Genomic DNA, 57,671 nt, shown 5'->3' with positions numbered 1-57,671 from the left:
ACCACTTCACCATCGATATAGAGTTTACCTTCTGTGATTTCTTCGAGACCAGCAACCATACGGAGAGTTGTTGATTTACCACATCCTGAAGGACCTACGAAAACGATGAATTCCTTGTCTTTGATATCGATACTGAAATCTTCGACAGAGTAGTGAGTTGCATTTGGGTATTTTTTGTAAATTTTATCCAGTTTAAGAGTTGTCATATCATTTATCCTTTATTATTTAACTGATCCGCCGGTTACACCTTCAACATAGTATTTCTGCATGAAGATAAAGAGAAGGGTGATTGGGATGGCGATGATAATAGCACCTGCGGTAAATGGAAGGAACCATTCATTGATAGCGTCTTGGTTAAGCATTTGATAGAGTCCAAGGGCAACCGTATATTTATCTTTAACGTCACCGAGGATAACAGATGCAAAGATGAAGTCTACCCAAGGTCCCATGAAGGCCATGAGGGCAGTGTAGACGATGATTGGTTTAGAAAGTGGCAAGGTAATCTTAGTGAAGATTTGAAGACGAGTTGCGCCATCAATCATTGCTGATTCATCCAATGAGTAAGGAATGGTATCAAAGAAACCTTTCGCAATGTAGAAACCTAGTGCAGCCCCAGCAGAATAAACCAAAACCAAAGATGTCAAGGTTTGTGTCAAATTGAGGGCCTTCAAAATGTAGTAGACCGCGATCATTGACATGAATCCAGGGAACATGTTAAGCACAAGTGCCAACTTCAAGAAGCCATTTCTGTGTTTGAATTTAATACGACTAAGTGAGTAGGCCATCCCAACGGTAATCAAAGTTGAGAGGATACATGTACATGTGGCAACGATGAAGGTATTGATGAACCATTTTCCAAATGGATAAGCATCGCTGGTAAACAGTTTAATGTAGTTATTAAAAGTGTAAGTCTTAGGGAAGAAGTAAGGAACCGCATTAGCTCCTTCACCACGGAAACTTGTAAGGAAGATCCAAATAATAGGAATCAACCAGATAACAGCTAGAACTGTCAATAGAATATAAGTACCAGTTAGGTAAAGATTTTTCTTACGTTTCATTATTTAGCAGCCCCTTCCTTGAATGAAGATGATCTTGTGTAGGCCAAGAGACTGAATGTTGCAGAGATGGCGAAAATCAAGATACCGATAACAGATGCCAAGTTGTAGTCTTTAGCGCTAACAGTCAGTTTGTAGAGCCAAGTTACCAAGAGGTCAGTTGAACCCGCTTGATAGTATTCAGAGTTAGTAGGTCCACCACCAGTAAGGAAGTAGATAACGTTGAAGTTATTGATATTACCGATGAATTGTTGAATCAATGATGGTGCCATGATCAAGAGAATTTGTGGGAAAGTGATGCTCTTGAAGATTTGGAATTTGCTTGCTCCATCAATTTCAGCAGCTTCAATCTGCTCAGTTGGCAAGTTCATGATGATACCAGTTGCGACCAACATTGTGAACGGAATACCAATCCACATATTAACAAAGATAATAGAGAACTTAGCCCAGAGAGGATCAGTCAAGAATGGAATAGGCCCATTAGTGAGATGCAAGGTTTGAAGCAAACCATTTAAAGGACCATGGTCATTAAGGAAGTTACGCATCAAAAGAAGGGATACGAACTGAGGAACGGCGATAGTGATAACAAAGAGTGTACGCCATACTTTCTTGAATTTAAGCCCCTTAGTGTTGAGCAAGAGAGCAAGGACAATACCGAAGAAGAAAGTTGTTGCTGTTGCAGCAACTGCCCAAATCAAGGTCCATGTCAAAAGTGGGAAGAAAGTACCAGCCATACGACCTTGCAAAACTTCACCAAAACTTGAGAAACCAACCCAGTCAAAGAGTGATTTAGGTGCTGGGTGATTGTGGTCAAAGTTAGTAAAGGCCAAACAGATCATGTAGATCAAAGGCAAGATTGTGAAGAGCAAAACTCCAATCAATGGTATAGTCATAAGTCCCATGTGGAAACGACCATCGGCCAAGGTCTTGAAGTCTTCGACAAAGTTAGGAACTTTACGTCCAGACTGTTTGAGAGCCATGAGATGACGAGCACTCTTAAGGTTACACCAGTAAATATAAGCGAAGACTGCACAGAAGATCAGTGAAGCAAGTCCAAAAATCAACAAGAGCATAGAGTTATCTCCAGCGACCTGAACAGTAAGCTTAACCCCATTAACTTCTTTAACGGCCTCACCTTGTTCTTGAGTCCCTAAGGTAATCATACCTTTAAGTGCAGGGATGATTTGGATAACGAAGGCTACTAAGAAGGCAATCTCAGAAAGGAGGAAGAGCAAGCCCTTGGTGAACTGTTTGTTGACCAAGTTTGCCAATCCCATTACCAGAAAGGACAATTTGACATCCCATGTACCTTCTTTGAAGACCTGGCGCATAGGAGTTGTGTCGTAGATTGTTTGTGACATAGATATCTCCTCAGATAAATGATTAATTAGTGATAGATAAAGAGGCTAGGAACCTGACCTGCCTCTTTACCTTCTCATAGTTAGGATTCTTATTTAGCTGCTGCCAAATCTTTATCAAATTGTTGTAATTTAGTAAGGAATTGGTCTTCCTTGATTTTACCGTTATATGCATCACTCATAAGAGCAGCACTTTCAGTCCAGAAGACTGACATTTGACTAAGTTTAGGCATAACAGTTGTGTACTGATCAGATGAACCCATAGTGATTACAGCTTGTGCAAGAGCATCCTTTTGAACAGCTTCAGAAGCTTGAACTTCTTTGTTAGCTGGGATGATGTGACGGTCTTCATTAGTGAATTGGTTATTTTGACTGTCTTTGCTTGTCAAAGCTTGTGCCAATTGGTAAGAAGCAGCGATACGTTCTGCGTTACCTTTAGATGGTGTTTGGTTAACTGCGTAAAGTTTAACACCCATGAAGGCTTTTTGTTGAACGTCTTGACCACCGATATTAACTGTTGGGTAAACAGCAACACCAAGATTGTCTTTACCAACAGCTTTAGCAGCTGCAGCGTAGTCCCATGGTCCTGATTGGAAAGCATCAACAGAACCATCTTCGAATTTAGCCATCATGTTAGCTGAATCGACATTGACAAATCCTTTATTGTCTTTTTGAGCTGCGATGAATTTAAGAACATTCACACCAGCCTCGTTACCCCAGTTAGTACCTTTCACATCTTCACCGTTAGGACCAAAGAGTGTGTCACCAACTGAAAGGAAGAGAGGAGCAGTTACATAAGCATTAACTTCTTTCAAGTTGCTACCAAATTTAGCTTTAGAAGTGATTGTTTCATATGATTTCACATCTTCTTCATTAAGTTTAGATTTGTTGTAGTATGTAACTTGAGTTTCGATACCGTATGGGAAGGCGTAAGTTTTACCTTTGTATTGAGCACCTACAGCAGCTTGTTCAGTATCTTGCTCAGCAATTTCTTTTGAGTATTGCTCTGGGATTTCTTGGATAGCTCCAGCGTCTACCAATTTACCGAGTTGGTCATGTGGAAGTGAGAAGACATCTGCAGCAGTAGAAGCATCCTTAGTCAAGTTTTCTTGAGCATTTGGATCTTCCATTTCAACCATATCAACTTTGTAACCAGATTTCTTTTCAAACTGTGCTACTGTATCTGAGTAAGATTTCTTAGCACCAGTTGGTACCCAAAGTTTCAAAGTCTTGCTATCTGAGCTTGAGCTCTTGCTTGAGTTTGACCCACAAGCCACCAAGAGCGACCCAGCCACGAGAAGTCCAGCACTACCAAGTAATACCTTTTGCCATTTTTTCATTTCTATTTCCTCCAGAAATTTAGTTTACGATAACCATTATGCAATCGCTTTCATCGTTTGTCAAGTATTTTATAAAAAAAATTATTTTTTTTGCAAACGATTGCATAAAACACCTATCTAGTTTATAATTGTTCTTATATTTTACGACTATATAGAAAATTTTATGAGAATGAGAGGGACATAATGGCTACAATTAAAGATGTTGCTAAGAAGGCTGGAGTCAGCCCATCAACGGTAAGTAGGACATTAAAAGATAACTCGGCTATATCAGAAGAAACAAAAATTAAAGTAAGAGCAGCTATGGAAGAATTAGGTTATGTACCAAACTCAGCAGCACAAATGTTGGCAACAGGCTTAACTCATAGTTTAGGTGTTGTTCTTCCTCCCTTAACAGACCGTGAAAATATCAGCCAGCCCTTCTATATGGAGATTTTAACAGCAATCAATGAAGAGGCTAGTTGTCATTCTCAGGTCGTTAGTATTGCTACGGGTGCTACTCTAGAGGAATTAGTCAAGCAAGTTGAGCTCATGCATCGCCAAAAACGGGCAGATGGCTTTATAATTCTCTATTCAGAAAAGAAAGATCCGGTTAAAGATTACTTATTAAAACAAAAAGTACCTTTTGTAGTGGTTGGAGCAGCAGTGGATAATGAAAATAAAGTAACCTATATTGATAATGATAATAAGGAATTAGGTCATGAAGCTGTGAACTACTTACAGGCAAAAGGTCACCGAAAGATTGGTTTTGTCACAGACGATTTATTTGGGCAAGTAGGACAGGAACGTTATCAAGGGTATCAGGAAGTGGCAGACAATCTAAATTTGGATGTCTTACCTGAACTTGTATTTTCAGCTCGAACAATCGAGACTTTTAAAAAGGAATTGGAAAGATTTTCTCCGACAGCTTTGATTGTTAAGGATGACCTTATTGCCCTTCGTCTCATTCAATGGTTAAACAACCAAGGATTTAGAGTTCCTGAAGATTATGCCATTATTTCTTTCAATAATTCGACTTTTGCTGAAATCATGCATCCTTTCTTGACCACATTTGACATTAATATTCAGGCACTAGCTAAAGAAAGTGTTCAAAACCTTCTTGGGATTCTTAAAGCGACTAAGATTAAGTCGCAAAAAGTCATTATTCCATTTAAACTTATAGAAAGAGAAAGCGTCTGAACTTATCCCTAATAGGTTAAGGAGCATCCAAGTAGTTGGTTAGAAAAACAGCCGGCTACTTTTTTCGTTTAAAAAGAAACCTATTTTTCGAATTCAATAGAAATAAAGATTTAAGAAAATACTCCCGTAATGTAAGCGCTTGTTTTACGAACTTTATTTTAAAGAGCTATAAATTTTTTATTTTTTTGTTAAAAATTCTTGACTAATGCAAACGTTTGCATTATAATAATAAGTGTAAAAAATAATTTGAGGTAAACGTTATGAACAAACGAGCAAGCGGTGTTTTGATGCACATCACATCACTTCCAGGTGACTACGGGATCGGATCTTTCGGTCAAGCAGCCTATGACTTTGTTGATTTCTTAAAAGAAACAAAACAAACTTACTGGCAGATTTTGCCACTTACTACAACAAGTTATGGGGATTCACCTTACCAATCATTCTCAGCGGTAGCAGGAAATACACACTTTATCGATTTGGATTTCCTTATTCGTGACAAATTTTTAACTAAAGCTGATGTTAAAAACGCTGACTTTGGGTCAGATCCTGAGTTTATTGACTATGCTAAAGTTTACGAAGCACGTCGTCCAATTCTTGAAAAAGCAGTTAAAGCAATTTTAGCAGATAAGAAAGAAACTAAAAGATTCGAATCTTTTAAAACTAAAAATGCTAACTGGTTAGCTGATTATGCTGATTTCATGGCTATCAAAGAACACTTCGATAACAAAGCACTTCAAGATTGGGATGATAAAAAAGCAGTTAAACGCGATGAAGCAACTCTTGAGAAACTTCGCAAAGAACTTGCTGATGTTATCACATATCACCAAGTAGTACAATACCTCTTCTTTAGCCAATGGGCAGAACTAAAAGCTTATGCTAACAAAAATGGTATTCAAATCATCGGTGACATGCCAATCTACATTTCAGCTGATAGTGTTGAAGTTTGGACTCAACCACATCTCTTCAAACTAGACGCTGAATGTAAACCGCGTTACATTGCAGGAGTTCCACCTGATAACTTCTCAGCAACTGGTCAACTTTGGGGTAACCCAATCTATGCTTGGGATAAACACAAAGCAGAAAATTATGCTTGGTGGGTATTCCGTATTCAAGAATCATTTAAACTTTATGATTACTTGCGTATTGACCACTTCAAAGGGTTCTCTGACTTCTGGGAAATTCCTGGAGGAGATGAAACTGCTGAAAATGGTGAATGGGTTCCTGGACCTGGTTATGACCTTTTCAAAGTGGTTAAAGAAGAATTGGGTGATCTTAAAATCATTGCCGAAGACCTTGGTAACATTGATGATAAGACACGTAAACTTCTTGCAGACTGTGGTTACCCTGGAATGAAGATTGTTCAATTTGGATTCTACGATACTACTGGAAATAGCATTGACATTCCACACGTATACACACAACATTCAGTTGCCTACACAGGTACACATGATAACGAAGTAATCAACGGTTGGTACGACAACTTGACGCAAGAGCAACGTGATTATACTGATGCATACATCAACCGTCGTCAAGGTGAACCAATCACACGTGCTCTTCTTCGCACCCTCTTTGCTACTGTAAGCAACACAGCTATTGCGACTATGCAGGATATCCTTGATAAACCTGAAAATAGCCGTACAAACTTCCCTAACACAGTTGGTCAAAACTGGAAATGGCGTATGCTTCCAGGTGAAATTACTGTCGACAAGAAAGAATTTTTGACAGACATTACAGAAAGATATAATCGAGGTAATAACTAAAATGGCTACATTTACACAATATGTTGAAGCAAAAAACAAAAATCTTAAGGACCTTTCAAACGAAGGAATCTACTATCTTTTGTTGGAATTCGTAAAAGAAGCAGCTGCTCCAAAACCTAAAAACGATAGCAAACGTAAAGTTTACTATATCTCAGCTGAATTCTTGATCGGTAAACTTTTGTCTAACAACTTGATCAACTTGGGTATCTACAAAGATGTTAAGGCTGAATTGGATGCTGCTGGTAAATCAATCAGCGAAATTGAAGACGTTGAACCAGAACCATCTCTTGGTAACGGTGGTTTGGGACGTTTGGCTTCATGTTTCATCGATTCTATGTCAACACTTGGCATCAACGGTGAAGGTGTTGGTCTTAACTACCACTGTGGTCTCTTCAAACAAGTCTTCAAAGATAACAAACAAGATGCAGAACCAAACTACTGGATTGAAGATCAATCATGGTTGGTACCAACTGATATCTCTTACGATGTTCCATTCAAAAACTTTACTTTGAAATCTCGTTTGGACCGTTTGGATATCTTGGGTTATAAGAAAGAAACTAAGAACTACCTTAACCTCTTTGATATCAATGGTGTGGACTACGGTTTGATTGATAAAGGAATCACTTTTGATCAAGACGAAATCCAAAAGAACTTGACACTTTTCCTTTACCCAGATGACTCAACTCGTAAAGGTGAGCTCTTGCGTATCTACCAACAATACTTCATGGTATCAAATGCTGCTCAACTTTTGATTGACGAAGCTATCGAACGTGGATCTAACCTTCATGATCTTCCAGATTACGCTTACGTACAAATCAATGATACTCACCCATCAATGGTAATTCCAGAATTGATCCGTCTTTTGACAGAAAAACATGGATTTGAATTTGATGAAGCAGTAGCAATCGTAAGCAAAATGGTTGGTTACACAAACCACACTATCTTGGCTGAAGCCCTTGAAAAATGGCCTCTTGACTACCTTGAAGAAGTTGTTCCACACCTTGTTGTTATCATCAAGAAATTGGATGCTATCATTCGTGAAAAATTCGAAGATCCACGTGTTCAAATCATTGACAAAGACAAACGTGTTCACATGGCACACATGGATATCCACTTCTCTACAAGCGTTAACGGTGTAGCAGCACTTCACACAGAAATCCTTAAATCTTCTGAGTTGAAACCATTCTACGACCTTTACCCAGAACGCTTCAACAACAAAACAAACGGTATTACATTCCGTCGTTGGTTGGAATTCTCAAACCAAGAACTTGCTGATTACATCAAAGAATTGATTGGCGATGGTTACCTTACTGACGCAACTCAATTGGAAAAATTGGCTGCCTTTGCAGATGATCCAGCAGTTCACAAACGTTTGGCTGAAATCAAATATGATAACAAGTTGTCACTTAAACGTTATCTTAAAGCCAACAAAGGTATCGATCTTGATGAAAACTCAATCATTGATACTCAAATCAAACGTTTCCACGAATACAAACGTCAACAAATGAACGCTTTGTATGTCATCCACAAATACTTGGAAATCAAAAAAGGAAACCTTCCAAAACGTAAAATCACTATCATCTTTGGTGGTAAAGCAGCTCCTGCCTACGTTATTGCTCAAGACATCATCCACTTGATCTTGTCACTTTCTGAACTCATCAACAATGATCCAGAAGTAAGCAAATACCTCAACGTTCACTTGGTTGAAAACTACAACGTAACAGTTGCTGAACACCTTATTCCAGCAACAGATATCTCAGAACAAATCTCATTGGCTTCTAAAGAAGCTTCAGGTACAGGTAACATGAAATTCATGCTTAACGGTGCCCTCACTCTTGGTACAATGGACGGTGCCAACGTTGAGATTGCTGAATTGGTAGGACCAGAAAACATCTTCACGTTCGGTAAAGACTCTGATACAATCATCGACCTTTACGAAAAAGAAGGTTATGTATCACGTGATTACTACGAAAAAGATGCTAACATCAAAGCAGCTGTTGACTTTATCGTAAGTGAAGACCTCGTTAAAGTTGGAGATAAAGAACGCTTGGAACGTCTCCAAAAAGAACTTATCTCTAAAGACTGGTTCATGACTTTGATTGACTTGGCTGAATACATCGACAAGAAAGAAGAAGTATACGCAGCTTACGAAGATCAAGATGCATGGAACAAAAAAGTTGTTTACAACATCGCTGAAGCAGGATTCTTCTCATCTGACCGTACAATCGAACAGTATGACAAAGACATCTGGCACACAAAATAAAAATCTAGTTGCATAGAAGGAAACAAGATCAGAAATGGTCTTGTTTTTTTGCATGAAAAAAACACAGCTAATTTAGATAGTTAGCTGTGTTTACATAAATTTAATTCTGTCAGTTATATTAATGATTCAATATATCATTAATATATGCTTCTTTATTTGATGCATCATAAGTTTTAGATGTTGAGTATTTTAGATAATGGATTTGATCTTTTGCAGTTCTGGATTCTTCTTGTAGGTATGAATCTGTTATGGTAATTTTAAAATTCTCGCTCTTACCTGTTAAATCAAGGCTTAGTGGAAAATTTTTAAATTCATCTGAGTAAAAAGCCATTTTATAAAAGTTGTATCTGTCACCTCTAAATGAATTTAAGTGAGGGAATTGTATATGGTAGATGCCATTCCAATAATTTCCATACTCTCTAATTTCGTAGTCATCGAAAAATTCCTGGATTCTTTCTTTGTTAGCAAAATCTTTATCAAAAGTAACAAAGGGAGTTTGCCAATCCCATAATGGAATTTTGCCTTCATTTCCATAGATAAAATAACTTTGCATTATTCCTGATTTAGGATTTTTCAACTTAAAGTGGTATTTACTGACGCCTTCTTTGACAGCTCCAGTTTGATATAGGGTATCGCCAGGAACTATCAAAAAGAGAAAATCCCTTAGATATAATTCGAAGTCGGTATCCATTGTTTTATCATGTAATCCTGGGAAACGCTGAATCATTTGTCTGTAATTCTCCGCATTAGAAAACCATTCTTTATCAAAGCCTGGACCGACTTCAAAAACTTTATGATCGAAATAGTTTTGATATTCTTCATAATGGTTTTCAGTAGAGGTCACCTGTCCAAAAGGTAAAGTCATATTGGTATTATCTGTAAAAGTAATATGTAAGAAAAGTCTTCGGGGATCAATTCCTTTATCAATATAATGGCCGACCTTATAGGTAGACAAATCATCTGGAAAATCGTCTTTTCCGAAGTGTAGAACCTCAATCTCAATATCTTTGACAACTTTTCTTTGAGGTATTATCTTCTTGACACTGTAATGATAAGCCTTGTAATAGTAATTCTCCTTATCATAGAGGTAAGGCTTATAAGCTCTTTGGTAGGCATTATAGAGAAAAATTCCAAGGGTTACAAAAAGAAGCAGAGCTAAGGCTATTTTGAACTTTTTATTTATTTTATTAGTTAGCCTTGAGAAAAAGAGACTCAATTTACTAGGATTTTGTATCATGTCAAAACTCCCCATATATTTTATACTATTATATCATGAAAATCCTTATACTTAAGGCGTCTTCGTGTACTTTGTCTCCGATTTCCTTTATAATATAAGTATCACATTACAAGAGGAGACCTCATGAAATATATCGTAAATACATCAAATGATCCTGCCTATAATATTGCTTTGGAAGCCTATGCTTTTCGTGAATTGGTGAATGAAGATGAATTGTTCATTCTTTGGATTAACCGTCCAGCTATCATTGTTGGTAAACACCAAAATACCATTCAAGAGATTAACAAAGAATATACAGATGCTCATGGTATCAAGGTTGTTCGCCGTTTGTCTGGTGGTGGCGCTGTTTATCACGATTTGAATAACCTGAACTATACCATCATCTCTAATAAGGCAGATGAAGGTGCTTTTGACTTTAAGACTTTCTCTCAACCTGTAATCGCCACACTTGCTGATTTGGGAGTTAAGGCTGAATTTACTGGTCGTAATGACCTTGAAATCGATGGTAAAAAGTTCTGTGGAAATGCTCAAGCTTACTATAAAGGTCGTATGATGCACCATGGGTGCTTGCTTTTTGACGTTGATATGTCGGTTCTTGGTCAAGCCCTTAAAGTCAGCAAAGACAAAATCGAATCAAAAGGCGTTAAATCTGTACGTGCTCGTGTGACCAACATCGTCGACGAATTGCCAGAAAAAATCACTGTAAATGAATTCTCAGATAAAATCTTGGAAAAAATGAAAGAATTCTACCCAGAAATGACAGAATATGTACTTTCTGAAAGCGAATTGGCTAAGATTCAGGATTCTTATGAGAAACAATTCAATACATGGGATTGGACTTACGGACAGTCACCAGAATACACAGTAGAACGTAATGTTCGTTACCCAGCTGGTAAGATCTCAACCTATGCCAACGTTGAAAATTCAATCATTAAATCTGTTAAGATTTACGGAGATTTCTTTGGTATCGGAGATGTATCAGATATTGAAGAATTGTTGGTTGGTGTACCTTACGAGTACGAAGATGTCTTGGCAAAACTTAAAACTATTGACACAACACATTATTTCTCACGTATGACAACCGAGGAGGTTGCAAAAGCTATTGTAGCTTAATCATTGTTTGAACAATCTGGAAAACTCCAGGTTGTTTTTTCTTGGGAAAAATCTTTCAGAGCGAAATAACGATATAGATATTTTCGCATTGGTTCTGGAAGTTAGTATCTGATTGATCTAGTGTGGTATTTTATATATTCAGATAGTAAACCTATAAAGACTCTAAGAGAAAACATCCTATAACATCTTTCCGAAAAACTGTAATTTTCTTGAAAGAAAGATAAGGGTGTGATATACTTCTATTAAGTAATTTTGGAGAAAAAATAAATGAAACGTGAACTCTTACTCGAAAAAATTGAAGAATACAAATCTCTAATGCCCTGGTTTGTTCTGGAGTATTATCAGTCTAAACTATCGGTTCCATATTCTTTTACGACCTTATACGAATACCTTAAGGAATATAAACGCTTTTTTGACTGGTTGACTGACTCAGGTATTTCAGATGCTCATGATATTGTCTCAATCGACATCAAAACTCTGGAAAATCTAACTAAAAAAGACATGGAGTCATTTGTGCTCTATCTACGTGAACGTCCGTCCTTAAATACCTATTCCAAGAAACAGGGAGTTTCGCAAACAACCATTAACCGTACGCTTTCAGCTCTATCTAGTCTCTATAAGTATTTAACTGAGGAGGTCGAGGGTCCTGACGGTGAGCCATATTTCTATCGTAACGTCATGAAAAAAGTTTCAACTAAGAAAAAGAAAGAAACCTTGGCTGCACGTGCTGAGAATATCAAACAGAAACTCTTTCTAGGCGATGAAACCATGGAATTTCTTGATTATGTCGAAAATGAATATGAAGTTAAGCTCTCAAATCGCGCAAAATCTTCGTTTTACAAGAATAAAGAACGTGATTTAGCGATAATAGCCTTGCTACTGGCTTCAGGGGTTCGACTTTCTGAAGCTGTTAACCTGGACCTTAAAGATATCAATCTGAAAATGATGGTCATTGATGTTACTCGAAAAGGTGGCAAACGAGACTCAGTTAATGTAGCAAGTTTTGCAAAACCTTATCTTGAAAATTATCTTAGTATCCGTGATAAACGCTATAAGGCTGAAAAGCAAGACCTTGCCCTATTTTTAACGGAATATCGAGGGGTTCCAAACCGTATTGATGCTTCAAGTATCGAAAAAATGGTTGCCAAATATTCTCAGGATTTCAAGATACGTGTGACTCCCCATAAACTACGACACACTCTGGCAACACGTCTTTATGATGCTACCAAGTCTCAAGTTTTAGTTAGCCACCAACTTGGCCATGCTTCCACTCAGGTTACTGATCTTTATACTCATATCGTCAATGATGAGCAAAAAAATGCTCTAGATAATTTATAATTACCCTAGTCTAACCATTCCTATTTGGAGTGGTTATTTCTTAGTTTACATAAATTTAATTATGCTAAAAGTATTTTATGATCATACATAAACATAACTAAATTTATGTAAAATATTACACACAAAAAACAAACTCTCCTCCATGGAAAGCTTGTTTTACTTATTAATAATCTTTAAGGGCAGATTCAACGGCTGCTTTTTCTTTTTCAATCAAGTTTACTCGTGCGGCAATTGTCTTAATTCCCATCAAGATATTACGTTCTAAGGCTTTATCACTTGTTTGTGGCTCGAAGAAAGCAATATATTGATCAAGACGTTCTTGCGTTTTAAAGATTCCTGCTGGGATATTAACAAAGCTATCAAAGCTCATATCACCACCTAGGGCTGCCTTAATCCAATCCCAGTTATCTTTCGCCCAGTTCCAAACGGTTGCTTGTGCAAATGATTTGCTGAGGAAATTCATATACCATAGGTACAAGTCTTGAGGTTTAACGACATGTTTGTCTTTAAGCTGACCTAGCACGTAGTCGAGACCTTCTTGGTTTTTAAGGTATGAAACTGCTTGAGTCAATTGACGACGGAAATTACTATCATTTGTTGTTACATATGCATTGACATAGTCTTCAACAAGAGTTAGACTGTTTTCTTGTTTCATTTGGTTAATGAGAACGAGACCACGGACACTTGCAGGGATGCTTTCAATGTTCTCTTTATGAGCTTGGAAAACACTTGCGGCCGCAAGGACTGCTGGTTGATAGTCTGCTTGAATCAAGTAGCTAAGAGCTGTTTGACGAACCATTTCGTCTTCATCTGATTCTCCACCTTTGGCATCGAAACCAAGACGCTCAAAGTCGTTTTGGAATTGACGACGTACTAAAGCCTTGTAATGCACTTCTGTTTCTGTATCCTCATCGATAAAGCGTTTCAAACCAGCGAGGATTTGAGACTTAGCTTGAGCAATCAAGAAGCTTTCTTCTTTTTCGACAAGATCAAGAAGAGCGACTAGGCTTGCATACGAGATACGGCCACTTTCAGCAAGAAGACGGCGTTCTTGCAAAATCTGAAGTTTACTTACAGTATCAAGGTTAGCAAATTCCTCTAAGAGTTGGTCCAAGAGTTCACCTTGATAATCTGTGATGTAATGTGCTGTATTTGCTGTATTAAGGCGAAGAGCTCCTTTATTTTCAGCAGCAAGCTTGTTATAATTTGGAATCTCAATACGCTCTTCTGAGAGTGTGTCTGGGAGACCCTTCCAGTTTGTGTTCAATGGAATCTCCCAAAGACGCCCTTTATCTTCATGTTCACCAATGAAGAATTGTTTTTGACTAAGAATAAGAGTGTCATCAACAACTTCTGCACTAACAACAGGGTAACCTGGTTGCTCCAACCAAGTATCCATGAAACTAGAGACATCTTTACCAGAAGCATCAGAGAGTGCATTCCAGAGGTCACGTCCAATAGTGTTGTTGTACTGGTGTTTTTCGAAGTAAGCTTTAAGTCCTTTGGCAAAGGCTTCATCGCCTAACCAACGGCGAAGCATATGCATGAGACGGCTACCCTTAGCATAAACGATAGCACTATCAAAGAGGGTATTAATCTCATCTGGGTGATTAACTTCCATGTGGACTGACTGAACACCATCTGTAGCATCACGTTGGAGGGCATGAGGCACACCAGTTGTTTGGAAATCTTCAAAGATATTCCAGCTAGGCTCAATGGCATCTACTGAAACATACTCCATCATATTGGCAAAGCTTTCGTTAAGCCAGAGATCATCCCACCATTTCATTGTAACAAGGTTACCGAACCATTGGTGAGCCAATTCGTGGGCAACCACAAGGGCTACTTGTTGACGACTTGCAGCTGAGCTATTTTCATCTACAAGAAGGTAAACTTCACGATAGGTAACAAGTCCCCAGTTTTCCATGGCACCTGCTGAGAAGTCAGGAAGTGCGAGATGGTATGACAATGGGATAGGATACTTGACTTGGAAGTAGTTTTCGTAGAAATCAATGACACGAACGGCAATATCAAGGGCAAAGTCAACGCTGTTTTCAGCTTGTGCAACTGTAGCGAAGACACCAACTTCAGTACCGTTTTGTGTTTTCGCTGTCTTACCTTGAAGAGCTCCAAAACCAAAGGCAAGGAGGTATGTAGACATACGAGGGGTTGTCTCAAAAGTCCAAACCCCAGTCTCTTCACGCAAATGGCTATTGATTTCAGGCATATTTGACAAAGCGATATCGCCTTCTTCAGCATCAAATTTCAATGAGAAATCAAAAGTAGCTTTAGCTTCTGGTTCATCAACAGATGGGAAGGCTTCACGCGCAAAATGAGATTCAAACTGCGTTGAAATAATTTCTTTTTTCTCACCATTGTAGGTGTAATATGATGGGTAAATCCCTGTCATATTATCTGTAATACGACCAGAGAATTCAATGACAAGCGTCAAAACACCGGTCTCTGGAAGTTCAATATGGAAGGCTTCGTTAGCATCATCCATTTGGAAGTTTAACGATTCATTATCCAAGAGAACGGAACTAATGGTAAGGTCTTTTTGGTGAAGGGAGATATGGTTATCAAGGGCTTCACCTGTAATGGCAACATTCCCTGTAAAGGTCTTTTCAGAACGATTAATGTCCAAGAAAAGATTGTAATTTTCAGGGATGAAACTTTCGATAAAACGAGCAACAGATGCTGTCATACGTATATACTCCTAATCTAACTTTTCGCATCGAAACAGACTGACAAATGTTTCGATATTAGACTCTTTTACAAAAGAAAAGGGTCTGAATTATTCAATACAAACCCATTATAACATAGATTGGAAGCTTTGCCTATAGTTCAATGATTTTACCAGATTTGAGGTAGACAACCCACTCGCAGAGATTGCGGGCATAGTCACCGATACGTTCCAAATACATAAGTACTTGGAAATATTCTTTGGCAGCGAAGGCGGCATCAGGATTCTTACGAACACCTTCTACTGTCATGGCTTGAATATCACGGAAATAGTTATCAATGATTTCATCTGAAGCTGCGATTTCATAAGCGCGTCGTTCGTCACTGTTCAAGTAAACATCTAGAGCATCTTCGACCATGTGGCGGACTGCTTTCCCCATTTTCTTGATTTCAGCTTCAATTTCAGTTAGACGCTCTTCACCTTTAATGCGGATGGTTGCTTTAGCGATAGCAACGGCATGGTCACCCATACGCTCAACGTCGCTAGATGCTTTAAGTGCGGTGATAACTGTACGCAAATCACTTGATACAGGTTGCTGTAGAGCAATAATTTCAAGTGATTTTTTCTCAAGTTTGGTTTCGTAGTTATTGACGATTTCGTCATTTTCAATGACTTCTTTAGCCAAATCACGGTCATGGCTGATAAAGGCACGTACAGCTTTCTTAAGCTGAGCTGCAACCTCTGTACCCATAGCGTAAAATTGGTTGTGGAGTTTTTCTAATTCTTCTTCGAAGGGAGTTCGTAACATCATAATTTTTTTAGTAATCTGTCCTTTCTTAACCGAATTTACCGGTAATATAATCTTCAGTTTCTTTATGTTGTGGATTTAGGAACATGTCTTTCGTTGATGAATACTCGATGAGTTCTCCATCAAGGAAAAAGGCTGTTCGTTGTGAGATACGACTTGCCTGCTGCATAGAACGAGTGACTAGCAACAAGGTGTATTGTTCTTTAAGGTTATAGAGGGTTTCCTCAATCTTACCAGCGGATATAGGGTCGAGGGCCGACGTTGGTTCGTCAAGAAGGATAACCTTTGGAGATGTGGCTAGTACTCGTGCAATACAGACACGTTGTTGTTGCCCTCCTGAAAGTCCAAGTGCTGAGTCATGGAGACGGTCTTTAACCTCTTCCCAGATTGAAGCACCCTTTAGTGATTCTTCTACTGCTTGATCAAGAACAGCCTTATCTTTGATACCATTGATACGAAGGCCATAAACCACGTTTTCATAGATTGACATTGGAAAAGGATTGGGTTGTTGGAAGACCATTCCGATTTCTTTACGGAGTTCAACGGTATCTGTTCGAGGACTGTAGACATTGTGACCGTTGTATGAAACAGCACCAGTAAGTGTCCATTCGGGATTTAAATCTCCCATTCGGTTGATAGAACGGAGTAGGGTTGATTTCCCGGATCCTGAAGGACCGATAAGGGCCGTGATTTCATTTGGATAGAAATCCATTGTCACATTATTGAGGGCTTTTTTCTTATTGAAATACACCGATAAATCATTAATTGAAATGATTGGTTCAGTCATAAGTGCTCCTTTCTATCCAAAGCGTCCTGATACATAGTCACTGGTTGACTGTAGGGCAGCATCTTGGAAGATTTTCTTGGTTTCATCATATTCGATAAGATCACCAAGGTAGAAGAATGCTGTATAATCACTAGCACGCGCTGCTTGTTGCATATTGTGCGTCACGATGATAATAGAGTAATCTTCCTTAAGTTCAAACATGGTCTCTTCGAGCTGCATAGTAGCTACAGGGTCCAATGAAGCTGCAGGTTCGTCCATGAGGAGAATCTGCGGTTTCACGGCAATAGCTCTTGCAATACAAAGACGTTGTTGCTGACCACCTGAGAGGGTAAAGGCAGATTTATGAAGGTCATCTTTAACTTGATCCCAAAGTCCAGCTTGCTTAAGTGATGTTTCAACAATCTCGTCCAAGGTTTGCTTATCTCTTACACCTTTACGTTCGTGAGCAAAGGTGATATTTCTGTAAATAGACTTGGCGAATGGATTTGGACGTTGGAAAACCATTCCAATATGTTTACGCATTTCATAAACATTGATATTACTTGCGTTAACATCGACTCCTTGATAAAGGATTTGTCCAGTAACCTTAGCAATATCAATCGTATCATTCATACGGTTTAGACTACGAAGAAAAGTTGATTTACCGCATCCTGAAGGCCCAATAAGAGCTGTGATTTTATTTTTCTCGAATTGCATGTCAATACCTTTGATGGCTTCTTTTTGACCATAGTAGACATGCAAGTCTTTTGTTTCAAGAGCGAGCTCCTTCTCTGGGAAGGTGATAATATGACGCTCGTCCCAATTGTATTTTGTCATGATAACTCCTTTAAGCGGATGTTAATTTCTTATGGAGGTAAGCTCCCAAACGACGTGCACCAAAGTTGAAAATCAGAATGAAAATCAAGAGTACTGCTGCTGAACCAGCAGATACTGCAGTGGCGTCAGGTGTCGTACCTTCTGAGTTGACCTTCCAGATGTGAACAGCAAGTGTCTCTGCTTGGCGGAAAATCGAAATTGGACTAGAGATGCTAAGCGGATTCCAGTCGCTCCAGTTAAGTGCTGGTGCAGATTGACCTGCTGTATAGATAAGCGCTGCTGCTTCTCCGAAAATACGACCAGAAGCAAGAACGATACCAGTAACAATACCAGGTAAGGCTTCTGGAACAACAACGTGACAGATAGTTTCCCATCGAGACAAACCTAGAGCTAGGCCAGCTTCACGTTGGGTATGGTGAACGGTTCTTAAGCTATCTTCAACCGTACGAGTCATTTGTGGCAAGTTAAAGACAGTTAAGGCCAAGGCACCTGATAGGATTGAAAATCCATACTGAAATTGAACAACGAAAATTAAATAACCGAAGAGTCCGACCACCACTGAAGGTAGTGAAGATAGGATTTCAATACAGGTACGGACAAAGTTGGTAAGTCGTCCTTTTTTAGCATATTCTGATAAGAAGATGCCAGCTCCCATTGAAAGAGGCACAGAAATAATCAAAGTAATAACCAATAGGAAGAATGAGTTGTAGAGTTGAACCCCAATTCCTCCACCAGCTTTGTAGGATGATGATCGACTAGTCAAGAAAGACCAGCTGATATGTGGTATCCCGCGAACCAAGATATAGAGAATCAAGGCTGCCAGGATTGTTACAATAATGCCAGCAATCACATAGAGCGTGCTGATGGCAATTTTATCAATTTTTTTAGCGTTCATAATTTCTCTTTCTCTCACGGGTAATGAATTTCACCAACATATTGAAACCAAGACTCATCAATAAGAGCACCAAGGCGAGAGACCAAAGGACATTGTTTGAAACAGTACCCATGACTGTATTCCCGATTCCCATAGTCAAGACAGATGTCAATGTTGCTGCTGGTGTCGTTAAAGAAGTTGGAATCACGGCGGAATTTCCGACAACCATTTGGATGGCCAGAGCTTCACCAAAGGCACGGGCCATACCAAAGATAACGGCCGTGAAGATACCTGGTTTAGCCGCATTAAGTGTCACACGCCAAATCGTTTGCCAGCGTGTAGCTCCCATGGCCAGACTAGCTTCACGATAGTGACGAGGCACTGCACGAAGTGTATCTGTTGTCATAAAGGTTACGGTTGGTAGAATCATGACGAACAAGACAAAGGTACCTGAAAGAATACCAAAACCTGTTCCACCAAAAATTAAGCGAACAAATGGAACCACGACTTGGAGACCAATAAATCCATAAACAACGGATGGAATTCCGACCAAAAGTTCAATAGCAGGTTGTAGGAATTTAGCCCCTTTAGGAGAAATCTCAGTCATAAAGATGGCTGCTCCAATGGCAAATGGGGTTGCAACCAAGGCTGAAAGCAAAGTCACTACGAATGATCCCAAAATCATTGGTAGAGCCCCGAATTTGCCTTCAGATGGTGACCAATCACCACTAAAGAGAAACTCGACCAAGCTAACTTTATTGACAAAGAAAGTCGCCAGCCCTTTTTGAGCAACGAAAAGTAAAATCATCGCCACGATGAAAACAATCAAGGCCAGGCAAAGGAAAGTGATTGTTTTACCAAACTTCTCGAGGCGTGAATTTTTAGAGGGTGATGTTAATTGTTTCACCAATTCTTCATTTTTCATGCTTACTCCTCACTCTTCTTTGAGACTTTACCATCAGCATCCTTGGTAACTTTCATGCTATGGATGGAAATGTAACCCATTTTTGCGACGACGTTTTCTTGGACTTCGTCACTCATCATGTAATCTAAGAATTGTTTGGTATAGCTATCCGGTTTTCCCTTGGTATACATATGTTCGTAGGACCAAATCGGCCAATCGTTAGTTGCAACATTTTCAGCTTTGGGTTCAAATCCATTTAACTTCAATGTTTTAACAGAATCATCAAGGTAAGCAAATGATAGGTATGAAATAGCACCTGGTGTCTGAGCAACAATTGACTTAACCATACCGTTAGAATCTTGCTCTTGGGTACGGATTGGTGATTTACCATCCATAATCACTGCATCGAAAGTTGCGCGTGATCCTGAGCTAGCTGCCCGGTTAATAATAGTAATCTCTAGGTCTTTACCACCAAGCTGTTTCCAGTTTGTGATTTCACCAGTGAAAATCTTACGCAGTTGTTCTGTTGTCAAGTTATCTACAGAGACTTCTTTGTTTGTAATAACTGCAATCCCGGCAACAGCAACTTGAAAGTCGACAAGCTTACTAGCATCAATTCCCGATTTTTCCTCGGCAAAAAGGTCACTGTTACCAATTTGAACGGCACCGGATTGTACTTGAGAAAGTCCGGTACCAGAACCGCCCCCCTGAACGTTAACGATATTGTCAGGGTTCTTTTCAGCGAACCCATCTGCTGCCGCCTCCACTAAGGGTTGAAGGGCCGTAGAACCAACTGCTGTAATGGACTGGCCACGGTCAATCCAAGAGGCACAGCCAGTTAAAACCAGCATGGCCATTGCCAGTGACAGAATCACTGCAAGGACTTTTGTTTTTTTCATTTTTGTCCTCCGACATTTTGTAACATAAGTAAGAAAGTGTCTCATAGATATGCTGTTAAAAGACACCTATCTAATTATAACAAGTATAGGATAACTAAGTCATATTAAAGTTTGGTTACAGGTTTTTAAATGTGAAATCTTAATCCTTTAGGATAGTAGTTTTTAACCGTATTTCCAACAACTTTAGCAAACCCAAAACCATTGCCGTCCACTAAAAGCTGATACCAACCGTTAGGATGTGTTTGATCTAGAGTAACCACATTACCTGAAACGTATTGGGCAAACTGGTCTTGACTTAGCTCTATACTTGAAACAACTTCATCAGATGTTAAAGTAATTCCAAGAGCAAAACTTGGTTCGAAACGTTTTTTCTTGAAGACACCAAGATGCAAACCGTTACGAGCGATTTTAACTTTAGAAAGGTCTGGGAGCCCTTTTGGAAGCAGGTAGAGATTGTCCCCAAAAACTTGCAGTAAACCATCCAGTCTAGTTTTAAGGTGTTTTTTTGCAAAATCTTCCCAAAGTTGCTTCTGCTCCTTGTTTAGGTTAGATTTTCCCTCTTTGATACGTGTTTGCTCAGGCACGCGCTTATCCTGGAATTTTGCCACAAACTGGCCTTCACCTTTGAAATGGTGTGGATACATTCGAGCTGTTTCTGGAAAATCAATTCCATCACTCATGCCATTCAATTTAGGCATTGCCACCAATTCAAGATCAGGATTATTTTCTAAAATCCAAGCAACAACACCTTCATTTTCCTCAGGAGACCAGGTGCAGGTTGAGTAGATCAATTGTCCACCAGGAGCGAGCATTTTCAAACCGTCTGATAAGATGTCCTTCTGTAATTGTGCCAGTTCACTAGGATACTCCTTATGCCAATATTGGATTGCATCAGGATCCTTACGAAACATTCCTTCTCCTGAACATGGTCCATCAAAGACAATCGTATCAAAATAATTTTTGAAAACTTTGGCTAGTTTATCAGCTGACGTATTTGTCACAATAACATTTCTCGCTCCAAAACGCTCAATATTTTCAACCAGAATTTTGCTACGCTTTGGATTGATTTCATTGCTGACCAACAGTCCTGTATTATCTAGGTAACTAAGAAGATGAGTAGACTTTCCGCCTGGAGCAGCTGCCAAGTCTAAGACACGACTTCTCTTGGCAGGAGCTGCTACTTGAGCAACCATTTGAGCAGCTGGTTCCTGAGAATATACCAAACCAGTTGCATGATCGGCAGATTTTCCAGAAATTTTACCGTAATGGCCCCAAGGTGTTTCAGGAATGGCATTAGGAAAGTCCTTCTGTTGCTTTTTAAGAGGGTTGGTACGGTAGGCGGACACGGCTTCTTGGTCAAAAGATGCAAAGAAGTCCTTCGCTTCATCTCCAAGGAGCTTATTATATTTTTCTATAAAGTCTAATGGAAATTGCATAGTTTCCTTTCTATCAAAAAACTGGACTAACCAAGAGAACTTGCTGTTCTGATTTGTCCAGTATGGTTTTGTGTTTCAAATTAATTTTCTGAGCCCATAATATGCTTGATTTCTTCAAGTCTGTCTTTAGGGACAAGCATCACAGCTTGACGACTAAAATAATCCAATGGTTCTCCAGTAATGGTCTCAAGGTGATAACCCAATTTTTCTCCCATAATACTTGCTGCGGCATAGTCCCATGGGTAAATAACTGAAAAGTAAGCTAAAATTTGACCAGATAGGACTTTTGACATGCTTAAACCAGCACCACCGTAGACACGAACGCCCAAGGTCTTATCAATAAGGTCTTTTAAGCCGTGAAAATTTTTAGCATACATAGCTCCATTGCTAGCGACTAGGCAACGGTCTAAAGGTCGGTTTTTATATGCTGGAAGCAACTTGTCATTACAATACACATCAAACTGACCACCACCATAGAAAAGTTGATCAGCCATGACGTTATAAATGAGGCCAAATTTTCCTTGCCCCTCTTCATAGTAGGCAATCATAACACAAAAATTATCTTGTTGGACAATAAAATTGACCGTTCCATCAATAGGATCCAAGACCCAGACATTTCCATCTTTGATATTATGAACCAAGCCATTTTCTTCAGCGAAAATATTGTCTGAAGGGAAGGAGGATTTAATACGTGCCACGAGTAAATCTTGTGTTTGTTTGTCAATATTAGTTACTAAATCATCAAAAGCCGTCTTTTCTTCGACCGTGATAGTTTTACTTAAACTTTCTTTAATAAAAGCACCGGCTTCTTTGATGATTTCTTTGGCGAAAATCAGTTTATTTTCCAAGTGATACAAATCCTTTATCTTTTGCTTTAGCAGCTTTGACAGCTTGATAGGTTGAAAAACCGCTAGCTTCTTCAAAGGCCTTGTCTAGTTGTTTTTCAGGCGCTTTGCCTGGAACAACGGTTTTAAATGCCGTATAGGCTTGCAAGAGTTGGTCACGGTCAACCTTGCTCTCGTATGCTTTTTCTACCTGACTCAAAAAATGAAGCACTGTGGTAATTTCCTCAGTGCTCCATGATGGATCGAGTGGGTAGGAATAATTTCCTTTAGTCATTGTTACCCTCAATTTCAGCTCGAATGGTCGCTTGGCGCAATTCTTGCTTTCTATAATCACGAGGCAAAAAGGCACGAATTTCATCTTCGTTGAAACCAATTTGCATGCGTTTGGTGTCCATAATGATAGGTCGACGAAGAAGATTTGGGTATTCAGAAATCAATTGAATGAGTTCCTTGATGGTCAAATCATCCACATCGATATTCAGCTTCTGAAAGACTTTTGAACGAGTTGAAATGATATCTTCAGTACCATTTTCCGTGTAAGACAAAATCTTCATTAACTCATCGTGAGTTAATGGGCTCGTGATAATATTGTGTTCGTCAAAAGCAACTTCATGATTGGTCAACCAGGCTCGTGCTTTCCTACAGCTAGTGCAGCTAGGTGATAAAAATAAAGTTACCACGCAAACACCCCTTTCACTTTAACATTCCTAATCATTATACATTATTTGATTAGTTTTGGCTACGCTTTCTTAAAATTTTTCCGCGATTTTTTTATCAGCCTCCAGTTGAGCACATAGTTCATCGATATTATTGAACTTAATCATATCACGGATATAATCCAGCCAAAAAACTTCAATTGTCTTTCCATAAATATCGCCTTCAAAATCAAAGATATTGGCTTCAAGACGAAGTTCTGTTCCCCCAAAGGTAACGTTTTTTCCTAGGCTAGTCATGGAACGATAACGTTTGCCATCAATTACAACTTCGGCGACATAGACACCGTCAGCTGGTAGAAAAGTCCTATCAATAGGTGCTAAATTTGCTGTTGGAAAACCAATGGTACGTCCACGGGCATCACCATGCACCACAATGCCACGTGTAGAGAATTCATGGCCAAGGAGTTTATTGGCTTCTTTAACCTTGCCTTCTCGTATTAATTGACGCACACGTGTTGACGAAATCTTTTCACCATCGCTTTGTTGCTCCTCAATGACATGAACATTACCAGAAAAATTACGGGCAAGATAGTCCGCATCTGTTCGATGATGTCCAAATTTGTAATCAAAGCCCACAACAACCTCTTGGGCTTTTAGACGTTTAATATAACGAGCAATGAAATCGTCTGAACTTGTTCGAGCAAAATCACTATTGAAATCTGTTAAATAAAGCTGATCAGTACCATAGGCTTTAAAAAGATCACAACGTCTCTGAGGTGCTGTGATATGAAGGAGGAGATCATCCGTATACCTTTGAAAAGTCAATTGAGGGCTCTCATTAAAGGTAAGGACAGTTACTTCAAGCTGTTTTTCATCAGCAATCTGGCGCGCCTTATCAAAAAGGACCTTATGACCACGGTGAAGAGCATCGAAATACCCTAAGACAAGAACCGTTTCTTTTTCCTGATGGATATCTTTATAATCGTTAATAGAAGTTATTTTCATTGACTTAATACTTTTCTAGGTTTATAAACTTGATTTCGCTTTTCCATGATGGCTAGAACCTTGTCTCCTAAAAAGGCCGCAACTAAGGGTTCTTGGCTATCGATAGTAATAAAGCGACCAAATGAAATTTCTTTAGCATCATCCTCAGTGACTTGAACAGCTGGTAGGTCCTGAACACCAAATTCGATGGGAAGGAGGAAGGAAGTATCCCCCGCTTCTACCATTTCTGTAATTTGTGAGAGAGTTAGTGCCTTATCTAAGGTTAGACCAGCTGAGGCTGTTCGACGAAGAGCAGACATATGACTCGCGTATCCGAGTTTTGCACCCAAATCGACAGATAAAGTACGGACATAAGTCCCCTTGCTACAAGCAACACGGAAGGTGAATTTTGCGGTGTTGTTTTCCAATTCAATAGGAGAGGTACGGACAAATTCGGAAATTGTCACTTGACGTTGTGGACGCTCTACTTCTTCTCCAGCGCGTGCGTACTCATAAAGTTTCTTTCCGTTGACCTTAACTGCTGAATACATAGGAGGGATTTGTGTGATTTCGCCCTCAAAACTAGTCATGACTTTGTCAACTGTTTCTTCATCTAGCTCTGTAACTGGAGTTGTTTGAACGACATCTCCACTAGCATCCTCGGTAGTTGTCGAAAAGCCAATGGTAATTTCTCCTTCATAGACCTTTCCTGCTTCAGTCATGTATTCAATGACACGAGTCGCTTTTCCAACCGCTATAGGTAAAACACCGGTAACATCTGGATCAAGAGTTCCGCAGTGCCCAATTTTTTTCTCATGTAATATTTTGCGTAGTTTAAATACAGCATCATGACTGGTCATTCCAGCCTCTTTTTTTAGATTAATAATTCCTGAAATCATACTTTTAATTATATCAAAAGCAATCCTAAAGAGCTAGGTAGAAACATAAAGAGGCAGAGAGCAAAGTCTCTAACCTCTTGAGTATTATAGTCATAAGCAATCGCAAAACTGCTAGCTTTTTAATCAATATCTCTTTTAAGATCGCTTTCCAGTTCAAAGAAGGCTTGAATATCTTGCACATACTCTAGGACACCCTGAAAGTCTCCCTTGTCATCTCTAACAGCTGCATAGGTAACATAAACGAATTTCTCTAAACGTTCAGATTTGAACCACATTGGAACTTGGTCACGCTCCCCACTCTTCAGTAATTCAAAGATTTTCTTGACCTTGTCAAGCACTTTTGGCGGATGACAAAGTTCAACGTTTCGTCCAATTTGGCTAGGTGTTCGTTTAAAAACCATTTCATTGGCGGGAACATTATCATTATAGTACTGGAAAATATCGTCTTTATTGACGAAAGTGATTTCCAAAGGAAGATGGTTGAGAATGAGATTGGCCTGCTCCACAGAAAGATAACCATTGCCAAAAGGCTGAGTCGTTTCTCTATCTACGACAGTTTCAGTTTTTGGTTTTGGAGTGAAGCTGATGGTGAACTGCCCTTCGGGAGTGTCAATAATTCGGGTATTGTCCAGATGTTCGTCACTACTTAGTTCAGATTGTTCTTGCGATGTATCAGCATTTACCTCCTCAAAACGTTCACGCTTAGGTTTCCAGACAGCTGTAGGTTTTATTATTGCATAGCCATAGGCATCGCTTTCTTCGGCAATCGAAAGCCAATCGTCTTGGGTGAAGGTTTCAAGCAGAATCATAAGTAAGATAGCCTCTTCTTTGAAAATCATGGCTTCAAACTCTTCTGAGAATGCTTCGAAAGACTTTGAAAATTCTTCTAAATCAGTATCTGGAAGTTCTTTTAGTTTAGCTTCTGCCGCTCTAAAAAGTTTTCGGATGTCATCGTCTACTCCCCACATCACTTTTGGAGGGGAGTCATGGCCGTAACGCTCCATTATTGGAAAGAAAAGCTTTTCTTTACGCGTATAATGATTATGGAATTGACCAAGTAGAGTCATCTGATGCTTAAGTCCATTGAACAAGTCAGATTTAAAATCTTCATTTTCAGGCTTACTAATATTTTCTATGATACGTCGGATACGGAGAATAGCTGAACGTAGGGCTAAATTCTCTTGTTTAAACACATAGACAGGGTGGCCCTCTTGATCAGTGTCTGCCACTTCCACATCTGCAATAGCACCTTTAAAGAGATTTGCGTGGACATTACAGAGGCTCATTACGTCTTCAAAGGTAACCCCATCTTCTGATGACATCAATTCATGCTCCATCATAGAGATTTCGAGGGCAGATACTCCCTTGAAGTGTTGATTGAAGCGCTCTTGAACACTCTCAGGACTGGCTCCATGGTGCAAATCAAGTAGAATTTCTTTGAGTATTTGAATACGATTATCTTCCATATCAGTCACCAATTACGTCATAACCATTGAACAGCAAGGTTTGCTTAATTTTTTCTAAGGGAATATTTGCTAACTTAGATCCAGCCTTTAGACTTGTTACCTTACCGACAGTATTTAGCATAGCTGGGTTAGACAAGGGCTTGAAACCGAGATCAATCAGTAATTCCTTAACCTCTGGATGCTCTTTAATGATTGTTGCAACAGGTTGTGATAAATCTATAGTGTTGGTAGTCATAATGACCTCCTATTAACATATTTACTACTTCCATTATACACGAGAATAATGAAAAAAAAACCAACAAATCTTAGTTTGCTGGCTTTTGATTAATTTCCAAATAGAGCTTCTGTGACATTATGCTGGATATTTTCCCACTCCTGCTCTGCCCTCACCATCTTACGGTGGTAATCAGCACGCCCACGCAAGTAGGCAGCAATTTGATAATCTTGCTTCACAATTGGTATCTCAGGAATTTTGATATCCAAGAGGTCAGCTGTCGACAAATTTAGGACAGCCTTTCCCTTATCAGCATAGTCTAAATAGGCACGACCAATCTCTGTCTCAAGGAAAAACTTGATGTAGAAACCACGGAGTTTCTCTTTGGGACGAAGCACTGTGATGTTTGATGAAGCGACAACTTCTCGCTTGCCCTGATCTTCGAAAACAGCAACTTTCTGAACCGTTCCCTTAGATGCAATAAGAACATCACCGTCTTCTAAGAGAAATCGTAAAAGTTTGCGTCGTTCCTCAGAAAACGTTTTAAGGTCATCGTAGGCAATGCCGTTGGGTGTCATATCCGATAGATTAATGACAGCAAATTCGCCAGGTTCTGCCTTAGCAGGAACAGCTTTTCCTTTAAATTGATCGACAACATCGCCTAAACGAACAAGTTTGTCTGTATTAGCTTCGTAATCGATAATCAGTTGAGGTCTTTCTTTTTCAGACATTGAATCTCCTTTTATATTTTACTATCCATATTGAGTATTGCTATACAATAATAGCAAGAAGCTAATACTTTTGCAAGTAAAAACTGTAAGAAAGGCAAAACAAAAAAGAGACCTGAGCCTCATTTTATAAGCTTTTAACCGCTGCTACTGCTGCTTCATAATTTGGATCAGTATTGATATTGTCCAAATATTCGACATAAGTAATCTTATTGTCAGCATCTGCCACTAAAACTGCACGTGCTAACAAGTGCCATTCTTCAATGAGGACACCATAATCTTTACCGAAACTATTATCATAGTAGTCAGAAAGCATGATGGCATTTTCAAGTCCTTCAGCACCACACCAACGAGCTTGTGCAAATGGTAGGTCCACTGAAATAGTAATAACTACTGTATCGTCTAATTCTGACAATTCCTTATTAAAGGTACGTGTTTGAGTTGAACAGATACCAGTATCGATTGATGGAACGATAGAGATAACTTTTTTCTTTCCATCGAATTCTAAAAGTGATTTTTTCGTCAAATCAGTTGTGGTCAAGTTAAAGTCACGCAAGGTATCTCCAACTTGAAGTTGTTTGTCTTCTGCTACTGTAACTGGTTTTCCAATAAATGTTGGCATGTTAGTCCTCCAATACTTTTTTAACTATTGTACTGTAAATATAGCGATAAGCCTAAGCATTTGTTTAGAATTTTTCAAACAGTAGTCTAATTTTTTCAGCAATAACTGCATTAATTGCAGGAATAACCTCATCCGCAAAGTTTTTTAGGTAGGGATAATCACCAATTTGCACTCCATATATAGCATTTTTGAAAAGAGAAATATCATTTTGATCATTTCCAAAAGCTACAAAGGCTTTACCAAAGTGGTTTAAAACAGTACTAGCCTTGGTCACACCTTTAGGATTAATGTAAAGACACCTTTCGATATCATGATAACTAAGGTCTAAACATTCCAGTTTGTTTAGATTAAAGATAAGGTCTTCACGTATATCTTCATGCTCTACAAGTGGCATAACAACTTTGATAGGCTCATTAAGTTCATGAACAGGCAAAATCCTTGCTTTGTTTAATGGATCAACATTTGAAAGAAAAGGGATTTGCTCAGGATTTTGAATAGCATAATTAAAGGTATCATCAATAAAATAAGGGAGATTATAAGTATCACAGTAGCTAACAATCGTTCTTAGAGCAGGAGAAGGTATTGTGTATTGTGATACTAAGTGTTCATCTTGAAAGACTTCACCACCGTCTAAGCCTACTACTGTCAGCTTTCTCAATTCTCCTTCTAAAATACTAAGACAGTCTCTGTAAGAACGTGCTGTTGCAAAAATAATTTCATGCCCGTATTTTGGTGCAGTTAAAAGAACCTTTTGTAGGTCTTTTGACATGGTCATACCATCAAAACATAGGGTTCCATCCAAATCAAAAACAAATTTCATAGGGATAGTATAACAAAAAACCAGCTAAAGAGCTGGCTAAATCATTTTGTATTGAAATACTTAGATTTTATCAAGAGCTAGTTTTAAATCTTCAATCAAATCATCTGCGTTTTCCAAACCAACTGAGATACGAATTTGATTTGGAGTGACACCACAAGCTAGTAAATCAGCTTCTGCCAATTGTTGGTGAGTTGTTGTTGCAGGGTGCACCACCAAAGATTTTGCATCAGCAACGTTAGCTAAATCTGAGAAGATTTCAAGATTATCAATTACGGTACGTGCTTCGTCTTGTCCACCTTTAACATGGAAAGTGAAAATAGAACCTGGACCTTTAGGGAAGTATTTTTGTGCCAAGTCATAGTAAGGACTTGATGGTAATCCAGGATAGTTAACCTTTTCAACTTTTGGATGATTTTCTAAAAAGTCTACGATTTTTTTTGTATTTTCGACGTGACGTTCGACACGAAGTGAAAGTGTTTCAAGTCCTTGCAAGAGCAAGAAAGCATTGAAAGGTGCTAAGGCAGCCCCTGTGTCACGCAAAAGTTGTGTACGAAGGGCAGTTACAAATGCTGCTGGACCAACATCACGCGTATAGCTGATATTGTGGTAAGATGGGTCCTCGTCAACCAACTGTGGGAATTTGCCTGAAGCTTCCCAGTCAAATTTACCAGAATCGACGATAAGACCTCCAATAGTTGTTCCATGTCCACCGATAAACTTAGTTGCAGAATGAACCACGATATCTACACCATGGGAGATAACATTGATGAGATATGGAGTTCCAAAAGTATTGTCAGCAACCAATGGAATCTTATGATTGTGAGCAATCACAGCAATTTTTTCAAAATCAGGAATATTGATAAGCGGATTTCCCAAAGACTCAATCAAGACAAGCTTGGTATTATCTTTGATTGCAGCTTCAATTTCTTCAGGATTGTCAACATCTACAAAAGTTGTTGTGATTCCATAGCGTGGAAGGGTTTCTTTTAAGAGATTGAATGTCCCACCATAGAGGGTTGTCGCAGCAACAACATGATCACCAGCATGTGCCAAACCAAGGATAGCATAGGTGATTGCAGCCATACCTGATGCCGTAGCCAAGGCCCCAACACCACCTTCGAGGGCTGCAATACGTTCTTCAAGTACTGCTACTGTTGGATTGGTAATACGTGTGTAAATATTACCAGGCTTTCTAAGGGCAAAGAGATCTTCACCTTCTTGAGCGTCGTCAAAAACATATGAAGTGGTTTGGTAAATTGGAACAGCACGTGATTTTGTTTCCTTGTCAGGTGTTTGTCCAGCGTGTAATTGTAAGGTTTCAAATGAAAATTCTCGTGACATATGGGTGTCCTCCAAAACAAAAGTTGCCTTCATTCTACACCCAGAAAAGCTAGCTGTCTAATAGAAATTTTTTATCAATGTGATAGGGAGGGCTTATAAAAAGGACCTTTCGGTCCCTTTCTATTTCTTCACAATAGGTGCTACGCTTGCTAAGACTTTTTTAAGTCCAACTTCTGGGAATTTTATCTTAAGTTCCTGTGTCTTGCCACTTCCAGTGACTTCTAGGACGGTACCATCTCCCCATTTCTTGTGGTGAGCGATATCTCCGATTTCCCAATCAGTAGCTGAGTTGCCTGAGTCTGAAGCCTTACCAAAAGGTAGTCCCCCAGTGGCTTTTGAAAATGGCTGAGCACCAGTATGTCTTTGCGGCTGTGCATTTGCTTTTCTAGTCTGAAGCGCTTGTTGTAAACTCATGCCCTGACCAAATTGTGTAGGCTCTTCCTTTGTAAAACGAACACCAAATGATGAATTGGCTGGACGTGCTAGACCTTGATATTGTAATAAATCATCTGAAATTTCACGTAAGAAACGGCTAGGACGATTATAGCTAGTCTTACCAAAAAGCGTACGCGTATTAGCGTTGGTAAGGAAGAGAATCTCTTCCGCCCGAGTGATACCTACGTAAGCCAAACGACGCTCTTCTTCGAGTTCATCTGGCTCTTCTGAGGCACGTGACAAAGGGAAGACTCCCTCTTCCATACCAATTAGGAAGACAACTGGGAATTCAAGCCCTTTGGCAGCATGGAGAGTCATCAAGGTTACCTCTGCTGCTTCCATATCACCATCGTCCGTATCAGCAATTAAAGCTAAATCGTTTAAGAAACGGCCTAAACGATCAATACCTGTCTCGTCTTCCGTACCATCGGTGTTGGTTTCGTCAAAATTCTTAGTAACAGACATGAATTCTTCGATATTTTCAATGCGCGCTTGACTTTCAAGTGTTTGTTGCATCGAAAGAGCATCCAGATAACCAGACTTATCCAAAACAGCCTCTACAGCTTCAGTGATGCTTAGCCCATCTAGCTGGTCGCGTAGGTTCAGAATCATGTTAGCAAAATTGTAAACGCCCTGAGCTACTTTCCCCTTAATAGGAGACAAGATAATATTAGCTGAAGCATCTAGGAGGCTCATGTTTTGCTCATAGGCAAAGTTACGAATCTTTTCTAGTGTCCCAGGCCCAACTCCACGTTTAGGTTCATTAACGACACGTTCAAAGCTAATATTATCAGCAGGATTGGCAATCAAGTTCAAGTAAGAAATGACATCACGAATTTCTTTACGGCTATAGAACTTTGTTCCTCCAACCATGGTATATGGAATATTAGACTTGAGTAAAGCTTCTTCAATGGTACGAGACTGAGCATTGGTACGGTAAAGTACAGCGAAATCCTTGAAGTTCTTACCTTCTTCACGAATAATGTTATCAATAGTTGAAGCAACAAAAACAGCTTCATCACGCTCGTCATTAGCACGGTAATAAACAATTTGTTCACCGTCATCATTTTGAGTCCAAAGTTTCTTAGGACGGCGGTTACGGTTGTTCTTGATAACTTCGTTGGCTGCTTGGAGTATTTTCTTGGTTGAACGGTAGTTTTCCTCCAAGAGGACAACCCTAGCTTCAGGATAGTCCTTCTCAAAATCAAGGATGTTCTGCATGTCAGCCCCACGCCAACCGTAGATTGATTGGTCAGCATCACCCACGACACAGATATTCTTGAAGCGAGATGCTAAGAGTTTTACCAACTGATACTGAGCATGGTTGGTATCTTGATATTCATCCACGTGAATATACTGATAACGCTGCTGATAATAAGCGAGCACATCGGGATTTTTGTCAAAGAGACGCAGAGTCATCATAATCAAATCGTCGAAATCCATGGCTTCACTACGACGGAGCTCTTCCTGATAGGCTTTGTAACATTTAGCAACGATTTGAGTATACATGTCACCAGCTTGGTGCTCATAAGCCACTTCATCCAAGAGGTCATTTTTTGCGTTGGAAATCGTCCCTAAGATGGCACGTTCATTCCACTTCTTAGGATCAAGATTAAGATTCTTGAGAATACGTTTCATCAAAGTACGTTGTTCACCAGGATCCACGATAGTAAAGTTTCGATTGTAGCCAATATGGTCCGCTTCACGACGAAGGATTCGCACGCACATACTATGGAAGGTCGCAATCAAGGTTTCTGAAGTTGCTGGGTTTAAAGCCATAGCACGCTCACGCATCTCACGAGCTGCCTTATTGGTAAAGGTAATGGCCAAAATATTCCAAGGATTGATCATTTTTTCGTCGATAAGGTAGGCAATTCGGTGGGTAAGTACACGTGTCTTCCCTGATCCTGCACCTGCCATAATCAACAAAGGACCTTCAGTCGTTTGGACGGCTTCGGCCTGTTTGTCATTCATACCAGTTAATAATGGGTTCATCATATTCTCCATTCTCAAAAATAAGCTCTACTATTTTATCATTTTTTGGATGAAAATGCAGACTCTATTCATAATGAGTGTGAAATAACTTTAGCAAATAATCGTTTGTTTTTATTGGGAGGTTGTTTGCTTAAAATGATTGTTATTCCAAACTTTTCTAGATTTTGGTGAAAGGCATTCTTAAGTGTAATATTCGGTTTTTTATAGTTTTGATGAAAATTAGTGTTGACACTGTTCGGTTTTTTCGATAAGATAGAACCACAATAAAATAAGAACCGAGTGATGTCATCAGGAAGACTGGTGATTGACGGACTTCTGGAGAGATCTTGAAGCAGCCTTAGCTGTAAACAAGACACCGAAGGGGCAAGGGGTAACAACCGAAACTCTCAGGTAAAAGGACAGAAAGCATCGCAAGTTTTTAACTTGTATTAATAGCTTTGTATTCTCAGAGGTCTGGTTAAGCCAAACCTCTTTTTTGACGTCTCGGTTAAAGGAGATTGTTACATTCATGTTAGACTTTTTTACTACAATTGATGATTTTGTCTGGGGTCCACCCCTTTTGGTCCTTCTTGTAGGAACTGGGATTTACCTTACGCTTCGTCTTGGACTTTTGCAAGTTCTTCGTCTTCCTAAAGCTTTTAAACTTATCTTTGCTGAAGATAAAGGGGAAGGTGATATTTCTAGTTTTGCAGCCCTTGCGACAGCTCTTGCTGCAACTGTTGGTACAGGTAACATTGTTGGGGTAGCTACAGCCATCAAAACTGGTGGACCTGGTGCCCTTTTCTGGATGTGGATTGCCGCTTTCTTTGGTATGGCAACCAAATATTCCGAAGGTCTTTTGGCTATTAAATTCCGTACACTTGACGACCAAGGTAATGTTTCTGGTGGTCCAATGTATTACATCACACATGGTTTCTCTGGAAAATGGCAAATAATTGCTAAACCTTTGGCCTACTTCTTTGCCTTTGCAGGTGTGCTTGTTGCATGGTTGGGGATTGGTACTTTCTCTCAAGTTAACTCAATCACCGCCTCACTTCAAAACAGCTTTGACTGGTCACCAAAAATCGTAAGTATCTTACTTGCTCTTATAACTGCTGCCATCATTTTTGGTGGTATCCAATCTATCTCTAAAGTTTCTGAAAAGGTAGTACCATTTATGGCTGGACTTTATATCCTAGCAGCTCTTGTGGTTATCTTTACAAACTTTAATCAACTTTTACCAGTTCTTGAAATGGTCTTCCAATCTGCCTTTACTGGGAAAGCAGCCGTAGGTGGTTTTGCTGGTGCAACAGTCATGGTCGCTATGCGACTTGGTATTGCGCGTGGTGTCTTCTCAAATGAGTCAGGTCTTGGATCAGCTCCTATCGCTGCCGCTGCCGCTAAGACCGAAGAACCTGTTGAACAAGGTTTGATTTCGATGACAGGTACTTTCATTGATACGATTATCATCTGTACGCTTACAGGTCTTGCTATCCTTGTAACTGGTCAATGGTCAGGTAGCCTAGAAGGTGCCCCAATGACACAAGCCGCCTTCTCTTCTGTTTTTGGTACATTTGGTGAAATTGCCTTAACACTTTCTTTGGTTCTCTTTGCCTTTACAACAATCTTGGGTTGGTCTTACTACGGTGAACGTTGTTTCGAATTCATTTTCAAATCAACTAAATTCCTTCCACTCTACCGCCTCATTTTTGTGGTTATGGTTGCTCTTGGTGGTTACCTCACACTTGATGTTGTTTGGAAAATTGCGGATATCGTAAACGGCTTGATGGCATTGCCTAACTTGATTGCCCTCCTAGTCCTTTCACCAATCATCATTAAAGAAACCAAATTATACTTTGAACGTCATAAATAAAGAAAAGAGCTCAGGCTCTTTTTTCTTTGCATTGTCAGCACCAATCCTTGCGACTACTGCTCTTTTGCGTTACAATGAAATTAAATCATTTTAAAACTTATACAGAAAAAATCCAAAGGAATAACTATGTCAATTACCAAAGAATTTGATACGATTACTGCCATTTCAACGCCCTTAGGTGAAGGTGCTATCGGTATCGTCCGCTTATCTGGAACCGATGCTATCGCCATTGCTAATAAAGTTTTCAAAGGAAAAAATCTAGAATCAGTTACTTCACATACTATCAATTACGGCCATATTGTTGAAAATGAAGAAACCATTGATGAAGTCATGGTAAGTGTTATGCGTGCACCAAAGACCTTTACGCGTGAGGATGTCGTGGAGATCAACACTCACGGTGGGGTTGCTGTGACTAATGAAATCCTCCAACTCCTTATTCGTTCTGGAGCTCGTATGGCTGAGCCTGGAGAATTCACCAAACGTGCCTTTTTGAATGGTCGTGTGGACTTGACTCAGGCCGAAGCTGTTATGGATTTGATTCGTGCTAAAACTGATAAGGCTATGGCCGTTGCCGTCTCTCAACTTGATGGGTCGCTCAAGGATCTCATTAACAACACTCGCCAAGAAATCCTTAACACCTTGGCTCAAGTCGAAGTTAATATTGATTACCCAGAATATGATGATGTTGAAGAAGTCACCACAGCTCTTGTCCGTGAAAAAACGCAAGAGTTCCAAGCACTTTTAGAAAATCTTCTTGCCACTGCTAAACGAGGAAAAATCCTACGAGAAGGCCTTTCAACGGCAATCATTGGTCGTCCAAATGTCGGAAAATCTAGTCTTCTTAACAATCTCCTACGCGAGGAGAAAGCTATCGTTACGGATATTGAAGGTACCACCCGTGATGTCATTGAAGAATACGTTAATATTAAGGGTGTTCCACTTAAGTTAATCGATACTGCTGGTATTCGAGACACAGATGATGTGGTTGAAAAGATTGGTGTTGAGCGTTCCAAGAAAGCTCTCGAAGAGGCTGACCTGGTTCTCCTTGTGCTTAATAGCTCCGAACCGTTAACAGAGCAAGACCGTACATTACTAGAAATCAGTCAAAATAGCAATCGAATCATTCTTCTAAATAAGACAGACCTACCACAAGCAATCCAAATGGAAGAACTTCCCGAAGATGTCATTCCAATTTCAGTCCTCAAGAATGAAAATATTGACAAAATCGAAGATCGCATCAATCAGCTCTTCTTTGATAATGCTGGCCAAGTGGAGAAAGATGCTACTTATCTCTCAAATGCTCGTCACATTTCACTCATTGAAAAAGCCCTCGAAAGTCTTGAAGCAGTCAATCAAGGTCTTGAATTAGGCATGCCTGTTGACCTCTTACAGGTTGATATGACACGTACCTGGGAAGTTTTAGGAGAAATTACTGGTGACGCTGCCCCAGATGAACTCATTACACAACTCTTTAGTCAGTTCTGTCTAGGAAAATAAACATAACTAAATTTATGTAAAAAAGATGCTTAGTCATCTTTTTATTTTGTATACATAAATACAGAAATAAAATTATGTAAATCAAAAAACTACCAATACTATAAGACGATTAACTCATGCTTTTTAAGAAAGAAAATGCTATCATGGTATTATCCTATGATTTTGAAAGGTTAATCATGAGTCAAGCAGCTACTGATACTGATTTTAAACATTTGATAGATTTTGATGATAACCTGCTTCCTTTTCGACTGGAGGAAACTATGGTCGAAAATGGACGCCCTGATATTTTATTTCATTGGCATCCTGAGCTTGAAATACAGTACGTTTATGAGGGGACAGCTCGCTATCATATTGATTATGACTATTTTGACAGTCAGGCTGGAGATATTTTTTTGATATGTCCTAATGAGCTTCATTCGATTCATCCCATAGATAATCAGTCTCATCATACTGATACTCTTCATTTTCATTTGGATATGTTGGGACAGTCTCTGGTGGATCTGCTTAGTCTCCGTTATCTTCAGCCCTTACAGAATTCCAATTTTAAGTTTAAACAATGTCTAAGACCGTCAGACGAGGGTTATACAGAAATTAAAGCTCTTCTTTTTGAGATTTTTAAGATGATTCGTCAGAAAGATCGTCACTATGAACTTCTTCTCAAGTCAAAACTAGAGGAATTAATCTATCTCTTCTACTTCTATCGCTTGGTAGAGCGAAAGACTTCTGATGATCATTATCGTAAGAATGAAAAAATTCGGGAAATTATTGATTACATTAACCAGCATTATGCCGAAAATCTCACTATTGATAAGTTGTCATTGCTTATGGGGTATAGTAAGACTCACTTTATGACGATTTTTAAGCAACAAACTGGTACCTCTTGTACCGAATTTATCATTCAAGCAAGACTTAATGCTGCTTGTGAAGAGCTCCGTAATAGTGTTAAACCAGTTTTGGAAATTGCTACTGATGTTGGTTTTAACAATTTATCAAATTTCAACCGTCAATTTAAACACTATTACGACCAAACACCAAGTCAGTATCGAAAAACACATAGCAACAACAAGAAAACAAAAAAGAGTTAGCCAAATGGTTAACTCTTTTTTTATCTGCAAACTTCTTAGTATTTCTCTTTACCTTTGTGTTTTCCACTAAGTCCAAAGAGAGTTAGCAACATACCAAGTCCGAGGAGTCCAGCGTGTGAGGCCTTGTCACCTGTTGTAGGAAGAACTTCAGTTTGAGCAGAAGCTTCTGCCACTTTTTCTGTTTCTTTAAGTGCTTCGTTTCTTGTTGAAACGAAGAATACTTTACCATTAGGTGTCGTTACTACTTTAGATACAACTGGTTTAGTTGTTTTAAGGTCTTCAGCAACGCTAGATGGCGTAACAGGACTCAATGGATTAAGTGTAGGGTCTTCTGCATTTTCTTTTTTGTTCAAGGCAGCAAAATCAGCACTTGAAATAGAAATGGTACGTGAGTTTGGATTGATAACTGCATACTTAGAAAGGTCTGCATGTGTCAAGTAATCCGCAAAGACGCTATCCATTGAAGGACCTTCTTCACGAGGACCACCAAGCATTGTGAAGCCATCACCACCAGCAGCCAAGAAATCATTCGTTACAAGGTAGTAAGTTTCATTAGTGTTGAGTGGTTTATAGGTACCAGTTTCTGGATCAAAAATGTCAATTGACAAGATACGTTTTTCTGCTGGAAGTGTTGTGTCATAATAAACACGAGCTCCTGATACTTGAAGGAAACCGCCAGATGGTTCAAGAAGAGGTTGACCATTTTCATCTAGAACAGTTTTACCACTTTCGTCAACTTGTAGAATAGAACCAAGAGATTTGACAAACATATCATGGATATTTTGACCTGTCACTTGAATTTGAGCAACTGAGTTACCAAATGGAAGAACGGCAATGATATCACCTTTAGTGATTGGTTTGTCTTTGGCAATTGTTTCTCGAAGACCACCACCGTTTGTTACGGCAAGGTTAGACTTGTGTGTGAAGGCTGATTGTCCGTAATCTAAGAGAGAATCAGCGACAACATTACCAAGGTTAGTTTCGCGAACACGAACGTCCATACGGTCACCGCTAAGTTTAACTGGACTATTGTCGATAACTACTTTCGAAGAATCTGCCTTGTACTTAGCTTGGATGTTATCAATCATAGCTTTAACTGTTGGGTTAACTTGATAATTCTTCTTAGCTTCGTCGTGTGAAATCACGCCATGTGACAAGATACGGTCAGAATTATAAACGACGCGGCCGATATTGTTAAGGTAGCTACCAGTTTGGTTGTAAGTGACATTATCGCCGTATGTCGCTGTGTGAAGAGTGTGTGAGTGACCATCAAGGACAAGTACACGTTTACCTTTAAGTGGTGCATAATTTGAAAGAGCTTCTGCTAAAGTTGATCCACGCCATTCTACTGGTGTTGTTGTATCAATACCTAAGTGAGCAAGAACAATGTAAGTTTTGTAATCTTTACCTTCGGCACGAGCGTTTGATTCTACTTGGTCAACAACAGCTTTAACCTCAGTAATAGGATCGGTGAAAGAGACACCAGTGATATTACGTGGGTGTGTCTTAGTAGCTGTCTCAGGTGTAGTAACACCAATAACAACTACTTCATCTCCATCAACACCAGGTGTTTTGTCAATGATTGTAGATGGTTGGAAAAGACGTACGCCGTCCACGTAAACGTTAGATGTGATGATTGGGAAATTGATTTGTTTGCTCAAACGACGCAATTGGTCAAGACCAAAGTCGAACTCATGGTTACCCACCGTCATGGCATCAAAACCAACAGCATTCATGACGCTTGCCATGTCCTCACCCTTAGAGCTGTTTGAGATTGGAAGACCTTGGAATGAGTCCCCTGAGTCAAAGACAAGGGTTGTTCCTTTTGAACGAGAATCATTGACGATACCAGACAAAAGGGCATCACCAATAACTCCGTTACGATCATCTTCAACCATACGACCATGAACATCGTTGGTGTGAAGAACAGTTACAGTGTCGTTGCTGGCACTTGTGCTAGCATTTGTCACAACTTCTGTTGTAGGAGTTGCGGCTGCAGTTGCTGTTTCACTGGCAGTGGCAACTGGTGTCTCGCTTGTTTCAGCTGTTGAAGCAGTAACAACTGATGTTGAACTAGCTACTGGAGCTGCAGACTCGCTTGTTGCAGTTGTTGCTGCAGTAGATGTCGCATTGGTAGTTGCCTCTGTAGCTACCACTTCAGTGCTTGGTGCTGTTACAGCTGCATGAGTTTCTACCTCATCAGCTTGGACAGCATTAGCCAAGATGGCAGTTGAGACGAGTAGGGTTGATAGTGTCGTTGCAACGACTGTTTTCTTCTTCATTCCAAAAGACCTTTCTGATTTTTAAATCGCTTTTATTATACCACATTTATAAGATTAGAATTAAATAAATTTCAATATTTTATTAGATATTCAAACAATTTTTTCAAAAATCAATAGGTAGCTAAACGTTTTTCAAGATAGCCTTCAAGCAGTTCTAAAGTAAAGCTCAAAGTCCAGTAAATAAGGGCGATTAGGATATACATAGACATGTAGTCATACTCACGCCCACCGATAATCTTAGCATTTTGGAAAATGTCAGGCACTGTAATCATAGCAGCCAATGAGGAACTCTTAACCATATCAATAATAACATTACCAAGAGGGGCTACTGCTATACGCATAGCCTGAGGTAAGATAATCCGACGGATAATAGACTTCTGAGGAAGACCAAGAGAGCGAGCTGCTTCCCACTGCCCCTTATCTACGGCAACTATGGATGAACGGAAAATCTCTGCCATATAAGCGGCACTAACACAGGAGAAGCCAATAAAGGCACAAAGAAGGGCAGGTAGCTGAACACCAACATAAGGCAAACCAAAGTAAAGAATGAAGAGCACGACCAACATAGGAACCCCACGCATGATGGAGATATAAATGCGGGCTGGATACTTTAACCAAGGCTTTTGAGACATTCGCATAAAGGCAAGGATGATAGCAAAAACATTCCCAACCATAAAGCTTAAAAGCGAGATTCCTAAGGTATAAGGCAGACCTGATAGGACATAAGGAATGCTTTTTAGGATCAGTGAAAAATCAATAATCATAAGTCTAACTTTCTAAACATTTCTTTAGCAAATAAGCGATCCAATTGGATCGCTTATATTATTCAACATCAGAGATATCAATCTCAGTATAGTCAACTTTTGTTTTCTTTGTAACATCTTGACCAGCAAAGAATTTCTCTGAAATCTTGGTAAGGGTACCATCTTTCTTCATGTCTTTGATGGCTTTGTTGACCTTTTCTTGAAGGGTTTTATTCTTCAATGAGAAAGTAAAGCTTGTTGAGTAAGGGTTACTGTAGATACCGTCGTTGATCTTAACTGGGTACTTGTCTTTGATAGCGGCTACTGCCATCTTTTGCAAATAGTAATCGTTGACGATAACGTCTGTACGCCCATTTACCAAGTCTTGCATGTAAACGTCATTAGTAACATTATCATATACGACGAGTTCGGCACCCATTTTTTTGGCAATCTTCATGTACTTAGTACTTGCAGCACCAGCTGCTTTCTTGCCTTTGAGGTCCTTCCATGAAGAAATTCCTGAGTTATCTGATTCACGAACTACCATTGAAGTGAATGAATACTTATATGGTTCAGAACGCAAGAATTTTTTAACATTCTTGTTGTCGTCTTCGAGTGAGTAGTTAGCGATATCGACTTGACCACTATTTACAGCGGTAAGCATGCCATCCACGCCCATCTCCGTAAAGTCAATTTTCAACTTAAGACGTTTTCCAACTTCTTTGAGAATCTCAACGTCATAACCAGTCAAATTATTCTTATCATCGTGGTAGGTTTGTGGGTAAAGTGTTCCAGCAGTCGCAACCTTGATGCTACCACGTTTCTCAATCTTTTCCCAGTTCTTCTCACCTGTACTTTGTGACGAGCAAGCAACCAAAAAGACCGCAGCCAAAATTAAGCTAAAAACGGCGAAAAATCTCTTTTTCATCTATGTGTGTCTCCTTAAAACAAATAATAAAGTTAAGTTAAAAACTTATAATCTTAGACTACACTATTTGAAAGGGTTTTACAAAAAATTGAACCGAGAATGAGTATAGCTAGCTAAAAACCGAACCTTCTTCCGTTTGTTGGGCCAAGTGTAAGAGGAGGTCCTCTCTTCCCTTCGCAGCTGTCAGTTGAACACCAATGGACAGCCCTTGCCCATCACGATAGACAGGTAAAGAAATCGATGGTTGTCCCGTCAGGTTAGCTTGTTGGGTGAAAGGGGTCCAATCTAAACTATCCGCAAACATATCCCAAATAAGTTCCTGCTGCTTTGGCCAGTCAAAATCAGCCATATGTTTGAGTTGATTTTGTAAGTTTTCAGAAAGGGCAAACTGTCCATGCTTAGGTGCCACATCCGCAACTGTAGGAGTCAGAAGAATATCGTAAGACTCATGAAAATTCGCCATCTGATGGCTATACTGGTCCCACTGAGTTAGGACTTTAGAGTAAACTTTGGCAGGAATCTTTTGCCCAGATTGGAAAATAGCCCAAGTCATTAACTCCATATCTTCAAGCGTCATCTGACGTCCCAAACCAGCCTCTATACCATCAAACATGGCAGCCGTCTCAACACTATTCATGATGTAGTAAGACTGCATAGCTTCAACACCATTTAAAGGCTGTTGGGTGATTTCATGGACATGATGTCCTAGAGTTTCCAATGCTCTAGCAGCCTTTTTTGTCGCCGTAATGGCAGATTCTGATACCTTACCACCAATAGGAGAGACAGTAGAAAAAGCAATATTCAGAGGTCGAACTGGTTGTCCTAAAGATTCTTTGTCAAGTTTGGGCAAGATAAAGGGACTTTCCATCTGACACGTCTGCATATGATAAAGCAAGCGTTTTGTATCACGAACAGACTTAGTCAAAGCAAACTGGACAGAGGCTCCCTGCCATCCACGAAACGAACCAGGACCGACAGGAATTCGTCCTCTGGTAGGCTTGAGACCGATTAGGCCGTTAAAGGAAGCTGGAATTCGAATAGAGCCCCCACCGTCACTAGCTGGGGCCAAAGGAGAAATGCCAGAACTTACAAGAGCAGCCGCACCGCCACTTGAGCCACCAGCATTACGCCTCACATCATCAGGTAGATTGACAGGACCATGAATCTGAGCATCACTGATATTTTTGAAGCCAAACTCAGGAGTGCTAGAACGTCCTAAGATAATAAAGCCCAATTCCTCAAGTTTCTTAACATAATTATCCGTTTCCTTAGCCCGATAACTTGTAAATAGGCGAGAACCCGCTGTTGACGGCTCACCAGCTTGCTCCTGACCTAAATCCTTTAGGAAAATTGGGACACCAGCAAAAGGTTTATCTGAAAAGTCTCTAGTTTCTGCTTCTTCTAAAGCTTTCTCGTAACGTTGACTGACAATAGCATTGATTTTAGGATTCGTCCTCTCCGCTTCACGAATAGTATCCTCCACTAGTTCTCGGGGACTGACCGTCTTATTTCGCACTGCCTCAGCCATTGCCGTTGCATCTGACCACTCATTTACTGACATCTTATATTCTCCCTACTTCTATTATTTCCTAAATTATACTAAAAAAAGCGAAACGCCTGAAACATTCCGCCTTAAATCTTGATAATTAGTCTTGCCAAGTTTCTTGGTTTTCTTTAAATTTTTTCAAGAGTTGAAGTCCGTCTGCTGTGATGTAGCCTTGCACTTTAGCCACTTTGATCAACTCAGTGTAGTTTGAAAGAGTGACCAATTTCACGCCAGCATCAGCGAAGTTTTTCTCAGCTTTTGGCAATTCGTAAGTGAAGATAGCCACAACACCGATAACATCAGCCCCTTCACGCTCTGCAGCTGCTACAGCATCAAGCACTGATCCACCAGTTGAAATCAAGTCTTCAACAACAACCATTTTTTCACCTTTAACCACACGACCTTCGATTTGGTTACCAGCACCGTGATCTTTTGGTTTGCTACGGATATAGGCAAATGGAAGGTTCATCTTGTCAGCGATGATAGCACCGTGAGGAATACCAGCAGTTGCAGTACCAGCAATCACTTCTACTTCAGGAAATTCTTCCTTAATTTTTTCCACAAAACCATTTTCGATAAGTGTGCGAGTTTCTGGGTAAGACAAAGTAATACGGTTGTCTGTGTAGATTGGTGATTTGATTCCTGATGCCCATGTAAATGGTTCTTCAGGTTTAAGGTAAACAGCCTTGATATCAAGCAAGTCAGATGCGATTTGTGATGCTAATGTCATAATTATTATCCTCCTTAAAGCGTTTTCTACTCTTTATTATAACCTAATTCAATCTATTTTCCTATGAAATAAGGTCTTTTTGAAAATTTATTGACCGTTCCATTGAGCCTTGATGTCGTGATAAGCTGCTACTGGATCATCAGCTTGTGTAATTGGACGACCAACAACAATGTAATCTGAACCAATTTGACGCGCGTCGGTAGGTGTCATGACACGTTTTTGGTCACCAACCGCTGCTCCTGCTGGACGAATACCAGGTGTCAAACAAACGAAATCTTCATTTGTTGCGTCTTTGATTTTTGCGACTTCGTGTGCTGAGCAAACAACACCATCAAGACCTGCTTCAGCAGTCTTCTTAGCATAATGAACCACTGATTCTTGAAGTGTCGTTTGGATATTTTGGAAATCACGCATCTGCTCTTCAGAGGTAGAGGTCAACTGAGTTACAGCAATCAAGATTGGACCTTCACCCAAGCCTTCACGCGCAGCCTTCATCATTTCCACACCACCAGCCGCATGCACATTTGTCATATCAACACCAAGGTTAGACAAAACACGCATTGCAGATTTGACAGTATTTGGAATATCGTGAAGCTTAAGGTCAAGGAAAACACTATGGCCAAGATCTTTAACATAGCGAACAATCTCTGGACCAGCCGCATAGTAAAGTTCCATACCAATCTTCACATAGAGCTTTTCATCAGCAGGAAACTTAGCAAGGAATGCCTTCACATCCTCAAAACTCGGGAAATCAAGGGCAATAACAGGACGATTTTCTCTCATTTCTTATATCCTTTCACACAAAAAACCTCCGCCAGTCAGCGAAGGTTGCACGAAAACAGGGCAGTCCCTACCCTTTAGTGATGCCGTAGCATCTCAGTACACCTTTCTCGCCTCTCTGGACTCGATTAAAGGTTCAGTTCAATTTGTTCTATTATAGCGCTTTTATATGGGATTGTCAAAGGGGGATGACACCCAAATATCTATTCAAGCATCTTTATAAGCTCTTTATTTTGTTTGTCATAATAGTTAAAATAGCTTGAATCAATGTCCAAACAATCAACAAGAAGCAATCGCAAGTTTTCGGAAAGTTGTTTTAATTTCTTACGACTTAATAATCGCGTATCAATTTCTGACAAACCGTGAGCAACTTTATTTCGTTCCCCATTCAAACTTAAAATGCCATTAATCGCTGTTTGAAGCTGAGAATCATATTCATAGAACTCAAGGATATTCAAGTAAGATAATAGATTAAGTGTAGATTGTACTGAAAAAATACGTTCTTCAGTGTCTTCAATACCCCTAGATTTTTTCATTTTCTTATCAATATCGTCTAAAATTGCCTCACAATCAGGAAAACTTGGATTAAGTTTTGGCAGATTGCCATCAAATACAATTAAGCCCTCATGATCTTTTTTGATGGTTTCTTCGATGACAAATTCAGCTAGTGATTTTGCCTTAATTAAGACATCAGCAATATGCTCACGTTCTTTTAAAACATCAATCATCAAATAGTAATTCAAAGCCTTCTTTTGGGAGTCATCGAGAGGAAACGATAGGATATCTGAAAGAATAGACTGATTTTTGAAAACTCGTGAAAAATCGTTTAGCTTCTCACGAATATAAGCAATTCTCTTTTTAGATAGTAATTTATTATATTCTTTTCGATTGATTATCGCTTCTGCTGCTTGATAATCAAAGGAAGCAATTAAACTTCTAAGATGACGTTTGACTAATGCTTGAGTAAATTTCTCAGATTTATCTTTAATACTTCGGTCAACAAAATCCAGACTATTATCTTGATTTTCCACAATAAGAGCATCTATCTCAGAGTCAGTTAGAGGCTTGTACTCTCTGTTTGCTCCATTTTTAGGAGTGGCAACCTGAATAGCTTGTGTGTTATAGTCATTGATACGGTTAAGGGCAAAGAGAGCTGAAATAATTTGTGGTGTACCTGATGACAAGTTCAAGATGATTTCGTTATCGTCATTAGTATACTTTTGAACAATTTGCCCCATAACTTCATACATTTTGTCAAAAAGAAAGACTTCGTCGTTATTCAAGATTGTAGAGTCAATTTCAATGATAGGGTTATAGCTTTCGATTGAGAGCAAAACCTTATTTATCAAATCTTGTTTGACCATCATTTCTTGACTATATACAAGGACAATCTTGTCAGGTCTATAATTTCTTGCGATATGAAGTAAAGCTGCATCGTGATTATTACTTATAGGATCGGTTGTGCCTACAGCAGAGATTAAAATTTTCAATTTGGATCACCTCTTTAGTTCAACTTAGTCAATAATTTTTTATTCAAATCCTGATAAAAATTAAAATCACTCTGGCTAAAATGGTATTGTTCTCTCACTAGAGTTTTTAAGGTTTTCATAGCTATCCCCAGTTGTTTAACTGCATCTGAGTCCAAAGGACTTAAGCTGTGGGCAACCGTATTTCTAGAAGAATTCATCTCAATAATTGGAGCGATTGTTTTTCTAAGCTTAAATTCTCTTGTTGCTTTTAAAAGTTTACTATAATCGAAGAGACTTAGATAATATTTCTGAATACTTTCACAATAATCATCGATTAAACCTGGGTTTCTTTTTTCAATATAGTCTTCCAAAATAAACTCCGTTAAGTTTTTAATTCGTATAAAACTTTCACTAACGTTCCCACGTTCTCTTTGCAGTTCAATGGTCAAATAGGCACTGAGAATTTTTTGTTCTTCTTCCTTCAATTTTTTATGACGTAACCCTTTTGGAACATCTTGTTTAGACAGACAGTTGACAACATCACGGATTTCTTCTCGAACACTTTTTAAATTCGGGAAATCTGATAATTGGTCTAGAATATCTAGTGCCGCCTTATAATCAAACTTCTCAATAAAATCTCGAGCAGTTTTCTTCAAGAGAGCCTGATTAAATTTCTCAGCATTATCTTCAATCGTTCGGTCAATAAAATTGACTTTATTATCTTCATTGATTTCGATGAGTTCATCAATGTTCTCATCATTATCATGACCGATGTTCTCGTTTGAAGCGTGTTCAGGACTCGAAACTTGAACCGCTTTGACATTGATACCATTTAAACGATTAATCACAAATAGAGCAGATTTGATTTGTGGTGTTGCACTAGAAAGATTCAAGATAAATTCATCTTCTTTAGTATAGTATTCTTGCAAAATATCAGAGAAACGTTGAAACATCACATCAAAAATATGAACCTCATTATCACTAATAATGGAATCATGAATTATGAGTTCAGGCTCATAATCAGGAGCAATAGAAAACAAGGCTTTTTCAATATTACCTTGTTTTTTTGCAGTATGTTCTGAAAAAATCAATATAACTTTTTCGGGACGATATTTTCTTGCAATATGAATTAAGGCGCCATCATGAAAATTTCTAAAAGGGTCTGTGTCACCTACAGCTGATATAAGTGCTCTCATTTATCAATCTCCTTAATCATGAAATTAGCTTTCCCCATTTCATAAAAGGACTCATGGTTCTTGATTAATGAATGATTACCAGATGGAATTTTAACTGTTTTAAGAGGTGCTTTGGTGAGCTTAAGAACTCCTTTTTTAACCATTTTAGTTTTCATTCGACTGTAACGTCTTTGTAAAATACCATCAGCCTGCTTAAATAGGGTCTTTGTCCAAGCACCGCTCCCCGCACCTAAATAAATTGGGTATTGTAGATTGGCTTGAATCTTATCATCAGGAAATTCAGATAGGAAAAATGCCTTATAGTCTTTATAAAACGCTTGTGCTCTCTTACCTAATTCTTCAATCAATCTTCCAGCTTCATCAGTGGTTGTTGTAATCTCAAATTCAATTTTTGTTAATGGAGAAATTGATTCTCTATACAAAGGGAGTGGTTTAGCCTTATTGGTTTTCGCTGAATAATCCCATTTCTGGACCAAGATAAGAGTCTTATTATCAAAAGGCTTACTATCACTCACACGGATTGCGTTAAACAAATCATCGTATTCTTTTCCCTTTTTTGGTCCCCAAGGGATAAGGTTCTTATTCTCTTTAGGAAATCTTCCAAAGTCATTTACAGCATTTTCATTATTCCACTTAGGGGTAGTATTCATTAAAATGGTACGAATAGCACCTTTTAGTGAGCTACCAGGAATGTAGGGATTTCCAAAAGCATCTCGAATAAACTTATTAACTTCGTTAATAGCTCCGGCTGAATTAGGATTTCTGTCCGATTCTAAACCAGTTTCAGAGATACTATAACCTCCAAAAGAACGCTCTGCAATTCGGTTATCATTTAAGAAAGAAATAAGACGGTTATTACGTGCATTTGGACGAGTTTGAATTAGAAATGCTTCAAACTTTTCAGCAAGCCTCTTCTCTACCATTTTATTATAGAATTTCCCCATGTCAGGAAAGTAAAACTTCTTATTTTCATAGATAAATTCTCTAGAGGTATATTTCTCTCCATTACCAATATGAACTGGAGCAAGTGTCAGGAGGCTTAATCTAAATGTTCTATAGTCATTTTTCATTTTTATACCTCCAATTTAAAGAAGAGTGGTTTAGCATAATTTAAAACAGCATGAGAGAAATCAAGTGGTCTCACATCAACAATCTGCCCTTCAAATGTTTTACTAAAAGTTGAACCAGAAGCAAATTTGTAAAGATCCTGTTTACGATAATTCTCATTAGTGGCATTACTAAATGCAAAACCACTTGATTTAGTTAATAAGTAATGACCATCTTCCATTGCTTCTTCAAGGTCAGCATCTACAGGAAGTGCTGTCGTAAGTGTCATCACTTTATCTGAATGATTCTTAGTCAGTCTATCTGACAATTCAAGTGGGATATTTTGAATATCTAACTCAAAACGACCATAACCACTTGAACGCTTTCCACCAAGACCTGAGTATTGAAGACTAGTCATCAACTCATTAAGCAAATCAGATTCGTTTGCGATGACGTAAAGCGACGTATCATTTGAAAATCTGGTTGTAGCTACCTGGTAAAGATTACCATCCTTATGTGGTTGATTTTTTGTCACAGTATCAATGACAGCATGCTCTTCATTTTCAAATAAATCTCCATTGAGGTAATCGGCAATATTTTCTAGAGCAAGAAATTGAAGTTTCTTAGACAATTTTGCTTGACGGCGAACCTCTTTGACATCAACTGATTGATCTATTTGGTCATGTTTGGGATAACCGATAGGCTTCGGCAAAAAGGGACCAAATTGAAATGGGAAGGCATCTGTGAGCGTGAAATCGTCTTGGTTGGCTTCCGCAAGAAATGCATCGAGTTTTCCCATTTTTAGGGCTTCTAGCACTAGGGCTGAGAAGATACGGTCTGCTGAGAATGTTAATTTTGAGCTATCAAGAGTGCCCGAACCAAAATGAGCATTCTGAAAGGTCATAATATACAGTTTATAGGTCATATTAGACCTCCGCAGTTAAAAGTTCATTTAATGTTTTAACATCATAATTTCCAAATACGGTAGTAGCTTTGAGGTTTACAAAAGCAACTTTACCGTAACCTCGAGATCCAGAACCACCAAGATAATCAAGTTCAAGTAGTTTTAATCCATCTCGAATTACTTTGAAATCTTCCTCGACTTGATTTTCATTCTTGTCTGTAATTTCATAAATCAACTCGAAATCAAAGGTACTGTTACGAATAGCACGTTCAATTTGTCTTGGATTGGCTTCGGCTGTAATACGGTCAATTGTATTTTCAAATTTTACTTCTGTATAACTTCTTACTCCAAGAGAGTCTAGCTCATCAGCGTTTGACAAGAAGGCATCACGAAAAATTAAGCGGCCCATTTTAAATCGTTTATCTTCACTATTTCCAAATAAACGGCTAAGAATATCACTGTCGTCGCTTGGTTTCTCAGCTACCTTTTCATTATAAACCTTGGCAAGAAGCGTTCTCATTTTTCCTTTGAGACTTGAACCAGGAATGATTGGTAGGTTAGTAATAGGATCTTTAATAACAGGCGAATCGATAGCACCGATGGCAGCAAAAGCATTACTAGCCCCAATATGAAGGCCTGTCTCTAAACGAATTTGAGCTGAAAATTTAATCTTAGCGAATGTCATTAATCTTTACCTCCATAAAACTTGAAATAGGCCACTAGTGCTTCCATATATCTACAAAATCTTTGAAGTGTCTCTCTATCTTTAATTTCCTTAAGCGCTTCAAGAATTTGGCCTTTTTCTACCAAATCCTTAACAGGGAAGAATGTCTGTCTATTAACTCTTACAGAGTTTCTTCCAGACTGATAGACGAATTGTACTCTTAAATAGGAAACATCATTTATTAATTCATCAAACTTTCTCTCTTTACTTCTATCATATAAAGAACTACATAAGGATAATAAATTTCTAATTTGTGACGTTGTTAGTAAATAATTCCCTTTATTATCCTTTTCAAGTAATGAAATAGCACGTTCTGCTTTATCTACATAATTCTCATCAGTTAAAATTGCCATGTATTAATCCTTCCTAATTTCATAAACATAGAGAAGCAAAGCTAATTCCGCCTCTTTACGGTCTGATTCATTGTTTGTATACCATTTGAAGAATAATTTCTTGAATTGTTTGAATTTATCTCTTTCTTCTTTGTCTGTTAACTCTTCCAGACGTGTCAAATAGTAAGCTAATCGGGCAACATTCATCTTTTCTTCACTCTCGTAGTTTCGAAGCAATTCAATCAATTTATAAATGAAATTCTTACCTCGTTCATCTTGGTGATTAAAGAAATAGCGAATCTGCTCTAACTTATCGTCGTAAATATTCGTGATAAACTGGTCAAATTTAAAGGTATAGTCTGTACTAAAGAGTGAAATACTATCTTTCTTATTATCATTCCCATTATCCTTAGCTGCTTCTTCTAGCTCCCCTGTTTGATGTGCCATCAAGCTAATAGGGGTCTTATCAGCAAACAGACCGATACCAGCTGAGAGTGTTAGCTTTCCATTTGTCCATATAATGAAGTTCTGACGGAGTTCAACAGTAAAGGCAATAATATCTTGCCAAGATCCAATAGCAAAAACATCGTCCCCGCCGGCATAGATGATAGAGAGCTTCTTATCACTAGCAAACTGGTTAATAAAAACCTTGAAGAAAAGACTCATGCTTCGTGAGAAAGTGGCTGAGCGTGATAGGGTACTATATTGCCCATTTCCTTGTTGGGAGAAGCCGGCCATAAAAGCAGCTCCCAAATCATCCACGTCAAGACGTACAACAGCTAAACGTTTAATACCTAATTTGTTTTCATTTTTAGATAAATCAGCATATTTATCAATAGTTGTGAATTGGTAATCTCCAACAAAAACATGGGTTGCCTTGATCGTACCAGCCTTATAGTCATTTTTGACATAGACACGGGAAAAAGATTCTTGGCTTAGCTTTTCAAATGCAACACCTTTAAGACAGGCATTCGGACCAATAGGAAGCCCTCCATTTTCAGTGATAATGAAATGATCATGGGCAATCTCTTTAGAAAATTGATACAAGCCTCGGCAAATGTCACACACTTTCTGGTCATGATAAGAAACTAAATTCTCAACGGAATGACAAATCTCACACTCTCTTTCAGAAGATTTACCACCCCTGTTCAACAACATAAGGGTTTGATAATCATACCTTGAGATTTTTTTCTCAGAAATCATGCGACTAGCCTTTTGATAGACCTGTCTATAGCTTTCAGGTGAGTTCAGTTCGCTCATGATATCCTTAGCCGCAAAGCTTCCCCAACCAAAGGCAACATATAATCTGGTTTGGAAATTTGCCAATAAAAATTGATTGAAATCTTTTTCAAATTGAACGAGTGTTTCTACCGTTTTTTCAGTATTGGCTAGGACAAAGTAAGCATGTCCTCCACCGACATAGAGCAAGTTAGCCCGATTGAGGCCAAGTTTATCAAGTAAACTATCTGCTATATACTCGCTCATAAAGTCAAGATACAAAGAACGAGCCTTCAATTGCTTAGCAGCACCACTGGTCGCTATATTATAGATGAAGTCTTGAATCCCTGATAAGTCAAAGCTAGCTAGGAGAAATGCTTCTTCCTCATAAAAAGCTGATGCTTTAGTAAACAAGTCCTCTTTATAGTTATGACGACCTTTGTCTTCCAAGTGATCATAGATGGCTAGAGCAAAAGCTGCTGTCAGACGACTATGCTCAGCAAGTGAAATATCAGCGATTTCCTTAGTATTAGTCGAAGATGGCACAAAAGAGAGGGTTGCTTCGAACAGATTTAACAAAGAATCCATTTGTGCTTGATTAAACTCAAATTCTGCCAATTCATTTTTGATACGCGTCGCAATCGCCGCATAATCACCTTTTGAGAAAGGTTCATAGGTTGCCGACGCAAAGTTAGGTTCAGATTTCAAGTTTAGAACCGTCGGTTTAAAATAGCGTTTATCCGTTTGAGCTCCAAAAACATTAAAAATATCAGCCTGGTTTGTATAGGTATCCCAAATCTTAGCTGATGCATCCTCGTCACTCTCCTCATTTGACTGTCTTCTGTCGACACCTGATGCGATGTTATCAGCGATATAAGTTATGTAAGCGAGATGGTCATTGCTAAGTTTATCACTCTGGTAGTTAGCCATGTGATATCTAATTTGATCTGAAATGACCTGATTATCAGTAATCTCATCAAACCAATCCGCGCCTACCAGGGCGTGTTTTTTTCGTTCTCCTGTCGCCCTTTGAATGACCTTACCGATATCATGCAAAAGAGCTCCGTAAAATAAATCAATCTTTTCTTTCTTCAAGCTTTATCCCTCCCATACCGAGACTCGTTTTCATGCCAAGACCTGAATATTCACCGAATGTTAGAAGCATTTTGACATAAGCTTTTAGAGTTTGAGCGCCTTGTACTTTAAAGGTTAACCTTCCTCTAAAGGCAGGAATTCTTTGCCCGTGCACCCTGAAATAACTCGTCTCCAAGCGATAATTCGTGATTGTGCTGTGTTCAGATAGGTAATCTAAGGTATCCTCTTCAATTTCAGGCTGATTTTCAACTAACCTTCCATACTTTTGCATCAAACTTTGAAAAATCAAACGCATAGACGGGAAGATGACGTAGGAACCTTGTGATTTGAAACCTGTCGGAGTCTCAAAAATGATTGAAAAATAGGTTTGATTGTCCTCGCTATTGAAAATCTCTAACAGTTTATCTGCTCCTAACTCCTGAATCTCAACTTTTTCGACACTGAGTTTAGGCAAGTCATTTAAGGACACCTCTTTTATCTTTAATAAGGTCATAAAAACCTTATCCTCGAGGTCATCTGTGAGCATATGCACAACCCACTGCGTGTCTTCTTTCCCTTGGATTACCTTGGTCGCATAGGGATTTGTTTGCTGCTGATGCAGATAATCAACATAGTCACTATCCAACTGCTCCATCAAGAAGCCATGAAATTTAACAGCTAAATCTTGTGCAGGATGGTCGATCCTTTTAAAAGTAAATACTAATTTTTTCATTCGACTCCTTCATCTTTGTATGAAAAAACCCCAAAAGCTGAAAGTACTTTTCACCTCATTGGGGCGCCCTTAATGTGCTTTTAGTCTAACACTTTCTGGAAGCGGTGTCAAGACTGTTTTCAAAATTTTCAAAAAAGTCCTCTCGCGAGGTATGTAGGGTTATATCAAATCTAAGGCAACTCCTAAACTCTACAACCTTACGTTACCGTCCCCTCTCGAGGTAGATAGGGTTATATCAAAACATTAATGATCTTTTTGAAGCATATTTAGCAGGTTTCCGTCCCCTCTCGAGGTAGATAGGGTTATATCCGTACTTTACCAAGTACTGCACCAAGAACGAGTGAAACTCCTGCGTTTCCGTCCCCTCTCGGGGTATATAGGTTTAAAGAACTAAATAATAGGATTGATTACATTGAGTAACCGTCCCCTCTCGAGGTACATAGGTTTATATCACAGTAGCTTTAACCACTACGCCAGACAATCCACGTGTTTCCGTCCCCTCTCGAGGTGAATAGGTTTATATCTAAACAATTGGAGGTCAACGATGTTTGACAAAGATTTTGTTTCCGTCCCCTCTCGAGGTATATAGATTTATATCCCAGCAAGGAACAGTACGATAGCGTTAATGTCGGGGAGTTTCCGTCCCCTCTTGGGGTGGATAGGTTTATATCTGAACGAATTAATTAATGAAACGTTAAACGAAAAGTTACCGTCCCCTCGCGAGATGAGTGGGTTTATATCGCATTTGGCAATATCACTATTTATGCTGCATCTGTGTTTCCGTCCCCTCTCGAGGTAATTAGGTTTATATCGGTGGGGGTTCTTACATGTTGGAAATGCGATTTAAGGTTTCCGTCCCCTCTCGAGGTAATTAGGTTTATATCACTACAAGAATGGATTAACAACCAGTCAGAAGACTGTTTCCGTCCCCTCTCGAGGTAATTAGGTTTATATCACTATTTGCAGATAACAATATAATGGCTTACTGTAAGTTTCCGTCCCCTCTCGAGGTAATTAGGTTTATATCCCCATATCTTGTGCTCTAGACAGTTGCTAGAGACACAAGATGTAGGACCTACTGGAAACACTATCTATATTGTACCATATGATTACAGGCCTATAAAGGCTTAGAAGAAGAGAATGTCATCTAATTTTTCAGCACTATTGTAGGGGCTAAAACTAGTCACCTCTTCTTTGGTTGTCACATATACGATTATGCTGTCTTCTTCATCAGCCTTATAGAAGCTCTCGATATCCTTAAGGAGAGACTGATAATCATTTCTTGACAGGTCGACCTCGAAACAGGATTTTTGCACCCTCACGCCATAACCTTCAAGTAACTTGGAGAGTTTAAGTCTACGTTTGTTACTTCGGATATCATAAATAATCAGACAAAACATGGTTTTTTGTTTGGCAAACTCACGTTCTTCTTCACTGAGATTAAAATAAAGTCCCATTAATGCCCTCCTGTGTAACTTGTCTCATAAAGACTAGGGTCCAGTTCTCCAAAAGCCCTAATCAAACTCTTGATTTGCCTATCTGCTGTATAAAGAAAAGAATAGCGTTTTTTGTCTAACTCAATATACTGATGGACTTCTAATATTCTTGAACGTAAAGCCCGTGCAAAGATTTCTCTGCCTTCATCAGTGAGTATGAAGTCTTGATCCTTATTTTCAAAATGACTTAAAAGAAGTTTACCATTTCGTATCAACTCCATAAGCGTATTATCGACGATGATAGGTCTCCATTCTTCCATTAAATCACTGGCCAAGGTCGCATGATGCTGATGATGCTTGTGAATTACCCCAAACCCCAAGCTTAGCCCGTTTTTCTTAATCAGCCCCATAAAGCACGAGTATAAGATACCATAGCCAAAATTGAGGGCACTGTTAAAACAATCTTGCGCAGGCCGTCTACTCCTACCATTAAAATGGAAGTCATCAGGAACCAGTAAATTCAGATAGTAAAAATAGGATTTCGCAAGGCGACCTTCGTAACCCATAATTTCTGTAATGGAATAAGCCTTCTGAATATCATTGACACTATCTTCAAATCTTGAATAATCCAAGGTATCTAGTAGACCATCCGTATCAAACTCTCTAAGTAAGGCAATTTGATGCCTTACCTTTGTCGTAGCAATACTCCTCGCAACCTCTAAACGGAAATCCTCTTCAAAATAAGCCTTTGCTTGCAACTCTTGCTTTTGAAATTCATCCTGCCTGTGGGATTCAATACTAGAAATAAATTGACCGACGTTTGAAAAATAGTAAACATTCACCTTGTTCTTTGATAAAGCTTTGATGAGTTGGGTGGTTAGTTGTGCATTACCAAAAAGTAACACATTATTAACGAGTGAAATAGACACTTCTTTGACAATCTCTTTATTATCATTTTTTATGATAATTCTTTGTTCGGATAAGGACAGGTAATAATTGGACCTTTGAATATATAAATCGCTCGCTCATAAGCTACCTCTGAGTATTTCATGGCATATATTATATCACCACAATTCTAATCGTCAATATATTCTAATATTTTATCTAAAAAATGAAGCCCTAACGATAGGACTTCGATTTTTATTTATTGTAAAGAGATTACTTTCCTTATTTCCCCAACAACTCTGTTCGAACTTCTTTGCGCAAGTCCTCAAGAGTTGTAATGCCATACTTGTCCATGACCTCAGGGAGACGGTCAATGATTTTAGGGCAGGCATAGGGATCTGCGAAATTGGCTGTTCCGACACCGATAGCTGAGGCACCAGCGATGAACATTTCGATAGCCGCTTCGGCACTGTCGACGCCACCCATACCGATGATTGGGAGGTCTGACGCTAGAGCAACTTGGCGGATGAGTTTAAGGGCTACTGGGAAGACAGCTGGCCCTGACATACCACCTTGACCATTAGCAATGATAGGTTTGCGAGTCGCCAAGTCATAGCGTGTACCAACCAAGGTGTTAATCATAGTGAAGCCTGTCGCACCGGCATCTTCGACTGCCTTGGCTACACTTGTGATATCAGCCACGCTTGGTGTCAGTTTGACATAGACGGGCACATCAGAATGAGAGACACTGGCTTTTACGGCTGCGTAGGCAAGCTCTGGGACTTGTCCGATGAGAAGGCCGTTATTGCCATGGTCTACGTTTGGACATGAGATATTAAGCTCGATAGCCTTGACGTTGCTAGCTTTGGAAATCTTGTGAGAGACTTCCGCATATTCTTCGTTAGAAAATCCAGCTACATTGGCAATGATTGGAAGCCCAGGATAATGCTCCTGCAACCAAGGTAGTTTTTCAGACAAGACAGCATCAGCACCAGGATTTTGCAAGCCAATGGCATTAAGCATGCCTGATGGTGTCTCAGCCACACGTGGTGTTGGATTACCAAAACGAGGGTTGGCAGTTGTTGCCTTAATCATGATAGAACCTAGTTTGTCCAAATCATAATACTTGGCGTACTCTTGCCCAAAACCAAAGCAACCTGAGGCTGGGATAATGGGATTTTTCAAGTCGAGCCCTGGAAGGCTAATAGCTAAACGATTTTCTGATTTAGTCTCTGACATGGTAACCTCCTAGACGATGACTTTTCCGGTGGGGAAGACCGGCCCTTCCTCGCAAACACGAAGATTTTTGGCATCCGACTCTCCTTTTACGTGAACCACACAGGCATAGCAAGCACCCATACCACAAGCCATGCGAGCTTCCATAGAAACATAGGCATGAGGATGATTTTCAAACTTGCTATCGACATATTTAAGCATGCCTGGAGCTCCGCAACTGTAAACGGCATCTGGAGTCCAGTCGAAACCATCAATAACCGTCGAAACGTAACCCTTGATACCGTATGAACCGTCATCAGTGGTCACATAAACATCACCACAAGCCTTGAGCTTGTCCTCCAAGATGACGGCTTTCTTATTGGCAAAACCAATCACAGACACGACTTCCACACCTTTAGCCTTCAACTGCTTAGCCGTCTCAACCAAAGGTGGCACACCGATACCACCACCAACAAGGAGAGCTTTCTGCCCAGCATCGACAACGGAAATATCAAAACCATTTCCCTGAGGGCCCATGGTATCAATGGTTTGACCAGCTACCATCTTAGAGAGAATAGCTGTGCCCTCACGCTCCACACGATAGACAATGGTTGCCTCTTTCTTGTCGTAGTCAATCTCTGAGATGGAAATCGGACGACGAAGGAGCTTACTTGGGTCTGGCACCTTGAGGTGGACGAACTGACCAACCTGCATATCCGTAACCATCTCTCCCTTTAGCACCATCTCAAAAATACGAGGTGCAATCTCACGCTGACTCACAATGGTTAAATCTTCAACTAAAATCATGACAACCCTTTCTAAACTGCAAACTGTCATCAAAAAAACCTCGCCACATGGCAAGGTCGCACAAAAAATCACAGGAAATCCCCTGCTGTTTCACTCTGTCCGACCTTTCAAGCCTCTCTGGACTCATTTAAAGGTTATTTTGTGATTATTATAACCGTTTTCAAGACGGATGTCAAAGGAGAAAAGAAAAAACCAAAGCTTATAAAATTGGCTCTATAATTTCTGTAGTGGGTAAAACTACTGTAGAGATTATAGAGCTTTTTGAATGCAGACAAAAAGTCCCATAAGAACTATAATGAAAAGCAACCAAACCATCATTAGGAAGAACTTATGAGA

Annotated in this window: 51 protein-coding genes and 1 riboswitch (1 of these 52 running past the window's edge); of the genes, 8 read left to right on the top strand and 43 right to left on the bottom strand. The window is 39.2% G+C overall.

The window, feature by feature from the left end:
- The 4 genes from PCY16_RS08065 to PCY16_RS08050 all read right to left on the bottom strand — a co-directional run.
- Positions 1-206: the 5' portion of an ABC transporter ATP-binding protein gene (locus tag PCY16_RS08065; protein WP_195413637.1), read on the bottom strand. Its footprint begins 931 nt before the window's first position; only the first 206 of its 1,137 coding nucleotides appear in the window; the start codon lies at positions 204-206; its stop codon lies off the left edge, out of view.
- A 15-nt stretch (positions 207-221) separates the two neighbouring features.
- Positions 222-1,058, bottom strand: a complete 837-nt coding sequence (locus PCY16_RS08060) for a sugar ABC transporter permease (RefSeq protein ID WP_004182537.1) — start codon at positions 1,056-1,058, stop codon at positions 222-224.
- Positions 1,058-2,416: a carbohydrate ABC transporter permease gene (locus PCY16_RS08055; protein WP_037599811.1), complete on the bottom strand. Its 1,359-nt coding sequence runs from the start codon at positions 2,414-2,416 to the stop codon at positions 1,058-1,060. The genes PCY16_RS08060 and PCY16_RS08055 overlap by 1 nt, the downstream gene beginning before the upstream one ends.
- Before the next feature lie 89 nt (positions 2,417-2,505).
- Positions 2,506-3,753 carry an extracellular solute-binding protein gene (locus PCY16_RS08050; protein ID WP_002884898.1) on the bottom strand — a complete coding sequence of 416 codons (1,248 nt, stop codon included), beginning with the start codon at positions 3,751-3,753 and terminating at the stop codon, positions 2,506-2,508.
- Positions 3,754-3,936: 183 nt separating this feature from the next.
- Here PCY16_RS08050 and PCY16_RS08045 point away from each other — a divergent pair, with 183 nt between their 5' ends.
- The 3 genes from PCY16_RS08045 (at position 3,937) to glgP (ending at position 8,952) form a co-directional block, all read left to right on the top strand.
- Complete coding sequence (locus PCY16_RS08045) at positions 3,937-4,929, top strand: LacI family DNA-binding transcriptional regulator (protein WP_037599813.1); 993 nt, start codon at positions 3,937-3,939, stop codon at positions 4,927-4,929.
- Between the two features lie 260 nt (positions 4,930-5,189).
- Positions 5,190-6,689, top strand: coding sequence for a 4-alpha-glucanotransferase (malQ, locus tag PCY16_RS08040; protein WP_037599815.1), 1,500 nt, complete (start codon positions 5,190-5,192; stop codon positions 6,687-6,689).
- Between the two features lies 1 nt (position 6,690).
- The gene (gene glgP / locus PCY16_RS08035; RefSeq protein WP_195413636.1) at positions 6,691-8,952 is read left to right on the top strand and encodes a glycogen/starch/alpha-glucan family phosphorylase; all 2,262 of its coding nucleotides are present in this window, start codon (positions 6,691-6,693) and stop codon (positions 8,950-8,952) included.
- Between the two features lie 118 nt (positions 8,953-9,070).
- On the opposite strand, the gene PCY16_RS08030 is transcribed toward glgP, so the two are convergent.
- On the bottom strand, positions 9,071-10,189 hold the full coding sequence (locus tag PCY16_RS08030; RefSeq protein WP_226973084.1) for a hypothetical protein: 1,119 nt from the start codon (positions 10,187-10,189) through the stop codon (positions 9,071-9,073).
- Between the two features lie 123 nt (positions 10,190-10,312).
- Here PCY16_RS08030 and PCY16_RS08025 point away from each other — a divergent pair, with 123 nt between their 5' ends.
- Positions 10,313-11,302: a lipoate--protein ligase gene (locus PCY16_RS08025; RefSeq protein ID WP_195413634.1), complete on the top strand. Its 990-nt coding sequence runs from the start codon at positions 10,313-10,315 to the stop codon at positions 11,300-11,302.
- A 267-nt stretch (positions 11,303-11,569) separates the two neighbouring features.
- Positions 11,570-12,640 carry a tyrosine recombinase XerS gene (xerS, locus tag PCY16_RS08020; protein ID WP_195413633.1) on the top strand — a complete coding sequence of 357 codons (1,071 nt, stop codon included), beginning with the start codon at positions 11,570-11,572 and terminating at the stop codon, positions 12,638-12,640.
- 163 nt (positions 12,641-12,803) lie between these two features.
- Here the strand turns inward: xerS and PCY16_RS08015 are convergent, their stop codons facing one another.
- The 20 genes from PCY16_RS08015 to pcrA all read right to left on the bottom strand — a co-directional run bounded on the left by PCY16_RS08015 (position 12,804) and on the right by pcrA (position 32,852).
- Entirely contained in the window at positions 12,804-15,344 is a 2,541-nt protein-coding gene (locus PCY16_RS08015) for a M1 family metallopeptidase (protein WP_195413632.1), read from the bottom strand.
- A 133-nt stretch (positions 15,345-15,477) separates the two neighbouring features.
- Positions 15,478-16,131 carry a phosphate signaling complex protein PhoU gene (gene phoU, locus PCY16_RS08010; RefSeq protein ID WP_004182526.1) on the bottom strand — a complete coding sequence of 218 codons (654 nt, stop codon included), beginning with the start codon at positions 16,129-16,131 and terminating at the stop codon, positions 15,478-15,480.
- Between the two features lie 28 nt (positions 16,132-16,159).
- Positions 16,160-16,918 (bottom strand): phosphate ABC transporter ATP-binding protein PstB, encoded by a 759-nt coding sequence (gene pstB / locus PCY16_RS08005; protein WP_002890956.1) that lies wholly within the window; start codon positions 16,916-16,918, stop codon positions 16,160-16,162.
- A gap of 12 nt (positions 16,919-16,930) precedes the next feature.
- On the bottom strand, positions 16,931-17,734 hold the full coding sequence (gene pstB / locus PCY16_RS08000; protein WP_002890957.1) for a phosphate ABC transporter ATP-binding protein PstB: 804 nt from the start codon (positions 17,732-17,734) through the stop codon (positions 16,931-16,933).
- Between the two features lie 10 nt (positions 17,735-17,744).
- A complete protein-coding gene (gene pstA, locus PCY16_RS07995; protein ID WP_013990602.1) occupies positions 17,745-18,629 on the bottom strand; it encodes a phosphate ABC transporter permease PstA in 885 nt (294 codons plus the stop codon).
- Positions 18,619-19,533: a phosphate ABC transporter permease subunit PstC gene (pstC, locus tag PCY16_RS07990; protein ID WP_002890959.1), complete on the bottom strand. Its 915-nt coding sequence runs from the start codon at positions 19,531-19,533 to the stop codon at positions 18,619-18,621. The genes pstA and pstC overlap by 11 nt, the downstream gene beginning before the upstream one ends.
- 2 nt (positions 19,534-19,535) lie before the next feature.
- Entirely contained in the window at positions 19,536-20,411 is an 876-nt protein-coding gene (locus tag PCY16_RS07985) for a phosphate ABC transporter substrate-binding protein PstS family protein (RefSeq protein ID WP_139724285.1), read from the bottom strand.
- 125 nt (positions 20,412-20,536) lie between these two features.
- Positions 20,537-21,847, bottom strand: coding sequence for an RsmF rRNA methyltransferase first C-terminal domain-containing protein (locus tag PCY16_RS07980; RefSeq protein WP_195413631.1), 1,311 nt, complete (start codon positions 21,845-21,847; stop codon positions 20,537-20,539).
- 80 nt (positions 21,848-21,927) lie between these two features.
- Positions 21,928-22,695, bottom strand: a complete 768-nt coding sequence (locus tag PCY16_RS07975; protein ID WP_037597796.1) for an inositol monophosphatase family protein — start codon at positions 22,693-22,695, stop codon at positions 21,928-21,930.
- Positions 22,685-22,966 (bottom strand): UPF0223 family protein, encoded by a 282-nt coding sequence (locus tag PCY16_RS07970; RefSeq protein ID WP_107373067.1) that lies wholly within the window; start codon positions 22,964-22,966, stop codon positions 22,685-22,687. Before PCY16_RS07970 ends, PCY16_RS07975 begins: the two co-directional genes overlap by 11 nt.
- Positions 22,959-23,372: a Spx/MgsR family RNA polymerase-binding regulatory protein gene (locus tag PCY16_RS07965; protein ID WP_002890965.1), complete on the bottom strand. Its 414-nt coding sequence runs from the start codon at positions 23,370-23,372 to the stop codon at positions 22,959-22,961. The genes PCY16_RS07970 and PCY16_RS07965 overlap by 8 nt, the downstream gene beginning before the upstream one ends.
- Before the next feature lie 69 nt (positions 23,373-23,441).
- Positions 23,442-24,353: a bifunctional riboflavin kinase/FAD synthetase gene (locus PCY16_RS07960; protein ID WP_070577263.1), complete on the bottom strand. Its 912-nt coding sequence runs from the start codon at positions 24,351-24,353 to the stop codon at positions 23,442-23,444.
- Positions 24,350-25,231 carry a tRNA pseudouridine(55) synthase TruB gene (gene truB, locus PCY16_RS07955; RefSeq protein ID WP_070577262.1) on the bottom strand — a complete coding sequence of 294 codons (882 nt, stop codon included), beginning with the start codon at positions 25,229-25,231 and terminating at the stop codon, positions 24,350-24,352. Before truB ends, PCY16_RS07960 begins: the two co-directional genes overlap by 4 nt.
- 119 nt (positions 25,232-25,350) lie before the next feature.
- Entirely contained in the window at positions 25,351-26,697 is a 1,347-nt protein-coding gene (locus PCY16_RS07950) for a DUF438 domain-containing protein (protein WP_070577261.1), read from the bottom strand.
- 1 nt (position 26,698) lies between these two features.
- Positions 26,699-26,932, bottom strand: a complete 234-nt coding sequence (locus PCY16_RS07945) for a DUF1858 domain-containing protein (protein WP_002890969.1) — start codon at positions 26,930-26,932, stop codon at positions 26,699-26,701.
- Positions 26,933-27,021: 89 nt separating this feature from the next.
- Positions 27,022-27,642: a restriction endonuclease subunit S gene (locus tag PCY16_RS07940; protein ID WP_064524430.1), complete on the bottom strand. Its 621-nt coding sequence runs from the start codon at positions 27,640-27,642 to the stop codon at positions 27,022-27,024.
- A gap of 124 nt (positions 27,643-27,766) precedes the next feature.
- Positions 27,767-28,261: a thiol peroxidase gene (gene tpx / locus PCY16_RS07935; protein ID WP_070577260.1), complete on the bottom strand. Its 495-nt coding sequence runs from the start codon at positions 28,259-28,261 to the stop codon at positions 27,767-27,769.
- Positions 28,262-28,325: 64 nt separating this feature from the next.
- Positions 28,326-29,081, bottom strand: a complete 756-nt coding sequence (locus PCY16_RS07930) for an HAD hydrolase family protein (RefSeq protein WP_070577259.1) — start codon at positions 29,079-29,081, stop codon at positions 28,326-28,328.
- Between the two features lie 60 nt (positions 29,082-29,141).
- Positions 29,142-30,422 (bottom strand): O-acetylhomoserine aminocarboxypropyltransferase/cysteine synthase family protein, encoded by a 1,281-nt coding sequence (locus tag PCY16_RS07925; protein WP_070577258.1) that lies wholly within the window; start codon positions 30,420-30,422, stop codon positions 29,142-29,144.
- Positions 30,423-30,542: 120 nt separating this feature from the next.
- Positions 30,543-32,852, bottom strand: coding sequence for a DNA helicase PcrA (gene pcrA, locus PCY16_RS07920; protein ID WP_070577257.1), 2,310 nt, complete (start codon positions 32,850-32,852; stop codon positions 30,543-30,545).
- A gap of 305 nt (positions 32,853-33,157) precedes the next feature.
- Positions 33,158-33,264, top strand: a riboswitch (glycine riboswitch).
- Positions 33,265-33,360: 96 nt separating this feature from the next.
- On the opposite strand from pcrA, the gene PCY16_RS07915 reads away from it, so the two are divergent.
- The 3 genes from PCY16_RS07915 (at position 33,361) to PCY16_RS07905 (ending at position 37,286) form a co-directional block, all read left to right on the top strand.
- Complete coding sequence (locus PCY16_RS07915) at positions 33,361-34,704, top strand: sodium:alanine symporter family protein (RefSeq protein ID WP_070577256.1); 1,344 nt, start codon at positions 33,361-33,363, stop codon at positions 34,702-34,704.
- Between the two features lie 126 nt (positions 34,705-34,830).
- Positions 34,831-36,201 carry a tRNA uridine-5-carboxymethylaminomethyl(34) synthesis GTPase MnmE gene (gene mnmE, locus PCY16_RS07910; protein ID WP_070577255.1) on the top strand — a complete coding sequence of 457 codons (1,371 nt, stop codon included), beginning with the start codon at positions 34,831-34,833 and terminating at the stop codon, positions 36,199-36,201.
- Between the two features lie 143 nt (positions 36,202-36,344).
- Positions 36,345-37,286 carry an AraC family transcriptional regulator gene (locus PCY16_RS07905; protein ID WP_083306768.1) on the top strand — a complete coding sequence of 314 codons (942 nt, stop codon included), beginning with the start codon at positions 36,345-36,347 and terminating at the stop codon, positions 37,284-37,286.
- A 35-nt stretch (positions 37,287-37,321) separates the two neighbouring features.
- Here PCY16_RS07905 and nt5e read toward each other — a convergent pair whose 3' ends face one another.
- From nt5e to PCY16_RS07815, 18 genes are all read right to left on the bottom strand, one after another.
- A complete protein-coding gene (gene nt5e / locus PCY16_RS07900; RefSeq protein WP_195413627.1) occupies positions 37,322-39,568 on the bottom strand; it encodes a cell surface ecto-5'-nucleotidase Nt5e in 2,247 nt (748 codons plus the stop codon).
- Positions 39,569-39,678: 110 nt separating this feature from the next.
- Positions 39,679-40,332 (bottom strand): amino acid ABC transporter permease, encoded by a 654-nt coding sequence (locus PCY16_RS07895; protein WP_002890981.1) that lies wholly within the window; start codon positions 40,330-40,332, stop codon positions 39,679-39,681.
- Between the two features lie 58 nt (positions 40,333-40,390).
- On the bottom strand, positions 40,391-41,239 hold the full coding sequence (locus PCY16_RS07890; protein ID WP_049553698.1) for a transporter substrate-binding domain-containing protein: 849 nt from the start codon (positions 41,237-41,239) through the stop codon (positions 40,391-40,393).
- A gap of 109 nt (positions 41,240-41,348) precedes the next feature.
- A complete protein-coding gene (locus tag PCY16_RS07885; protein ID WP_195413626.1) occupies positions 41,349-42,800 on the bottom strand; it encodes an amidase in 1,452 nt (483 codons plus the stop codon).
- 85 nt (positions 42,801-42,885) lie between these two features.
- Positions 42,886-43,515: an orotate phosphoribosyltransferase gene (gene pyrE / locus PCY16_RS07880; RefSeq protein ID WP_004182503.1), complete on the bottom strand. Its 630-nt coding sequence runs from the start codon at positions 43,513-43,515 to the stop codon at positions 42,886-42,888.
- An 87-nt stretch (positions 43,516-43,602) separates the two neighbouring features.
- The gene (gene pyrF / locus PCY16_RS07875; RefSeq protein ID WP_195413625.1) at positions 43,603-44,298 is read right to left on the bottom strand and encodes an orotidine-5'-phosphate decarboxylase; all 696 of its coding nucleotides are present in this window, start codon (positions 44,296-44,298) and stop codon (positions 43,603-43,605) included.
- Between the two features lie 200 nt (positions 44,299-44,498).
- A complete protein-coding gene (csm6, locus tag PCY16_RS07870) occupies positions 44,499-45,785 on the bottom strand; it encodes a type III-A CRISPR-associated CARF protein Csm6 (protein ID WP_195413624.1) in 1,287 nt (428 codons plus the stop codon).
- Between the two features lie 14 nt (positions 45,786-45,799).
- Positions 45,800-46,960, bottom strand: coding sequence for a type III-A CRISPR-associated CARF protein Csm6 (gene csm6 / locus PCY16_RS07865; RefSeq protein ID WP_195413623.1), 1,161 nt, complete (start codon positions 46,958-46,960; stop codon positions 45,800-45,802).
- Positions 46,957-48,030, bottom strand: a complete 1,074-nt coding sequence (csm5, locus tag PCY16_RS07860; RefSeq protein WP_195413622.1) for a type III-A CRISPR-associated RAMP protein Csm5 — start codon at positions 48,028-48,030, stop codon at positions 46,957-46,959. Before csm5 ends, csm6 (PCY16_RS07865) begins: the two co-directional genes overlap by 4 nt.
- Positions 48,031-48,032: 2 nt before the next feature.
- A complete protein-coding gene (csm4, locus tag PCY16_RS07855; RefSeq protein WP_195413621.1) occupies positions 48,033-48,932 on the bottom strand; it encodes a type III-A CRISPR-associated RAMP protein Csm4 in 900 nt (299 codons plus the stop codon).
- A gap of 1 nt (position 48,933) precedes the next feature.
- Entirely contained in the window at positions 48,934-49,596 is a 663-nt protein-coding gene (csm3, locus tag PCY16_RS07850) for a type III-A CRISPR-associated RAMP protein Csm3 (protein WP_070577247.1), read from the bottom strand.
- Complete coding sequence (gene csm2 / locus PCY16_RS07845) at positions 49,596-49,988, bottom strand: type III-A CRISPR-associated protein Csm2 (protein WP_070577246.1); 393 nt, start codon at positions 49,986-49,988, stop codon at positions 49,596-49,598. Before csm2 ends, csm3 begins: the two co-directional genes overlap by 1 nt.
- A gap of 3 nt (positions 49,989-49,991) precedes the next feature.
- Entirely contained in the window at positions 49,992-52,280 is a 2,289-nt protein-coding gene (gene cas10 / locus PCY16_RS07840) for a type III-A CRISPR-associated protein Cas10/Csm1 (RefSeq protein WP_070577245.1), read from the bottom strand.
- On the bottom strand, positions 52,261-52,992 hold the full coding sequence (gene cas6 / locus PCY16_RS07835) for a CRISPR-associated endoribonuclease Cas6 (RefSeq protein WP_070577244.1): 732 nt from the start codon (positions 52,990-52,992) through the stop codon (positions 52,261-52,263). Before cas6 ends, cas10 begins: the two co-directional genes overlap by 20 nt.
- A gap of 1,127 nt (positions 52,993-54,119) precedes the next feature.
- Complete coding sequence (gene cas2, locus PCY16_RS07830) at positions 54,120-54,449, bottom strand: CRISPR-associated endonuclease Cas2 (protein ID WP_070577243.1); 330 nt, start codon at positions 54,447-54,449, stop codon at positions 54,120-54,122.
- Entirely contained in the window at positions 54,449-55,438 is a 990-nt protein-coding gene (gene cas1 / locus PCY16_RS07825) for a CRISPR-associated endonuclease Cas1 (RefSeq protein WP_195413641.1), read from the bottom strand. The genes cas2 and cas1 overlap by 1 nt, the downstream gene beginning before the upstream one ends.
- 157 nt (positions 55,439-55,595) lie before the next feature.
- The gene (locus tag PCY16_RS07820) at positions 55,596-56,552 is read right to left on the bottom strand and encodes a dihydroorotate dehydrogenase (RefSeq protein ID WP_060971788.1); all 957 of its coding nucleotides are present in this window, start codon (positions 56,550-56,552) and stop codon (positions 55,596-55,598) included.
- A gap of 9 nt (positions 56,553-56,561) precedes the next feature.
- The gene (locus PCY16_RS07815; protein WP_060971789.1) at positions 56,562-57,335 is read right to left on the bottom strand and encodes a dihydroorotate dehydrogenase electron transfer subunit; all 774 of its coding nucleotides are present in this window, start codon (positions 57,333-57,335) and stop codon (positions 56,562-56,564) included.
- Positions 57,336-57,671: the final 336 nt, after the last annotated feature.

It is taken from the genome of Streptococcus sp. SS4 (assembly GCF_030440125.1).
GTDB lineage: Bacteria > Bacillota > Bacilli > Lactobacillales > Streptococcaceae > Streptococcus.
Note: the sequence above shows the minus strand (reverse complement) of the source record. Positions and strands in the feature narration are given on the sequence as shown.

Bases quoted from the DNA above. Each gene is read 5' to 3' on its own strand.
- PCY16_RS08060 (WP_004182537.1), bottom strand. From the start codon at position 1,058: ATGAAACGTAAGAAAAATCTTTACCTAACTGGTACTTATATTCTATTG.
- PCY16_RS08055 (WP_037599811.1), bottom strand. From the start codon at position 2,416: ATGTCACAAACAATCTACGACACAACTCCTATGCGCCAGGTCTTCAAA.
- PCY16_RS08050 (WP_002884898.1), bottom strand. From the start codon at position 3,753: ATGAAAAAATGGCAAAAGGTATTACTTGGTAGTGCTGGACTTCTCGTG.
- PCY16_RS08045 (WP_037599813.1), top strand. From the start codon at position 3,937: ATGGCTACAATTAAAGATGTTGCTAAGAAGGCTGGAGTCAGCCCATCA.
- malQ (WP_037599815.1), top strand. From the start codon at position 5,190: ATGAACAAACGAGCAAGCGGTGTTTTGATGCACATCACATCACTTCCA.
- glgP (WP_195413636.1), top strand. From the start codon at position 6,691: ATGGCTACATTTACACAATATGTTGAAGCAAAAAACAAAAATCTTAAG.
- PCY16_RS08030 (WP_226973084.1), bottom strand. From the start codon at position 10,189: ATGATACAAAATCCTAGTAAATTGAGTCTCTTTTTCTCAAGGCTAACT.
- PCY16_RS08025 (WP_195413634.1), top strand. From the start codon at position 10,313: ATGAAATATATCGTAAATACATCAAATGATCCTGCCTATAATATTGCT.
- xerS (WP_195413633.1), top strand. From the start codon at position 11,570: ATGAAACGTGAACTCTTACTCGAAAAAATTGAAGAATACAAATCTCTA.
- PCY16_RS08015 (WP_195413632.1), bottom strand. From the start codon at position 15,344: ATGACAGCATCTGTTGCTCGTTTTATCGAAAGTTTCATCCCTGAAAAT.
- phoU (WP_004182526.1), bottom strand. From the start codon at position 16,131: ATGTTACGAACTCCCTTCGAAGAAGAATTAGAAAAACTCCACAACCAA.
- pstB (WP_002890956.1), bottom strand. From the start codon at position 16,918: ATGACTGAACCAATCATTTCAATTAATGATTTATCGGTGTATTTCAAT.
- pstB (WP_002890957.1), bottom strand. From the start codon at position 17,734: ATGACAAAATACAATTGGGACGAGCGTCATATTATCACCTTCCCAGAG.
- pstA (WP_013990602.1), bottom strand. From the start codon at position 18,629: ATGAACGCTAAAAAAATTGATAAAATTGCCATCAGCACGCTCTATGTG.
- pstC (WP_002890959.1), bottom strand. From the start codon at position 19,533: ATGAAAAATGAAGAATTGGTGAAACAATTAACATCACCCTCTAAAAAT.
- PCY16_RS07985 (WP_139724285.1), bottom strand. From the start codon at position 20,411: ATGAAAAAAACAAAAGTCCTTGCAGTGATTCTGTCACTGGCAATGGCC.
- PCY16_RS07980 (WP_195413631.1), bottom strand. From the start codon at position 21,847: ATGCAATTTCCATTAGACTTTATAGAAAAATATAATAAGCTCCTTGGA.
- PCY16_RS07970 (WP_107373067.1), bottom strand. From the start codon at position 22,966: ATGACTAAAGGAAATTATTCCTACCCACTCGATCCATCATGGAGCACT.
- PCY16_RS07960 (WP_070577263.1), bottom strand. From the start codon at position 24,353: ATGAAAATAACTTCTATTAACGATTATAAAGATATCCATCAGGAAAAA.
- truB (WP_070577262.1), bottom strand. From the start codon at position 25,231: ATGATTTCAGGAATTATTAATCTAAAAAAAGAGGCTGGAATGACCAGT.
- PCY16_RS07950 (WP_070577261.1), bottom strand. From the start codon at position 26,697: ATGGAAGATAATCGTATTCAAATACTCAAAGAAATTCTACTTGATTTG.
- PCY16_RS07945 (WP_002890969.1), bottom strand. From the start codon at position 26,932: ATGACTACCAACACTATAGATTTATCACAACCTGTTGCAACAATCATT.
- PCY16_RS07940 (WP_064524430.1), bottom strand. From the start codon at position 27,642: ATGTCTGAAAAAGAAAGACCTCAACTGATTATCGATTACGAAGCTAAT.
- tpx (WP_070577260.1), bottom strand. From the start codon at position 28,261: ATGCCAACATTTATTGGAAAACCAGTTACAGTAGCAGAAGACAAACAA.
- PCY16_RS07930 (WP_070577259.1), bottom strand. From the start codon at position 29,081: ATGAAATTTGTTTTTGATTTGGATGGAACCCTATGTTTTGATGGTATG.
- PCY16_RS07925 (WP_070577258.1), bottom strand. From the start codon at position 30,422: ATGTCACGAGAATTTTCATTTGAAACCTTACAATTACACGCTGGACAA.
- pcrA (WP_070577257.1), bottom strand. From the start codon at position 32,852: ATGAACCCATTATTAACTGGTATGAATGACAAACAGGCCGAAGCCGTC.
- PCY16_RS07915 (WP_070577256.1), top strand. From the start codon at position 33,361: ATGTTAGACTTTTTTACTACAATTGATGATTTTGTCTGGGGTCCACCC.
- mnmE (WP_070577255.1), top strand. From the start codon at position 34,831: ATGTCAATTACCAAAGAATTTGATACGATTACTGCCATTTCAACGCCC.
- PCY16_RS07905 (WP_083306768.1), top strand. From the start codon at position 36,345: ATGGTATTATCCTATGATTTTGAAAGGTTAATCATGAGTCAAGCAGCT.
- nt5e (WP_195413627.1), bottom strand. From the start codon at position 39,568: ATGAAGAAGAAAACAGTCGTTGCAACGACACTATCAACCCTACTCGTC.
- PCY16_RS07895 (WP_002890981.1), bottom strand. From the start codon at position 40,332: ATGATTATTGATTTTTCACTGATCCTAAAAAGCATTCCTTATGTCCTA.
- PCY16_RS07890 (WP_049553698.1), bottom strand. From the start codon at position 41,239: ATGAAAAAGAGATTTTTCGCCGTTTTTAGCTTAATTTTGGCTGCGGTC.
- PCY16_RS07885 (WP_195413626.1), bottom strand. From the start codon at position 42,800: ATGTCAGTAAATGAGTGGTCAGATGCAACGGCAATGGCTGAGGCAGTG.
- pyrE (WP_004182503.1), bottom strand. From the start codon at position 43,515: ATGACATTAGCATCACAAATCGCATCTGACTTGCTTGATATCAAGGCT.
- pyrF (WP_195413625.1), bottom strand. From the start codon at position 44,298: ATGAGAGAAAATCGTCCTGTTATTGCCCTTGATTTCCCGAGTTTTGAG.
- csm6 (WP_195413623.1), bottom strand. From the start codon at position 46,960: ATGAGAGCACTTATATCAGCTGTAGGTGACACAGACCCTTTTAGAAAT.
- csm5 (WP_195413622.1), bottom strand. From the start codon at position 48,030: ATGAAAAATGACTATAGAACATTTAGATTAAGCCTCCTGACACTTGCT.
- csm4 (WP_195413621.1), bottom strand. From the start codon at position 48,932: ATGACCTATAAACTGTATATTATGACCTTTCAGAATGCTCATTTTGGT.
- csm3 (WP_070577247.1), bottom strand. From the start codon at position 49,596: ATGACATTCGCTAAGATTAAATTTTCAGCTCAAATTCGTTTAGAGACA.
- csm2 (WP_070577246.1), bottom strand. From the start codon at position 49,988: ATGGCAATTTTAACTGATGAGAATTATGTAGATAAAGCAGAACGTGCT.
- cas6 (WP_070577244.1), bottom strand. From the start codon at position 52,992: ATGAAAAAATTAGTATTTACTTTTAAAAGGATCGACCATCCTGCACAA.
- cas2 (WP_070577243.1), bottom strand. From the start codon at position 54,449: ATGGGACTTTATTTTAATCTCAGTGAAGAAGAACGTGAGTTTGCCAAA.
- PCY16_RS07820 (WP_060971788.1), bottom strand. From the start codon at position 56,552: ATGTCAGAGACTAAATCAGAAAATCGTTTAGCTATTAGCCTTCCAGGG.
- PCY16_RS07815 (WP_060971789.1), bottom strand. From the start codon at position 57,335: ATGATTTTAGTTGAAGATTTAACCATTGTGAGTCAGCGTGAGATTGCA.